At 66.9% G+C, this 57,549-nt stretch carries 48 protein-coding genes and 1 tRNA gene (2 of these 49 only partly in view); 15 read left to right on the top strand and 34 right to left on the bottom strand.

Going from position 1 to position 57,549, the window contains the following annotated elements:
• The 8 genes from HGB51_RS04870 to HGB51_RS04905 all read right to left on the bottom strand — a co-directional run.
• Positions 1-827, bottom strand: the 5' portion of a protein-coding gene (locus tag HGB51_RS04870) for an NADH-quinone oxidoreductase subunit D (protein WP_070207225.1). Its footprint begins 481 nt before the window's first position; only the first 827 of its 1,308 coding nucleotides appear in the window; its start codon is at positions 825-827; its stop codon lies beyond the left edge, outside the window.
• On the bottom strand, positions 824-1,573 hold the full coding sequence (locus tag HGB51_RS04875; protein WP_070207224.1) for an NADH-quinone oxidoreductase subunit C: 750 nt from the start codon (positions 1,571-1,573) through the stop codon (positions 824-826). Before HGB51_RS04875 ends, HGB51_RS04870 begins: the two co-directional genes overlap by 4 nt.
• Positions 1,574-1,605: 32 nt before the next feature.
• The gene (locus tag HGB51_RS04880; RefSeq protein ID WP_017354657.1) at positions 1,606-2,160 is read right to left on the bottom strand and encodes a NuoB/complex I 20 kDa subunit family protein; all 555 of its coding nucleotides are present in this window, start codon (positions 2,158-2,160) and stop codon (positions 1,606-1,608) included.
• Positions 2,151-2,507, bottom strand: coding sequence for an NADH-quinone oxidoreductase subunit A (locus HGB51_RS04885; protein ID WP_026069699.1), 357 nt, complete (start codon positions 2,505-2,507; stop codon positions 2,151-2,153). The genes HGB51_RS04880 and HGB51_RS04885 overlap by 10 nt, the downstream gene beginning before the upstream one ends.
• A 112-nt stretch (positions 2,508-2,619) precedes the next feature.
• Positions 2,620-2,704, bottom strand: a tRNA-Leu gene (locus HGB51_RS04890).
• A 71-nt stretch (positions 2,705-2,775) separates the two neighbouring features.
• Positions 2,776-3,219 (bottom strand): preprotein translocase subunit SecG, encoded by a 444-nt coding sequence (gene secG / locus HGB51_RS04895; protein ID WP_070207238.1) that lies wholly within the window; start codon positions 3,217-3,219, stop codon positions 2,776-2,778.
• 32 nt (positions 3,220-3,251) lie between these two features.
• On the bottom strand, positions 3,252-4,007 hold the full coding sequence (gene tpiA / locus HGB51_RS04900) for a triose-phosphate isomerase (RefSeq protein ID WP_070207223.1): 756 nt from the start codon (positions 4,005-4,007) through the stop codon (positions 3,252-3,254).
• Positions 4,008-4,132: 125 nt separating this feature from the next.
• Positions 4,133-5,068, bottom strand: a complete 936-nt coding sequence (locus HGB51_RS04905; protein ID WP_070207222.1) for an isopenicillin N synthase family dioxygenase — start codon at positions 5,066-5,068, stop codon at positions 4,133-4,135.
• A 203-nt stretch (positions 5,069-5,271) separates the two neighbouring features.
• Between HGB51_RS04905 and HGB51_RS04910 the strand changes: the two genes are divergently transcribed.
• From HGB51_RS04910 to HGB51_RS04920, 3 genes are read left to right on the top strand one after another with little or no spacing between them, the layout of a single operon-like run.
• Entirely contained in the window at positions 5,272-7,140 is a 1,869-nt protein-coding gene (locus HGB51_RS04910) for a DUF3413 domain-containing protein (protein WP_070207221.1), read from the top strand.
• A 33-nt stretch (positions 7,141-7,173) separates the two neighbouring features.
• Positions 7,174-8,325: a glycosyltransferase family 4 protein gene (locus HGB51_RS04915; RefSeq protein WP_070207220.1), complete on the top strand. Its 1,152-nt coding sequence runs from the start codon at positions 7,174-7,176 to the stop codon at positions 8,323-8,325.
• Positions 8,312-9,166: a polysaccharide deacetylase family protein gene (locus HGB51_RS04920; RefSeq protein ID WP_070207219.1), complete on the top strand. Its 855-nt coding sequence runs from the start codon at positions 8,312-8,314 to the stop codon at positions 9,164-9,166. Before HGB51_RS04915 ends, HGB51_RS04920 begins: the two co-directional genes overlap by 14 nt.
• Before the next feature lie 55 nt (positions 9,167-9,221).
• Here HGB51_RS04920 and glmM read toward each other — a convergent pair whose 3' ends face one another.
• From glmM to trpB, 5 genes are all read right to left on the bottom strand, one after another.
• Positions 9,222-10,589 (bottom strand): phosphoglucosamine mutase, encoded by a 1,368-nt coding sequence (glmM, locus tag HGB51_RS04925; protein WP_070207218.1) that lies wholly within the window; start codon positions 10,587-10,589, stop codon positions 9,222-9,224.
• Complete coding sequence (gene accD / locus HGB51_RS04930; protein ID WP_070207217.1) at positions 10,589-11,467, bottom strand: acetyl-CoA carboxylase, carboxyltransferase subunit beta; 879 nt, start codon at positions 11,465-11,467, stop codon at positions 10,589-10,591. Before accD ends, glmM begins: the two co-directional genes overlap by 1 nt.
• A 111-nt stretch (positions 11,468-11,578) precedes the next feature.
• Complete coding sequence (gene trpA, locus HGB51_RS04935) at positions 11,579-12,394, bottom strand: tryptophan synthase subunit alpha (protein WP_070207216.1); 816 nt, start codon at positions 12,392-12,394, stop codon at positions 11,579-11,581.
• 1 nt (position 12,395) lies between these two features.
• Positions 12,396-13,076, bottom strand: coding sequence for a hypothetical protein (locus HGB51_RS04940; RefSeq protein WP_070207215.1), 681 nt, complete (start codon positions 13,074-13,076; stop codon positions 12,396-12,398).
• Positions 13,073-14,299: a tryptophan synthase subunit beta gene (gene trpB / locus HGB51_RS04945; RefSeq protein ID WP_070207214.1), complete on the bottom strand. Its 1,227-nt coding sequence runs from the start codon at positions 14,297-14,299 to the stop codon at positions 13,073-13,075. The genes HGB51_RS04940 and trpB overlap by 4 nt, the downstream gene beginning before the upstream one ends.
• 95 nt (positions 14,300-14,394) lie before the next feature.
• Between trpB and HGB51_RS04950 the strand changes: the two genes are divergently transcribed.
• Complete coding sequence (locus tag HGB51_RS04950) at positions 14,395-15,282, top strand: LysR family transcriptional regulator (RefSeq protein ID WP_070207213.1); 888 nt, start codon at positions 14,395-14,397, stop codon at positions 15,280-15,282.
• Positions 15,283-15,301: 19 nt separating this feature from the next.
• On the opposite strand, the gene HGB51_RS04955 is transcribed toward HGB51_RS04950, so the two are convergent.
• The 12 genes from HGB51_RS04955 to prmB form a co-directional block, all read right to left on the bottom strand.
• Entirely contained in the window at positions 15,302-16,402 is a 1,101-nt protein-coding gene (locus tag HGB51_RS04955; protein WP_070207212.1) for a toxic anion resistance protein, read from the bottom strand.
• Positions 16,403-16,441: 39 nt separating this feature from the next.
• Positions 16,442-17,143 (bottom strand): hypothetical protein, encoded by a 702-nt coding sequence (locus tag HGB51_RS04960; RefSeq protein ID WP_070207211.1) that lies wholly within the window; start codon positions 17,141-17,143, stop codon positions 16,442-16,444.
• Positions 17,140-22,479 carry a DNA repair ATPase gene (locus HGB51_RS04965; RefSeq protein ID WP_070207210.1) on the bottom strand — a complete coding sequence of 1,780 codons (5,340 nt, stop codon included), beginning with the start codon at positions 22,477-22,479 and terminating at the stop codon, positions 17,140-17,142. Before HGB51_RS04965 ends, HGB51_RS04960 begins: the two co-directional genes overlap by 4 nt.
• 30 nt (positions 22,480-22,509) lie before the next feature.
• Positions 22,510-24,525: a hypothetical protein gene (locus HGB51_RS04970; RefSeq protein ID WP_070207209.1), complete on the bottom strand. Its 2,016-nt coding sequence runs from the start codon at positions 24,523-24,525 to the stop codon at positions 22,510-22,512.
• Positions 24,522-25,172, bottom strand: coding sequence for a hypothetical protein (locus tag HGB51_RS04975; protein ID WP_070207208.1), 651 nt, complete (start codon positions 25,170-25,172; stop codon positions 24,522-24,524). The genes HGB51_RS04970 and HGB51_RS04975 overlap by 4 nt, the downstream gene beginning before the upstream one ends.
• Positions 25,173-25,312: 140 nt before the next feature.
• Positions 25,313-25,969 (bottom strand): phosphoribosylanthranilate isomerase, encoded by a 657-nt coding sequence (locus HGB51_RS04980; RefSeq protein WP_070207207.1) that lies wholly within the window; start codon positions 25,967-25,969, stop codon positions 25,313-25,315.
• A complete protein-coding gene (truA, locus tag HGB51_RS04985) occupies positions 25,966-26,739 on the bottom strand; it encodes a tRNA pseudouridine(38-40) synthase TruA (protein WP_070207206.1) in 774 nt (257 codons plus the stop codon). Before truA ends, HGB51_RS04980 begins: the two co-directional genes overlap by 4 nt.
• Positions 26,740-26,741: 2 nt before the next feature.
• Positions 26,742-28,649, bottom strand: coding sequence for a type IV pilus assembly protein FimV (locus HGB51_RS04990; protein WP_070207205.1), 1,908 nt, complete (start codon positions 28,647-28,649; stop codon positions 26,742-26,744).
• Positions 28,650-28,732: 83 nt separating this feature from the next.
• The gene (locus HGB51_RS04995; protein WP_070207204.1) at positions 28,733-29,758 is read right to left on the bottom strand and encodes an aspartate-semialdehyde dehydrogenase; all 1,026 of its coding nucleotides are present in this window, start codon (positions 29,756-29,758) and stop codon (positions 28,733-28,735) included.
• 81 nt (positions 29,759-29,839) lie between these two features.
• Positions 29,840-30,892, bottom strand: a complete 1,053-nt coding sequence (locus HGB51_RS05000) for a 2-hydroxyacid dehydrogenase (protein WP_171966745.1) — start codon at positions 30,890-30,892, stop codon at positions 29,840-29,842.
• Positions 30,885-31,988 carry a chorismate synthase gene (aroC, locus tag HGB51_RS05005; RefSeq protein ID WP_070207654.1) on the bottom strand — a complete coding sequence of 368 codons (1,104 nt, stop codon included), beginning with the start codon at positions 31,986-31,988 and terminating at the stop codon, positions 30,885-30,887. Before aroC ends, HGB51_RS05000 begins: the two co-directional genes overlap by 8 nt.
• Positions 31,985-32,914, bottom strand: a complete 930-nt coding sequence (prmB, locus tag HGB51_RS05010) for a 50S ribosomal protein L3 N(5)-glutamine methyltransferase (protein ID WP_070207653.1) — start codon at positions 32,912-32,914, stop codon at positions 31,985-31,987. The genes aroC and prmB overlap by 4 nt, the downstream gene beginning before the upstream one ends.
• Before the next feature lie 129 nt (positions 32,915-33,043).
• Between prmB and HGB51_RS05015 the strand changes: the two genes are divergently transcribed.
• Positions 33,044-33,694, top strand: coding sequence for an SCO family protein (locus tag HGB51_RS05015; protein ID WP_070207652.1), 651 nt, complete (start codon positions 33,044-33,046; stop codon positions 33,692-33,694).
• A complete protein-coding gene (gene asd / locus HGB51_RS05020; protein ID WP_070207651.1) occupies positions 33,691-34,533 on the top strand; it encodes an archaetidylserine decarboxylase in 843 nt (280 codons plus the stop codon). The genes HGB51_RS05015 and asd overlap by 4 nt, the downstream gene beginning before the upstream one ends.
• 68 nt (positions 34,534-34,601) lie before the next feature.
• Here the strand turns inward: asd and HGB51_RS05025 are convergent, their stop codons facing one another.
• Positions 34,602-34,964 (bottom strand): ribonuclease E inhibitor RraB, encoded by a 363-nt coding sequence (locus HGB51_RS05025; RefSeq protein WP_070207657.1) that lies wholly within the window; start codon positions 34,962-34,964, stop codon positions 34,602-34,604.
• Positions 34,965-34,981: 17 nt separating this feature from the next.
• Positions 34,982-36,592: a transglycosylase SLT domain-containing protein gene (locus HGB51_RS05030; protein ID WP_070207650.1), complete on the bottom strand. Its 1,611-nt coding sequence runs from the start codon at positions 36,590-36,592 to the stop codon at positions 34,982-34,984.
• Positions 36,593-36,727: 135 nt separating this feature from the next.
• On the opposite strand from HGB51_RS05030, the gene HGB51_RS05035 reads away from it, so the two are divergent.
• Together HGB51_RS05035 and greB are read left to right on the top strand one after the other, a co-directional pair.
• Positions 36,728-38,233 (top strand): helicase HerA-like domain-containing protein, encoded by a 1,506-nt coding sequence (locus HGB51_RS05035; RefSeq protein WP_070207649.1) that lies wholly within the window; start codon positions 36,728-36,730, stop codon positions 38,231-38,233.
• Entirely contained in the window at positions 38,233-38,739 is a 507-nt protein-coding gene (greB, locus tag HGB51_RS05040) for a transcription elongation factor GreB (protein ID WP_070207648.1), read from the top strand. The genes HGB51_RS05035 and greB overlap by 1 nt, the downstream gene beginning before the upstream one ends.
• Here the strand turns inward: greB and HGB51_RS05045 are convergent.
• From HGB51_RS05045 to HGB51_RS05055, 3 genes are all read right to left on the bottom strand, one after another.
• Positions 38,724-39,557 carry a DUF3025 domain-containing protein gene (locus HGB51_RS05045; RefSeq protein WP_070207656.1) on the bottom strand — a complete coding sequence of 278 codons (834 nt, stop codon included), beginning with the start codon at positions 39,555-39,557 and terminating at the stop codon, positions 38,724-38,726. The two genes, greB and HGB51_RS05045, sit on opposite strands and share 16 nt — an antisense overlap.
• A 29-nt stretch (positions 39,558-39,586) precedes the next feature.
• A complete protein-coding gene (gene rimO, locus HGB51_RS05050; RefSeq protein WP_070207647.1) occupies positions 39,587-40,954 on the bottom strand; it encodes a 30S ribosomal protein S12 methylthiotransferase RimO in 1,368 nt (455 codons plus the stop codon).
• 712 nt (positions 40,955-41,666) lie between these two features.
• Positions 41,667-42,500 (bottom strand): sel1 repeat family protein, encoded by an 834-nt coding sequence (locus HGB51_RS05055; protein ID WP_171966746.1) that lies wholly within the window; start codon positions 42,498-42,500, stop codon positions 41,667-41,669.
• A gap of 242 nt (positions 42,501-42,742) precedes the next feature.
• On the opposite strand from HGB51_RS05055, the gene HGB51_RS05060 reads away from it, so the two are divergent.
• The 3 genes from HGB51_RS05060 to HGB51_RS05070 are packed head-to-tail and all read left to right on the top strand — an operon-like array spanning position 42,743 to position 44,017.
• Positions 42,743-43,414, top strand: coding sequence for a dienelactone hydrolase family protein (locus tag HGB51_RS05060; protein WP_070207645.1), 672 nt, complete (start codon positions 42,743-42,745; stop codon positions 43,412-43,414).
• On the top strand, positions 43,411-43,833 hold the full coding sequence (locus tag HGB51_RS05065) for an HIT family protein (RefSeq protein WP_070207644.1): 423 nt from the start codon (positions 43,411-43,413) through the stop codon (positions 43,831-43,833). The genes HGB51_RS05060 and HGB51_RS05065 overlap by 4 nt, the downstream gene beginning before the upstream one ends.
• A gap of 16 nt (positions 43,834-43,849) precedes the next feature.
• Positions 43,850-44,017, top strand: coding sequence for a LiaI-LiaF-like domain-containing protein (locus HGB51_RS05070; protein ID WP_093533394.1), 168 nt, complete (start codon positions 43,850-43,852; stop codon positions 44,015-44,017).
• Positions 44,018-44,090: 73 nt separating this feature from the next.
• On the opposite strand, the gene dcd is transcribed toward HGB51_RS05070, so the two are convergent.
• Both dcd and apbC read right to left on the bottom strand, forming a co-directional pair.
• Positions 44,091-44,663, bottom strand: coding sequence for a dCTP deaminase (gene dcd, locus HGB51_RS05075; protein ID WP_070207643.1), 573 nt, complete (start codon positions 44,661-44,663; stop codon positions 44,091-44,093).
• A gap of 45 nt (positions 44,664-44,708) precedes the next feature.
• Positions 44,709-45,605, bottom strand: coding sequence for an iron-sulfur cluster carrier protein ApbC (apbC, locus tag HGB51_RS05080; RefSeq protein WP_070207642.1), 897 nt, complete (start codon positions 45,603-45,605; stop codon positions 44,709-44,711).
• A gap of 433 nt (positions 45,606-46,038) precedes the next feature.
• Between apbC and HGB51_RS05085 the strand changes: the two genes are divergently transcribed.
• Entirely contained in the window at positions 46,039-49,023 is a 2,985-nt protein-coding gene (locus tag HGB51_RS05085) for a TonB-dependent receptor plug domain-containing protein (protein ID WP_070207641.1), read from the top strand.
• Positions 49,024-49,118: 95 nt separating this feature from the next.
• Complete coding sequence (locus HGB51_RS05090; RefSeq protein ID WP_070207640.1) at positions 49,119-51,149, top strand: alpha/beta hydrolase family protein; 2,031 nt, start codon at positions 49,119-49,121, stop codon at positions 51,147-51,149.
• Positions 51,150-51,230: 81 nt separating this feature from the next.
• Here HGB51_RS05090 and HGB51_RS05095 read toward each other — a convergent pair whose 3' ends face one another.
• Entirely contained in the window at positions 51,231-52,826 is a 1,596-nt protein-coding gene (locus tag HGB51_RS05095; protein WP_070207639.1) for a phytoene desaturase family protein, read from the bottom strand.
• A 212-nt stretch (positions 52,827-53,038) separates the two neighbouring features.
• Between HGB51_RS05095 and HGB51_RS05100 the strand changes: the two genes are divergently transcribed.
• Positions 53,039-55,135, top strand: coding sequence for a M13 family metallopeptidase (locus HGB51_RS05100; protein WP_216666714.1), 2,097 nt, complete (start codon positions 53,039-53,041; stop codon positions 55,133-55,135).
• 135 nt (positions 55,136-55,270) lie between these two features.
• Complete coding sequence (locus tag HGB51_RS05105) at positions 55,271-57,280, top strand: M13 family metallopeptidase (RefSeq protein WP_070207637.1); 2,010 nt, start codon at positions 55,271-55,273, stop codon at positions 57,278-57,280.
• A gap of 74 nt (positions 57,281-57,354) precedes the next feature.
• Here the strand turns inward: HGB51_RS05105 and HGB51_RS05110 are convergent, their stop codons facing one another.
• Positions 57,355-57,549, bottom strand: partial view of a DUF4166 domain-containing protein gene (locus HGB51_RS05110; RefSeq protein ID WP_070207636.1) — the 3' portion only. 372 nt of this gene lie beyond the right edge of the window; only the last 195 of its 567 coding nucleotides appear in the window; its start codon lies off the right edge, out of view — the gene reads right to left on this strand; it ends in the stop codon at positions 57,355-57,357.

Below are 57,549 nucleotides of genomic sequence, written 5' to 3' on the forward strand. Positions count from 1 at the left end.
TGCTTCTTGCGCAGGTCCCAGGCAATGCCCGAGCCGCGCAGCATCACGCCGGTCATGCCCCAGGCATGCGCCAGTTCCGGGCTGACCACGCCGATGCCGACCGTACGCTGCTTCCAGATACGGTTGTCGGTGAGCAGGGTTTCGTACTCGTCGACGCGCGACGGGAACTCCTTGGTGAAGTTCTCCAGGAAGTCCAGCAGCGAACCTTCGCGCGAGGCGTTGAGGTTCTTCAGGGCCTTGCCCTTGTGCCAGCGCGATTCCTTGTACTTCGGCATCTGGTCCGGCAGGTCGCGGTACACGCCGCCCGGACGGTAGTACGCCGCGTGCATGCGCGCGCCGCTGACCGCTTCGTAGCAGTCCATCAGCTCTTCGCGCTCGCGGAAGGCGTACAGCATCACCGCCATCGCGCCCAGGTCGAGCGCGTTGGAACCCAGCCACATCAGGTGGTTCAGGATGCGGGTGATTTCGTCGAACATGGTGCGGATGTACTGGGCACGCTCGGGCGCTTCGATCCCCATCAGGGTTTCGATGGCGCGCACGTAGGCGTGCTCGTTGCACATCATGGACACGTAATCCAGGCGGTCCATGTAACCGATGGACTGGTTGAACGGCTTGGATTCGGCCAGCTTTTCGGTGCCACGGTGCAGCAACCCGACGTGCGGGTCGGCACGCATGATGGTTTCGCCGTCCATTTCCAGGATCAGGCGCAGCACACCGTGCGCGGCCGGATGCTGGGGACCGAAGTTCATCGTGTAGTTGCGGATTTCCTGGCGCAGTTCGGCCGGGTTGCTCGCAAAGGCCTGGTGGGCTTGCTTGAACTCACTCACTTGCTTGCCTCCGACTGCGCGGTTTCGCCGGCAGCGGTCTGGAAACGGGCGTCGTCACGGTTCACGCGCGGCACGCCGACACGCGGCTCCACCGAGGTGACCGGTTCGTACACGACGCGCTTCTTTTCTTCGTCGTAGCGGACTTCGACATTGCCGATCAGCGGGAAGTCCTTGCGGAACGGATGCCCCACGAAACCGTAGTCGGTCAGGATGCGGCGCAGGTCCGGGTGGCCTTCGAAGATCACGCCGAACAGGTCGAACGCTTCACGCTCGAACCAGTTCAGGCCCGGCCACACGCTGGTCAGCGAGGCGACCACCGGCAGCTCCTCGTTCGGCGCGAAGCAGCGGATGCGCATGGTGAGGTTGTGCTGGTAGGAACGCAGCTGCGCGACCACGGCATAACGCTGCAGGGGAACCGGCTGCGGCTGGGCGCCTTCCGGGGTTTCGCGGGTGGGGAACTCGCCCCACGCGAAACGGCCGGCGCCCTTGCCTTCCACGCCACGGCTGAAACCGTGCGAAGAGACGTCGGCGGTGTCCCACTCGTCGCTGCCATAGCCGAGGTAGTCAACGCCGCACAGGTCGACGGACTGCTCGAAACCGAATTCGTCGCGCAGCGCCAGAGCAGTGGCATGCCAGTCGGCAGCGGGCACTTCCAGCGTCACTTCGCCGCGGGGTTCGACCACGAAGACCTGCGCACCTGCGAAACGTGCGGAAAGTCGGTCGATGAAGGATGCTTGCTCTGCCATGGGGGCTTGGCGCGCTCTTGTCAGGAGGAATGTCAGCGGGCGATGGTCTGCGTACGCCAGATCTTCTTCTGCAGCTGCAGGATCCCGTACACCAACGCTTCGGCGGTAGGCGGACAGCCGGGGACGTACACGTCCACCGGCACCACGCGGTCGCAACCACGCACCACTGCATAGGAGTAGTGGTAGTAGCCGCCACCGTTGGCGCAGCTGCCCATGGAGATGACCCACTTCGGGTCCGGCATCTGGTCGTAGACCTTGCGCAGCGCCGGGGCCATCTTGTTGACCAGGGTGCCGGCCACGATCATCACGTCGGACTGACGCGGCGACGGGCGGAACACCACGCCGTAGCGGTCAAGGTCCAGGCGCGCGGCGCCGGCATGCATCATTTCAACCGCGCAGCAGGCCAGACCGAAGGTCATGGGCCACATCGAGCCGGTACGTGCCCAGTTCAACAGCGCGTCGACGCTGGTGGTCACATAGCCCTTCTCGAGCAGCGGGTTGTCGCCTTCGGGGCGCAGGATGTCGTCGACCCGCCCTTCCGGGACCGGGTTGTTCATCAGGCCATCGAGAGTCTGAATTACTCCCATTCCAGCGCTCCCTTCTTCCAGACGTAAATGAAACCGAGGAAAAGCATGCCCACGAACAGGCCCATCGTGACCAGCGAACGTGCGCCCAGCTCCATGAAGACCTGGGTCCACGGCACGATGAAGATGATTTCCAAGTCAAATACGATGAACTGGATGGCGATCAGGTAGTAGCGCACATCGAACTTCATGCGCGCGTCCTCGAAAGCCTCGAAGCCGCATTCGTACGGCGAGAGCTTTTTCAGATCTGGACGCCGGGGACCGAGGAACCGACCGACCAGCATCAGCGCAACGCCGATACCGGTGGCAACAATCAGAAACAGCAGAGACGGCAAATATTCGGCCAGCACAGCGATTCTCTCTTGCCTCTGCCGCCACGCCTGCAGGCGTCTTGGCATGGGGGAGTGGACGGAAAACGTTGCTGGCGCTTTGCGCGCCAGACGAACCCGCTTACAAACAAAATGGTGCCCAAGAGGGGACTCGAACCCCTACGACCTAAGTCGCTACCACCTCAAGGTAGTGCGTCTACCAATTCCGCCACCTGGGCATTGCATTACGTATCGCGCTGGGCGTGATTCCTGGCGGACTCCCCCAACGCGCCGCATATTGTAACCGTCTTCAGGGAGTCTGGGAGCCTTCCGAAGGCTTTTCTTCACCCGATTTCGGCGTTTCCGCCTGAGCCGGCACAGTAGCCTGCGGAACCGGCTGCGGCGCAGCGGCTTCCGGGGCCTTCGGCACGGCCGGCAGCTCACCGGCAGGGACCGCCGGCGCGGCAGGCGCGACCGGGGCCGACATCACGCCGAGGTCCTGCTGGACCGCCGGGCGGGCGCCATGGCTGGCGTACCAGGCCATGAAGAGGCTGATGCCGAAGAACACCACGGCCAGCCACTTGGTCGACTTGGACAGGAAGTTGGACGCGCCGCGCGCGCCGAACACCGTGCCCGAGGCACCGGCGCCGAACCCCGACCCTGCGGCCGCACCGGAACCACGCTGCATCAGGATGAGCGCGATCATGGCCACTGCCACCAGCACGTAGACCACATTGAGGATCAACATCAGCATTTCGAATCCGTCCTCGGACAATTCTTGTCTTGTTAGTGCCCGGCCGCCGCATGGGCGATGGCCAGGAAATCCGCGGCCACCAACGAGGCGCCGCCTACCAGCCCACCATCGACATCGGGCTGTGCGAACAGCTCCCCCGCGTTGTCGGGCTTCACGCTGCCGCCGTACAGGATCGGCAACGAATCGGCGATTCTAGCATCCCGCTTGGCCACTTCGCCACGGATGAACGCATGGACCTGCTGGGCCTGCTCCTTGCTGGCGGTGCGACCGGTGCCGATCGCCCAGACCGGTTCGTAGGCGACCACGGCGTGCTGGAAGCCCTCTGGCCCGACCAGGTCGAGCACCGGGGTCAGCTGGCTGGCGATGACCTGCTCGGTCTGGCCGGCTTCACGCTGCTCCAGGGTTTCGCCCACGCACAGCACCGGGACCAGCCCGGCATGCACGGCGGCAGCGAACTTGCGCGCGACCAGCTCACTGGTCTCGTTGTGGTACTGGCGGCGCTCGGAATGGCCGACCAGGCCGTAGCGGGCGCCGACGTCGGCCAGCATGGCCGCGCACACCTCACCGGTGTAGGCGCCCTTTTCATTGGAGCTGACGTCCTGCGAGCCGAAAGCGACAGCGCGACCCTCGAAGGCCTCCACCAGCTCGCCCAGGTACGGCAGCGGCGGCAGGATCACCACGTCCACGCCCTCCTTGGGCAGGTCGGCGACGATGTCGCTGACCAGGTCGGTGGCGAATTGGCGGCTGCCGTGCAGCTTCCAGTTACCGGCGACGATCTTGCGGCGCATGGGCGGGCTCCATTTGGGTATCAGCCGGTGATGATACCGGATGTAACGAATCTGCGTTTCAGGAAAACGCTTACATTTCAAATGGATAATGAAAAAGGCCGCCCGGAGGCGGCCTTTGGAGTCGGTTATTTGAGCTTGATCTCGCGCAGGCGTTCTTCCAGGAAGCCGTGGGCGGTGATCGGCTCCGGGTAGCGGCTGGGGTTGTCCGGGGTGATGCAGGTCGGCAGCACGTCGATCAGGAAGTCCGGGTTCGGGTGCAGGAAGAACGGCACCGAGTAGCGCGGCTGGCGCGCCTGCTCGCCCGGGGGATTGACCACGCGGTGGATGGTGGACGGGTACACGTGGTTGGTCAGGCGCTGCAACATGTCGCCGATGTTCACCACGATGGTGTCCGCGTCCGAGGTGAATGGCACCCACTTGCCCTCGTGCGACTGCACTTCCAGGCCGGCGGCGCTGGCACCGACCAGCAGCGTGATGAAGTTGATGTCGCCATGCGCGCCGGCGCGGACGTTGGGAATGTCGTCGGCGGTGATCGGCGGGTAGTGGATCGGGCGCAGGATCGAGTTGCCGTTGTTGGTCTTGTCGGCGAAGAAGTCGATCGGCAGGCCGATGTGCAGCGCCAGCGCCGAGAGCACACGCGAGCCCAGCTGGTCCAGCGCCTGGAACAGACCGTAGCCCTTCTCGCGGAAGCCCGGTACTTCGGTCGGCCACAGGTTCGGCGCCATCACGTCACGGTACTTGGAGTCGTCCGGGATCTCGCGGCCAATGTGCCAGAACTCCTTCAGGTCGAAGTGCTTGGAGCCCTTCGCGGTTTCCACGCCGAACGGGGTGTAGCCGCGCGCGCCGCCGGTGCCCGGCAGGTGGTACTGCAGCTTGGTGGCTTCGGGCAGCGCGAAGAAAGCCTTGAAGACCTCGTACGCACCGTCGATGTCCGCCTGCGGGATGCCGTGGTTGCGGATGCCCGCAAAACCCCATTCACGGTAGGCCGCCCCAAGCTCGGCGACGAACGCGTCGCGGTCACTGTCGAAACGGGTGATGTCGAGGGTGGGGATCTGGCTCACTGCGGTTCCTGGCTGGTTCGGGGTGGAGGTAGGCCACGGCTGTGGCCCGGCTGAACATTGTGCCAGATCAGAGGATATGCACTGACGATACATTGATACAAACCGATACAATGCGCCGGCCCGCGGCCTCGACGCCGCAGGGAGGCCAAGGACGCCGCCGCCGCCACGTCTTCCGACCCACTCTTCTTCGTGCCTGATCCTGCATGGACGTATCGCGTTCCCCTGCCCTTCTGCCCGCACCGTCGCGCTGGACGCGCCTGGCGTGGCTGACCCTGTTCACCGCCATCAATTCCTGCGTGGCCATCGTCATCGCACTGGGCAATACCCCGCTGGACGACAACCCGGGCGGCGCACTGGGACTGGGCTACCTGGCGCTTGCCCTGCCCGGCCACTTCCTCGCCTTCGGCACGCTGGTGTCGCTGCTGCCGCTTGCGCTGGGCCTGTGGCCGCGCTCGCCGCGGCCGCTGGTGGTCAGCGCGGTGGTCCTCCAGGGCCTGTGGCTGTGCCTGCTGCTGGTGGATGCCAAGGTGTTCGCCCTGTACCGCTTCCATCTCAATGCGATGGTGATGAACATGGTGTTCGGCGGCGCGCTGCAGGACCAGGTGGCGCTGTCCTGGCAAAGCTGGCTGCAATCGCTGGGCGTACTTGCTGCGGTGGCGGCGGCCGAAGTGCTGCTGGCCTGGGCCTGCTGGAAACTGCTGCCCGGAACGGCGCGGCGCCGCCCGGTGCTGCTCGCGTGGGCGGCAGGCCTGGCACTGATGGCCACCGGCCAGGTGGCAACGGCTTATTACGACGCGCTGGGCGAACGCGCGGTCACCGGGCAATGGGCCTATCTGCCCTGGGCGCAGCCGATCACGGCCAAGCGCCAGATGCACCGGCTTGGCGTACGCAGCCTGCCCCAGGCCAACCTGCCCGACCCGCGCCACAGCCAGCTGGACTATCCGCTGGCCCCGCTGCGCTGCCAGAGCCACACCCGCCCCAATGTGCTGGTGGTGGTGCTGGAGTCGCTGCGGCATGACGCACTGGATCCGACCACCATGCCCAACGCGTCGGCGCTGGCGGCGCAGTCGGAGGTGTTCGAGCGCCATTACAGCAGTGGCAACGCCACCCGCTACGGCCTGTTCGGGTTGCTGTACGGTCTGCCCGGCGGCTACTGGGAGAGCATGCTCAGCGAGCAGCGCGGCTCGCTGCTGTTCGACGTGCTGCAGCAGCAGGGCTACGACCTGCACCTGTACGGCAGCGCGCCGCTGTACAGCCCGGAATTCGACCGCACCGTGTTCGCGCAGGTGCGCGACCAACTGCACACCGCGCCCTCGGCACTGCCGGTGGCCGAGCGCGACGCGCATGTCGTCTCTGCACTGGGCAAGGACATCCAGCAGCGTCGTGACGGGCGACCGTGGTTCGGCATGGCCTTCCTGGACAGCACGCACGCGCCGTACCACCTGCCGCAGGGCTACCCGGCGCTGGCCACGCCGATGGCCAGCACCGTGAACTTCCTTGCCTTCGACGAAGACCACGACGCCACGCCGGAGAGAAACCGCTACCGCACCGCCGTGCACTACACAGATGCGCTGCTGGGCCAGCTGCTGGCAATCCTGCGCGAGAGCGGCCAGGCCGACAACACCATCGTGCTGGTCACCGGCGACCACGCCGAAGAGTTCAACGACCTGGGCCTGAACTACTGGGGCCATAACGGCAACTTCTCCGATTATCAGATGCAGGTCCCGTTCGTGCTGCACTGGCCGGGCCGGGCGCCCGCCGCGCACCGCGCCGCCAGCAGCCACGAGGACTGGGTGCCGACGCTGATGCGCCACAGCCTGGGCTGCGAGAACCCGCTGGCCGATTTCAGTACCGGCCAGGACCTGTTCGACAGCGCGCGCAGCGAACGTCCGCTACTGGTGGAAAGCTGGTCGCAGCGCGGCATCCGCGAGGGCGGGCGCACCTACGTATTCGACAAGTTCGGCAATGCCACCACCCTGGATGCGAACTACCTGCCGATGCCGGACCAGGCACCGGATCCAGCCGCCGTGCGCAGTGCCTGGAAGGCGCTGACCCAATTCCGCAAGCAATGACGTTGACTGTCTGGAACCCATGGAACGTTCACGATGAACAAGCCACTCAAGATCCTGCACACGGAAGCCGCCAAGGGATTTGGCGGGCAGGAGATCTACATCTATCGCCACATGCTGGCCATGCGCGATCGCGGCCACGACGTGTCGCTGCTGTGCCAGCCCGGCGCGCGCCTGGGCGAAATGGCCCGCGAGGCCGGCTTCACCGTGCATGCGCTGAAAATGGGCGGCCTGCTGCGGATGCTGCGCGGCATCTGGTCGGTGTCGCGGCTGGTGCGGCGGCACACCTATGACGTGGTCAATACCACCAGCCGCCGAGATGCCCTGATCGCCGCCGCCGGCGCACGCCTGGGCGGTGCACCGCTGGTGGTCCGATCGCGCCACCTGATGAGCCCGGTCAATTCGCTGCTCACCTACACGGGGTTGCCGCACCGGGTGCTGACCGTCAGCAGCTTCGTCAAGCAGTTGCTGGTCCATCGCGGCATCGCCGACGAGCGGATCGGCATCGTGCCGCCGATCGCGGTCCCGCCACAGTGGTCGCAGGCCACCAGCCACGACGCCTGGCAGTGCCTGCAGGACACCCGCGCCGAGGTCCGCCGCGAACTGGGTTTCCGCGACGACCAGGTCGTGGTCGGCTGCGTGGCGGTGCTGGGCGAGGCCAAGGGCCATGCCGACCTGCTGCGCGCGATCGCGCCGCTGTGCCGCCAGCACCCGAACCTGCAACTGGTCATCGTGGGCGACGGCGCGCCGATGATGGAACGGCTGACCGCGCTGCGCGCCGAGCTGGGCATTGCCGAGCAGGTGCACCTGCTCGGCTACCGGCTGGGTGCCTGCCGGCTGATGACCGCCTTCGACATCTTCGCCCTGGCCAGCCACAAGGAAGCGGCTGGGACGGTGTTCCTGGAGGCCGCCTACGTGGGTGTGCCGATCGTCGCCACGCGCGTGGGCGGCGTGCCGGAAATGCTGGTGGAAGGCAGCAATGCCCTGCTCGCTCCGCTCGGCGACCAGGCCGCGTTGACTGCAGCATTGCAGACCCTGGTGGAGCAGCCCGAACGCCGCCGGCAGATGGGCCAGGCCGGCTGGGACTGGATGCGCAGCGCGCATCGCTTCACCCCCACCGGCCATACCGAGGCCACCGAGTACTATTACCACCAGTGGTTGAAGGAACTGGGCCATGGCAAACGCTAGAACCGTACCTGTGCTGATGCACCACCATGTTTCGCCCTCGCCGGGCATGATCACGGTGTCGCCGGAAAACTTCGAGAGCCAGATCGCGTGGCTGGCCGCCAACGGCTGGACCTCGCTGACGCTGGCCCAGTACGCCGACTTCCTGGCCGGCAGGCCGGTGCCGCGCAAATCCATCGTCATCACCTTCGACGACGGCTACCTGGACAACTGGGTGTATGCGCACCCGATCCTGCAGAAGTACGGCATGCATGCGGTGGTGTTCGTGGTCACCGGCTGGATGGGTGAAGGCCCGGTGCGTCCCCACGCCGGCCAGCCCGGCGCGACGCTGCCGGCGACGCCGGACCACCGCGGCTGCGAAGACGCGATCCTGCGCGAGAACCGCCATGACGACGTGATGATGCGCTGGAGCGAAGCGCGCGCGATGATCGAGGCCGGCACGTTCGAGGTGCATTGCCACACCCATACCCACACGCGCTGGATGAAGCAGGACATCAGCCGTGCGCAGAAGCGCGACGGCATCACCCGCGACCTGGAAATGGCGCGCGCGGTGCTGCAGGAACAGCTGGGCGAAGTGTCCGATACCCTGTGCTGGCCGTACGGCGATTTCGACGAGGATTACCTGCCGATCGCACGGGCGCAGGGCTTCCGTTACCTGCACACCACGCACCCGTTCGGGCGCAACGTGGTGGGTGGCGATCCGGAACACATCTATCGGTTTGCCATCCGCAACCGGCCCGCGAGCTGGCTGCGCAAGCGCATCGCGTGGAGTTACCACCCGTTGATCGCGCCGGTGTTCAACCGGTTCAAGGCCAGGCAGAAGAAGATGGCGCCGGGACCGTAACGCACACAAAAAACCCGGCCTTGGCCGGGTTTTTCATATCAGCGGCGGCTACGTATCACGCGGCAGCCGCTGCCTTCACCGCATCGGACAGACTGTCCAGCGTGCCCTGCATCAGCTCGGCGGTATCGGCCTCCACCGTGACCCGCACCACCGGCTCGGTGCCGGACGGGCGCAGGAACGCGCGGCCGCGACCCTTGACCGCCTGCTGTGCGGCCGACAGCGCCGACTGCACGCCTTCGGACTGCACGATGGCCTTGGCCGATACACCGGCCAGGCGCACGTTGACGGTCTTCTGCGGCACCTTGGTCACGTCCGACAGCGCCGCACGCAGCGAGATACCGCCACGACGCAGCACTTCCAGCACCTGCAGCGCGCTGACGATCGCATCGCCGGTGGTCGCACGGTCCAGGCACAGCAGGTGGCCCGAGGCCTCCCCACCGAGCACACCGCCGCCTTCCACCAGCGCCTGGTGAACGTAGCGGTCGCCCACATTGCTGCGCACGAACGGCAGGCCGAGGCGCTCCAGCGCCTGCTCCAGCCCGAAGTTGGTCATCAGCGTGCCCACCACCGGACCACGCAGGCGGCCCGACTTCTGCCACGCCGCCGCCAGCACGTACAGCAGATCATCGCCGTCGACCGGGTTGCCCTGGTCGTCGGCCATCAGCACGCGGTCGCCGTCGCCGTCGAAGGCGATGCCCAGGTCCGCACCGACCTCGCGCACCTTCGCGGCGAGGTTGTCGATGTGCATCGAGCCGACGCCATCATTGATGTTCACGCCATTGGGCTCGGCGCCGATGGCCACGACCTCCGCACCCAGCTCGCGGAACAGCAGCGGCGCGATGTGATACGTGGCGCCATGCGCGCAGTCCAGCACGATCTTCAGGCCACGCAGGTCGAACCCACGCGGCACGCTGGCCTTGCAGAACTCGATGTAACGGCCGACCGCGTCGCGTGCGCGCGCCGCCTTGCCCAGCCGGTCCGAATCGACCGTGGTGAACTCGGTGTCCAGCGCCGCTTCCAGCGCCAGCTCGGTATCGTCGTCGAGCTTCTCGCCGTCGGCCGAGAAGAACTTGATGCCGTTGTCGTAGTGCGGGTTATGCGAGGCGCTGATCACGATGCCGGCGTCGGCACCCAGGGTGCGGGTCAGGAACGCGACCGCCGGGGTCGGCATCGGGCCCAGCAGCTGCACGTCGGCACCCGCGGCAACCAACCCGGCTTCCAGCGCGGCTTCGAACATGTAACCCGAAATCCGGGTGTCCTTGCCGATCACCACCACCGGACGCACGCCGGGCGCATGCGTGCTGCGCTCGGTCAGCACCCGGCCCAGCGCATTGCCCAGGCGCAGCACGAAATCGGCGGAGATGACGCCCTGCCCGACCCGACCGCGGATGCCGTCGGTGCCAAAGTACTTACGCGCGGCCATCAGGCGGCGGCGTCCGGCGCGGACTGGCGGCCCAGCATGGCCAGCAGTTCGGCCAGGCGGTCGCGCATTTCACGGCGGTCGCAGATCTGGTCGATGGCGCCGTGCTCGAGCAGGAATTCGGAACGCTGGAAGCCTTCCGGCAGCTTCTCGCGCACGGTCTGTTCGATCACGCGCGGGCCGGCGAAGCCGATCAGCGCCTGCGGTTCGGCGATGTTGATGTCGCCCAGCATCGCGAACGACGCGGAAACGCCACCGGTGGTCGGGTGGGTCAGCACCGAGATGTACGGCAGGCCGGCGTCGCGCAGGCGACCCAGCGCGGCCGAGGTCTTGGCCATCTGCATCAGCGAGAACAGGCCTTCCTGCATGCGCGCGCCGCCGCTGGCGGAGAAGCACACGTAGGGGGCACCGATTTCCAGCGCCTTTTCGGCTGCCAGCGAGAAGCGCTCACCGACCACCGAGCCCATCGAACCGCCCATGAAGGCGAAATCGAAGGCCGAGGCCACCAGCGGCCGGCCCTTGAGCAGGCCCTGCATGGCGATCAGCGCGTCGTACTCGCCGGTGTTCTTCTGCGAGGCCTTGATGCGTTCGCTGTACTTCTTCTGGTCCTTGAACTTGAGCAGGTCGGTCGGTCCCAGGCGCGCAGCGATCTCGGTGGTGCTGTCGGCGTCGAACAGCGAGGCCAGGCGTGCGCGCGCGCGGATCGCCATGTGGTGGCCGCACTTCGGGCAGACTTCCAGGTTTTCTTCCAGCTCAGGACCGTAAAGCGCGCTGCCGCAGCTGCTGCACTTTTCCCACAGGCCCTCGGGGACGCTGCGCTTCTTGCTGGGGACGTTGTCGGTGCGGATGCCCGACGGCATCAACTTGCTGAGCCAACTCATGCGGGATGACACTTCCGTTCAGGGCGGCCCGAAAGCCGCAAAGGCGGACAGTCTAGCTCACCGGCTGTGGAGCCGGGATCCCTACGGGGGCGTGTGGATTGGGACATCGGATCAGCGCGGGCCATCCAGGGCGTCACGCAGCGGCTGCAGGAATACCCTGGCCGTGCGGGCCGCAGCCTCGGCGCTGTCTGCCTCCGCGAGCGCCGCCACCAGTGCGCTGCCCACCACCACGCCATCGGCCTCGGCGGCCATCGCCGCTGCGCTGGCGGCGTCCTTGATCCCGAAACCAGCCACTACCGGCACGCTGGAACGCCCGCGCAGATCGCGCAGGCGGGCGCCGGCGGCGCTGCTGTCCAGGCGCTCGGAGGCGCCGGTGACGCCGGCGAAACTCACGTAGTATAGGTAGCCGCGGGCCATGCCCGCGAGCAGGTCCAGGCGGCTGTCGGCGGTGGTCGGCGAGGCCAGCAGGATCAGCGCCAGCCCGGCCGCGTTGAAGATCGCCAGGGTCTCTTCGGCCTCTTCCGGCGGCAGGTCGACCAGCAGCACCCCGTCCACGCCTGCGGCAATGGCCGCCTCGGCGAACTTCGCGGTGCCGTGGATCTCCACCGGGTTCAGGTAGCCCATCAGCACCACCGGGGTGGTGGGGTCGTCACGACGGAACGCGGCGACTGTTTCCAGTACGTAGCGCAGGCCCGCGCCACGCGCCAGCGCGCGCTCGGAACTGCGCTGGATGGTGGGGCCGTCGGCCATCGGGTCGGAGAACGGCACGCCGAGTTCGATCACGTCGGCGCCTGCGGCGGCCAGGGCGTGCATGACCGGCACGGTGGCCTCCAGGCCCGGATCGCCGGCAGTGATGAACGGAATCAGCGCCTTGCGGTGGCTGGCACGCAGGCGGGCAAAGCAGGCATCGAGTCGGTCGACAGGCATTTCAGGCACATCCTTCAATCAGTTCAACAGCGCCACTGGCGCCCCAATACAGCGTGGAAATCATTCCGTCGAAGATCTCCAGGCGGATCGCCAGATCCGAGCCCGGGTCCTGCCAGGTGAGGTAGTGACCCGTTTCCGGGTCGTAGGCATGCGGCTTGCGGGTAGTACCCGGCGGCAGGCGCTTGAGCGCCTCTGCTTCGGTCATGCCCAGGCGCAGCCCGAACGGGCCGGGCTGGGTGATCGCCTCGTTCGACCCGTCAATGCTGGCCAGGTCGAAACGCTGCACGTGGTCGTCCTCGACCATCATCGCCACGCCTTCAGGCAGGCTGCCGCGCTCGTAGTACTCGCAGGCGCCGGCCGGCTCGCCGTCGCTCAGCCCGGCCGAGTGCCATTCGCCCTCGGCTTCGACCTCGCTGAAGCGCTGCCCGACCAGCACATCGCCGGCGTGGTCCAGTGCCACCGACACCACTGCGGGTGCGGTTGCATCGGCGTCGGCACCGATGGCGCCTTCAGGCGCGCTGTCGAGCGGACGCTTGGCCGCGTCGTCCGTAGGGGCCGATGCCGGGGGCGGGTCGACGGCCGGCTTCGCCGGCGTCGCCAGCACCGGCGGCTCCGGCGCGGTGCAGCCGGCCAGGCCGGCCACGATCAGCAGCGCACTTCCCTGGCGCAGCACCGGATTCACAGGATCAGACCCTCGCGCGCGGCGATGGTATGCACGTCCTTGTCGCCGCGCCCGGACAGGTTGCACAGCACCAGCTTGTCCTTCGGAAGTTCGCGCGCCAGCTTGATCGCCTGGGCCACCGCATGGCTGGATTCCAGCGCGGCCAGGATGCCTTCGCTGTGCGCCAGCTGGTGGAACGCGGCCAGTGCTTCGTCGTCGGTGATGCCCAGGTATTCGGCACGGCCGCTGTCGGCCAGGAACGCATGTTCCGGACCCACGCCGGGGTAGTCCAGGCCGGCCGACACCGAATGGGTTTCGATGATCTGGCCGTCGTCGTCGCAGATCACATAGGTGCGGTTGCCGTGCAGCACGCCGGGACGACCTGCCGCGATGGAGGCAGCATGGCGGCCGGTTTCAATGCCATCACCGGCCGCTTCGGCACCGACGATGCGGACCTCGCGATCGTTGAGGAAGGCATGGAACAGGCCGATGGCATTGCTGCCGCCGCCGACGCAGGCGGTGATCGCATCGGGCAGGCGGCCGTAGTCGGTGAGCATCTGCGCACGCGCTTCGCGGCCGACGATGGCATTGAAGTCGCGCACCATGCGCGGGTACGGATCAGGACCGGCCACGGTGCCGATGATGTAGAAGGTGTCGCGCACGTTGGTGACCCAGTCGCGCATCGCTTCGTTGAGCGCGTCCTTCAGGGTGGCCGAGCCGGAGGTCACCGGTACCACCGTCGCGCCCAGCAGCTTCATGCGGTAGACGTTGATTTTCTGCCGCTCGATGTCGGTGGCGCCCATGTACACCACGCACTCCAGGCCCAGCCGCGCGGCCACCGTGGCACTGGCCACGCCGTGCTGGCCGGCACCGGTCTCGGCGATGATGCGCTTCTTGCCCATCCGCGCGGCCAGCAGCGCCTGGCCGATGGTGTTGTTGATCTTGTGCGCGCCGGTGTGGTTCAGGTCTTCGCGCTTGAGCAGGATCTGCGCACCGCCGACCTGCTGGCTGAGCCGCTCGGCGTGGTAGATCGGGCTGGGCCGGCCCACGTAATGGGTGAGGTCCTTGTCGTAGGCGGCAATGAAGGCAGGATCGCGGCGCGCTTCGTCGTAGGCCGCGGCCAGTTCCTGCAGCGGCCCGATCAGGGTTTCGGCGACGAAACTGCCGCCGTAGCGGCCGAAGTGGCCCTGGGCGTCGGGATAGGCGTGGAAATCTGTGATGGGGGATGCGGGGGATGCGGACATGACGCGACAGCCGATGGAGACAGGCTGACAATCTAACGCACATGTCCTTACCGGAATATCGATATTATCTGCATCGACCCGTCAGGAAAACTCACATGAGCCAGACGCCCCTGCCCCCGCTCAATGCCCTGCGCAGCTTCGAGGCCACGGCCCGGCTGGGCGGGGTCGGTCGGGCCGCCGAAGCACTGCATGTCACCCACGGCGCGATCAGCCGCCAGTTGCGGCTGCTGGAGGAGCATCTGGGCGTGACGCTGTTCGAGCGCGAGGGGCGCGGGGTGCGGCTGACCGCCGCCGGTACCGCGCTGCAGGCCGCGTGCGACGGCGCCTTCACCCAGATCCGCGACGCGGTGGACCGCCTGCAGCGCCAGCAGCGCCCCGACGCGCTGGTACTGGGCTGCAGCGGCAGCATCCTGGCGCGCTGGATGATCCCGCGCCTGCCCGCCCTGCAGGCCGAGCTGCCGCAGCTGGCGCTGCACTGGTCGGCCCAGGACGGCAGCTTCACCGAGCAGCAGCAGGCACTGGACGCGGTGCTGCTGCTGGCGCAGCCGCCGTGGCCGCGCGGCTGGCAGGTCCGCGAACTGGCCCCGGAACGGGTGGGCGTGGTGGTCAGCCCGCAGCATCCGGCGGCCGCCCGCTTCCGCCACCAGCCACCGCACGCGCTGCTCGGCGAACCGCTGCTGCATACCACCTCGCGCCCGCAGGCCTGGCCGGAGTGGGCGCTGTCGCATGGCCTGGACCCGGCGCAGCTGCAGCTGGGCACCGGGTTCGAGCATCTGTATTTCCTGCTGGAAGCTGCCGTGGCCGGGCTGGGCGTGGCAATCGCACCGGAACCGCTGGTGGCCGATGAGCTGGCGGCGGGCCGGCTGCTGGCGCCGTGGGGGTTCGGCGCGACCGGCGGTTTCTGGGTGTTGGCGACGCCGGAGGGTCGGCAGGATGCGCGGGTAGACGCATTGAGCGACTGGCTGGCGAGTACGTTGGCGTAGTGCCGGCCGCTGGCCGGCATTACGCAGCGGTTGGCTGCGCCAGGCGCTGCTGCACTTCATCGCGCAGCCGGGCCAGCTCCACCTCGGCCTGCTGGCGCTGCTGCATGCCGTCGCGGTGGATGCTGCGGACTTCTTCCACGGTGGCAATCAGCTGGTCGTGCGCGTGGCGCAGGGTGGCCACGTCGATGACGGCGCGCTGGTTGGCCTTGGCGGTTTCCACCGAGGTCTGGCGCATCAGGTCCGCATTGCGGCGCATCAGGTCATTGGTCGCGTCGTCGATCGCGTTGGACAGCTCCACCGCATTCTTCTGCTCGCTCAGCGACAGCTGGATGGCGAACTGGCGCTTCCACGACGGAATGGTGATGTCGCGAACCGTGTTGAACTTCTCGATCAGCTGGATCGCATTGGCCTGGATCAGACGGATCATGGGCAGCGACTGGTCGGCCGCGTGCTGCATCACCCGCAGGTCGCCCACGCGCTTGTCCAGCAGCCGGATCGCATTGTCCAGTTCGTTCTGTCGGATGCGCAGCTGGGGATCGTCGGTACCCACGTTGGCCTGCTGTTCCAGATGCAACTCCGCAAGCCGCTGCTTGCCCGCCGCGATGTGCAGCCCCAGCGCATGGCGCTCCTCCCGCACGATCTCGTGCATGCGGTCGAACTCACCCACGCGCTGGCCCATCAGTGCCTGTTGGCCGCCCACATCGCCCAGCAGCTGTTCGATCTGGCGGTTGGTGTCGCTGAATTTCTGTACCAGTTCGCCCTTGGACGCGCGCAGCTTGTCGATCAAACCGCCAATCACCGGCAGCTTGGAGCGCTGGGTCAATGCATCCAGGTTGAGCGTGCGCGCAATGCGCACCACTTCGCCCAGCTTGTCGCCACTGGCGTCCAGGTCGCGGTTGCGCACCTGGTCGAGCAGCTGGCTGGAAAACGCAGCAGTCTTGGCGGCTGCGTCACGCCCGAACACCTGCAGGTTGCCCGGACGGATGTCCTCCAGGCTGCGGCCGATTTCGGCGATGCGCGGCAGATCCTCGCGCACCAGGCCCAAGGCCTGCAGGCTGGCGTCGTCCACGGCGGTGGGTGCCACGGCAAGCACCGGATTGGCCTGGGTGTCCTGGGTCATGGTGCGATCTCCTTGAAGAGGGTCATTGGGGTGCACGGGTCAGTCCAGTCTAGCCTGCACCGAGGCCAGCTCGGCGCTGACCTGTGCGTGCAGCTGCGCGGCCTGCTGGTCGCGCTGCTGCTGGTCGCCGGCGTGCCTGGCCAGTACGGCCTGGCGCCAGGCGGGCAGCAAGGTTTCGAGGATGCGTTGGCTGCGCGCCAGCAGTGCGCCATCCTGCTCGGCCAGCAACCGCCACTGGCCCGCTTCCACCTGCTGCAGGGCACCCAGGCGACGAAGGTGGTCCAGTCGCTGGACCAGCACCTCCTGCAGTGCTGCAGGCAGGCTCGACAGCTGTTCCTCCCCGCTTTCGATCCACGCCTGTACTGCCTGCACGGCAGTGGTGGCGCGCGCCTGCGCGAGGTCACGGTCCGCGCGTTGATCGCGTAACGCCTGCAGCGCGGCTTCCGCCTGGGCACGCAGTACCCCCAGGCGCGGCTGCCAGGCCTGGGCGTCCAGTTCGCGCGCCACGTCACGACCCCACAGCCGATCCCACCAGCCCGCCTTGCGGCGCACGCCGCCCGGGGTCGCCGACTGCATCACCTGCGCAAGCTGGTCGAGCACCTGGAGCAGCGGCTGCCCTGCCTGGTCTGCGGCAGCAGGTGCACCGGCCTGCTCCAGCGCTGCAAGCAGCGCTTCGCCATAGCGCGCCAGACTGGACGCGTCCCGGGCGGGTGGCTCCGGCACGGGCCAGGGTGAACTCATACGCGCGCGTCGTCGGGGGCCGGAGTGTCGCGCGGCGGCACCGACGCGGCGCCGTAGAAGTGACGCATCAGCGCCTCGTCCAGTGCGCGCTCCTCAGGCGTGCTGGCGCGCCGCACGCGCGCACGCGGTGCCGCTGCCGGTTCACGCTCCATCTGCTGGCGCACCCAGCCGGCCAGCAGCGCCAGGATTTCGCCGGTGCGTGCCTGCTCGGCGTTGGACTGGCCGATCAGCTGCAACAACGGCGCAAGCCCATCCTGCAAGCCTTGCGAAAGGGGTACCGGGTCGGCAGGCACGACGGCTGCTTCCACCTGTGCCTGCGCCAGCCGCTCAAGCGCGGCCAGCAGCGCCGGCCACGGTGCCGGGTCGGCCACCGCCACGGGCGCGGGCTCGGCAGTGCGCTGCAGGGCGCCGGCAATATCGGCCAGCTGCGCCACCACGCGCCCGCCGACATCCGCGTCGCCGGCACCCATCGCCTTGTTGCGCAGGAAGTCGCGCTTGATCTGCGCCCAGCGCTGCTGCTGTTCTTCGGTGAGCACGCCACGCAGCTCGGCCAGCTTGAGCAGGTTCTCTTCGGCACCGGTAGTGAGCAGCTGTGCCTCGCCCAGGTAGTGATCGGAGATCAACTGCTGCAGCTCGGCCGGGTTCATGACCGGGGAAAGCTTCTCGGCCAGCTTGTTCATGTTGCGGTAGCTGCCCTGCAGGCGGAACGGCGGTTCGGTCCGGTAGCGGTCGTCCTGTGCAGCGCTGGCGATGTACTGCTGGTTGACCCGGTAGACCACGTCGCGCATGGCGAGCATGCGCTGCAGGGTGCCGACGATCTCGTTGATCTCGGCACCACTGTAGGCATGGCTGAGCGCATTGGTGGACACCTCCCTGCCCATCGCGCGGTCGACCAGCAGGTACAGGTCGGCCATCTCGCGCGTGGCCAGCGGTGCCAGCACCGGGTTGGAGGTCAGGCTGTTTTCGACATAGCTGAGGGTGAAGGCATCCTCCATGCCACCCAGCACGTCGCCCAGGTTGTAGATGTCGGCGCGGTTGGCAAGCATGTCCGGAATCTTGAACACCTCGCCGGATTCGGTGTACGGGTTGCCAGCCATCACCACGCAGAACTTCTTGCCGCGCATGTCGTAGGTCCGGGTGCGGCCGCGCCACACGCCTTCGATGCGGCGGGTGCCGTCGCACAGCGAGATGAACTTCTGCAGGAACTCCGGATGGGTGTGCTGGATGTCGTCGACATACAGCATGGTGTTGTTGCCCATCTCCAGCGCCAGGTTGAGCTTCTCCAGCTCCTGCCGCGAGGTGGCGTCCGGAGCCTGGGCCGGGTCCAGCGAACGCACCTCGTGACCCAGCGCAGGACCGTTGATCTTCATGAAGACCAGCCCCAGCCGGTGCGCCACGTACTCCATCAACGTGGTTTTGCCGTAGCCCGGAGGGGAGATCATCATCAGCAGGCCCATCAGGTCGCTGCGCTTGTTCTCGCCCGCCGTGCCCATCTGCTTGGCCAGGTTGTCGCCGATCACGCCCAGGTAGACGTCGTTGATGAGCTTGTTGCGCACGAACGAGGACAACGGCCTGGCCTTGAACTCGGCAAGGCGCAGCGCATCGCGCTCGCGCGCGATGATGCGCTGGCGCACACCCTGGTAGGCGTGGAAGGCAGGCACGAACGTATGCAGGTGCGTACGCAGTCGGGCCAGGAAGTCGTCCAGCGACAACAACAGTCGCCCCTGCTGGATGCGTGCGTGTTCACCGAGCAGGCCCTCGACCTGCACCAGCAGTGCAACATCGCTGGGCCGGGTGCGAACCGCGCGCGCAACCAGCAGCAGCGCGGCGGCTTCATCGGCATAGGCGGCGTGGTCGGTGAACGCGGGTAGCTGGCACAGCGCACGCAGCCACTGCCCGGCGAGCGCCCAGCGCGCGGCCAGGCCGTCCTGCTCGCGATGCAATGCCCGGTCGAAGGCCTCGCGTTGACCGGCCGCCTGCAGGTGCTGGCCCAGTGCGTCCAGCAGGGCCTGCGCGTACCGGCTGGTGCTGAACACCAGGTCGCCGGCGCTGAGCTCGTCCGCCAGGCAGGCCGCCGCAGCCTGTGCATCGGCAGCACTGAACGGCAGCGCACGCTCGGCGACAAAACCAGCCACCGCACGGTCCATCTCGGCCAGCAGGGCCTGCTGCCCTTCGGGCGACCGGAACAGGCGGGCAATGGCATCGGCGCCGGCCTGGCGACTGGCCCACTGGGCCACGTCGTCGCGGCGCTGATGCGTGGCCCAGAACAACAGCGCCACGGCACGCGCGCGCGGCGCATGCTGCAGCGTTCCGGCGGCCTGCTGCAGGGGCAGCAGGGCGTGCAGCACGCGGCTGGCATCGTGATCGTGGATGCCGCGTTCGTAGCCTTCGCGGTACCGCGGCGCGGCGAAGTCGCGCACGATCCGCTCCAGCGCGTCCGGCTCGGCGGCCGCGTGCTGCAGGGTGGGCAGGTCCAGGCCCTCGCGACCTTCCATCGCCGCCAGCAGCAGGCTGCCGGCCAGGTACTCGCCCCGGTACAGCTGCGCCGATTCGGAATCCAGTCCCAGCTGCCAGTATTCCTTCAGCCCGGCCAGCTCCGGGTCATCCAGGGTTTCGAGGAAGTCGGTGCCGGTCAGGTGGATGGCAAGTTCATCGCCGCGCGGCAACAGGGTCAGGTCCAGTGCCTGGGTGTTGACGTTGAAACGATGGCGCGGACCCAGCCGGACCACGTTGCCGCCAGCCTCGAACAATTCGCTGCGATCGCGCAGCGCGCGTACGGCCTGGTCACGCACGCCCTTGAGCCGCGCTTCAACGTCGTCGGCCTTGACGCTGTCGCGCAGCTCGCGCAGGCGTCCAGCCAGTTCCCGCAGTTTGAGCACCAGCGGGTCGCCGGCGAAGAACGCATTGAGTTCGTCGGTACCGGCAAAACGCTCGGTGCGTTTGGCCAGGCCGTCAAGGATGCGCGTGGCCGCGTCCAGCACCGAACGCGCCTTGCGCTGGCGCTCGTCCAGCAGCGCCTGCTTGTGCGTTTCGAAGGCTTCGATCAGCTCTTCGCGTTTGGCCAGGATGTCGCCGAGGAACTGCTCATGCTCGCCAAACTGGCTTTCCAGTTCTTCCAGCTGGACCAGCAGGCGGGACATCTGTTCGTCGGCCCGCTCGGGGTCGGTGGCCATCGCCAGCGCACTGGTGATCGCCTGCGAGAACAGCGCGAACTGCGCGGCGAACTGGGCCACGGCCTCGGCCGAGCCGAGCGAGCGGCGGCGCTGCTCGGCGCGCACACGGATCTGGTTGAGCCGCGCATAGACCGCTGAAATGGATTCGACCACGCGGGTGCGTGCGGTGGCATCGTCGACCTTGAGCCCGGCCATCAGCGCCGACAGCATGTCCAGGTCGGAGGCCATGTCCCGCATGCCAGCCAACTGCTCGTCCAGGATCCGTGCGCTTTCGGCCTGCTGGGCAGCCGCATCCAGGACCTGCAGGCGCTCGCCCAGCGGTGCCAATGCACTGTCGCCCCCCAGGAACTGGCCCGTGGCCGCGCCGATGCGGTCGTGGGCTTCCTGCAGGGCAGTGGTCATCGCATCGATCACGTCGGTGTCGATGTAGCGGTAGTCGCGAATGGTGAGAAGGTGGCCGCGCTGGGTGGAAATCGCGTTGAGCGCCTCCACGAACGACTGCACCTCACGCCAGTTTTCCGGCTGCAATCCCGCCAGCAACGCCTTCTGCGCTGCCTGCGCTTTGGCCATCGCCTGCGCGGACTGCTGCCGGATCGACTGCACCTTCTCGTACTCGTCCAGCACCGACTCGCCGGTGCCGCTGATCTCGCGCAACAGCGCGGCCGCGCCATCGCAGTGCGCGTCGTCCAGCCAATGGTGCGCGTCGAACAGTCGCCGGGTGTCCTGCACCAGGCGCTGGTAGCGTTGCACCGAGACGTCCTGGCCTTCGATGCCGCGGGCCAGGTCGAACAGGTTGGAGATCCCGCGCACCAGTTCGGCATTGCCGATCCTGCCCATGAACGTATTGCCCGGCGGGCGGCTGGCGGCGAACTCGTCGCTGCTGAACGGGGTCTGCCAGACCTGCATGGGGTGGATGCGGGTGGGTTCGGTGCCTTCGGCATGGAACAGCACCATGCGCCCGTCGTGCAGGAACGCGTAACCATGGCCGAACACCGGGTTCTGCAGCACGCGCTGGATGGTGTTGTAGACGAACAGTGCCGAACGCCCACCTTCGCGTTCGTAGAAGATGTACAGCACGTCCTCGCCGTTCGGCGAGCGGATCGCACGCTTGAACTGCATGCCCTGCATGGACGCGTCGAACGCCTTGTGCTCGCCGCTCTGCAGGTAGTACCCGCCCGGGAAGATGATGCCGTGGTCTTCGGGCAGCTGCACGCAGGCTTGCACGATGGCGTCGTTGCGCACGATGGTGCCGGTGAGTGTGTTGTAGATCAGACCGCGCCACACGGTTTCGCGGTACGGCAGCACCTTGAGCAGTACCAGCGAGCCGACCCGGGCGTAGTCGAACTGGGCGTCGTCCAGCGACTGGGTGCTGTCGTCCACCGGCTCGCTGTAGAGCCCCTGCCCGCTTTCGGTATTGTTCTCGACCTTGACGGTGAGGTCGCCGCCGGTGGTTTCCACGAACAGGGTGTCGAGGATGTTCAGGTGCGAATGGCGGCCGCTGACCGCCATGTCGCGGGTAGCGCGGACCCATTCGAAATCGAACGGCGGAGGCAGCGCGATGTCGCGTTCGCCGCGTGCGTCCAGGTAGGTCAGCGCGCCATCGCGCGCCACCGCCCAGCGGAACACGCGTACGTCGGTGCTGCGCTCGCCGATCTGGAACGACGCCAGCAGCTTGTCGCCCACCTTGATCAGCTGCAGCAGGCGAGCGTGCTTGTAGTACGCGTAGAGCTCGCTGAAATCGTGCACGAAGCCCGGCTCGGCCAGGAAACTTCCCTTGGCATCCACCGGCGTTACGTCGTAGCCATCGCCGGCCTGGACCAGACGGTACAGGCCGAACACGTCCTCGACCCGGGTCTGGGTCTTGAGGCCAAGGAACACGTTGTAGCCGAACAGCAGCAGGTCCGGACCGACCTGGACGATGTCGCGCCCCACGCAGTTGTTTTCACTGCGGATGCGGAAGCGGCCGGCCACCTCCAGGCGGCTGTCGCCGAACTCGACCAGCCGCTGCCCGTTCAGGGCCTCTGCCAGGCCGCGCAGGCGGCCTCCCTGCTCCAGCAGGCGGCGGCGCAGCACCTCGTAGGCGCCCCCCTGGGCCACCGCCTGGTCGACGGTGGCGGTGGCGTCCGGCGAGGACGGGGCGGGACGATTGGCGGGTTCAGACATCGGCTTCCTTCCGGGTCACGTGCAGGCGCTTCAGCGCGCGTCGACCACGGCGGCCGTGGCGTGCTCGTCGGTGATCTGGCGCGGGGCCTCCTGGCGCGGCGCATCTTCGCGCTGGGTCACGCCCAGGTAGCGCTGCATCAGGTCCTGCACGATCGGGCTCTTGCCAGCCAGGCCTTCAATCGACTTGCCCAGCGAGACCGCCTTGATCAGGTTCTCGAACATGCCGCCGTCGCCACCGACCAGGTCGATGTCGGCGTTGCGCAGCGCGCTGGCAATGACGCCGGCATTCTCGCGCGAGACTTCCTTGCCGGCCTCGATGGAGGCAAGGGCCTGCTTGAGGCTGTTGTCGAGCATCATGCGGAACTCTTCATGGCCGCGCGCGGTGTCGCTGAGCGAGGCCAGCGCCTCGAACTTGCGGACCAGGCCTTCGGCTTCGGCCAGCAGCTTCTTCTGCACCACGCCGGCTTCGGCACCGCCCACCGACTCGGTGGCCGTGGCACGGGCCAGGCCCATCTGCTCCTCGCCCTGGGCCTGCGCCTGCAGGGTCTCGGCCAGCACGCGGGCTTCGTTGGTGCCCTGCTTGAGGGTCGCGTCGGCCTTGGCTTCGATCACGCGGGCTTCGGCGATACCGACCTTTTCGATGGCGAGCGCGGACGCTTCGCGCACCTGGGCATCGGCGAGCCCCGGCGCCGCGCGTTCGGCACGGGTACCGTCGGCAAGCAGGCGCTTTGCTTCGGCCTGCTTGCCTGCGGCTTCGTGTTCAGCCTGGGCCAGGGTAGTGATTTCCACCGCGCGGTGCCTGGCCGAGGCTTCAGCGGCCTGCGCTTCCTTCACCTGGCGCACCATCAGTTCCTGTGCCTTGGCTTCGGCCTCGAGGATCAGCACCTGCTTCTGGCGATCGGCCTCGGAGACTTCGCGTACTTCCTTGATGCGCTCCTCTTCCTGGGCCACGGTCTTGTCGATGGCGATGCGCTCGCGGGTGATGTTGGCCACGTCCATCTTGCCGGACTCGACCACCTTGTCGCGCTCCACGCCCTGCAACTGGACTTCACGCTGGGTGGTGACCTGCTCCAGCTGGCGCGCACGCTCGACCCGCTCGGCTTCGATGGCGACCGCCCGCTGGCGATTCTGTTCGGCCACTTCCACCTCGCGCAGACGGTTCTGCTCGCGGATGTCGATGACTTCCTGCGCTTCGATGCGGGCCTGCTCGGACAGCTGCCGCTGTTCTTCCTGCACCTTCGCGGTTTCAGCCTCTTCGCGGGCGCGGATGGTTTCGATCTCGCGCTTCTGGCGGGCTTCGGCCTCCGCCTGCTGGCGTTCCAGCGCCAGCAGTGCTTCACGCGCTTCCACGTTCTTCTTGGTAATGGCCAGCTTTTCGTTCTGCTCCAGCTCGTTGGTCACCACGTTCTGCGTGGCGGTGAGCTCGGTGATCTTGCGGATGCCCTGGGCGTCGAGGATGTTGTTCTGGTCCAGCAGCAGCTTCGGCGTCTGCTCCAGGTAGTCGATGGCCACGTCTTCAAGGGCGTAGCCATTGAGGTCGTTGCCGATCACCGCGATGATCTCGTCGCGGAATTCCTGGCGCTTCTCGAACAGCTCGGTGAACTCGAACTTCTTGCCCACCGTCTTCAGCGCTTCGGAGAACTTGGCGTTGAACAGTTCGTCCACGGCGTGCTTGTCGGAGGCGCGGTCGGCGCCAATGGCCTTGGCAACGCGCAGTACATCGGCCTGGGTTTCATTCACGCGCAGGTAGAAGGCCACGGCGATGTCGGCGCGCATGTTGTCGCGGCAGATCAGGCCCTCCTTGCCGCGGCGGTCGATCTGCAGGGTGATCAGGCTGATCCGCATGAGCTCGGCGCGGTACAGCACCGGGATGATCAGTGCGCCGGTGAAGTGCACCTTGGGCTGGGAGCTCATGTCGTTGACGATCAACGCAACGCCCTGGTCCACCTTGCGGTAGAAGGCCTTGAACAGGCCGGCCAGGCCAAGCAGCAGGACCAGCAGGACGCCGACCCCGATCAGGAAGGGGGCCAAGGCTGCAATGCTCATCGGTGGATCTCCTTATCTAACAATGCGGGATGGTCGCCTTCGGCGGCCACCAGGTAATGGTTGTGCTCGGGGAGGTAGTCCAGCAGCACCACGCGGCGGCCGCGCGGCAGGGTGTGGCCTTCAGGCAGGCGTACCTGCAGGATCAGGCCGGCGCCACCGTCGTCGACCGTGGCGAACCCGGTACTTGCAGTGACCTGGGGCGAGGCGATCACGCCAACACGCCCCAGCAGCGAGGCCTGGGCGACCGGACGCAGGCGCAGCAGCAGGCGCCTCACCGGGCGCAGGACCGCCGCGGTCAGCGGTACGGCCGGCACCAGCGCCAGGACCACGGTCAGGCCGCCCGCCGCCCATCGCATCGGCGCGGGCAGCGGTTGCAGCAGGAACAGGTGCACGAAGTAGGTGGCCGTCCAGCCGAAGAAGGTCAGCAGCGCAATCACCAGCATGAACGGGGCACCGCCCAGGCCGAGCCGTGAAAACATCCCGGAAATGCCCTGCAGGCCGTCGTCGCCGATCTCGATGCCGTCGGTGGCAAAGCCGTCGTCAATGACTCCGCAGGCGGCCAGCATCCAGTACACCACGGCAAAGGCCAGCACGATGCTGTACGGCAGCGTGGGAAAGCTGAGTGCGACGTTGAGAAATTCGGCCATTCACGTCTTCCTTGCATCGGTGCAGCGGTCCCCACCGCTGCGGATCCGGACAGGCGCTCCGGCCTGTCCTTGTCCTGTCGATGCTACGTGAAATATGGGGGGTGCGCACAGGGGGGAAAGCGACGTTCCGCCCGCTGGGCTCAATCGGCCTCGTGGCAATCCGCGCGGCGGACTTCCTCGACGAACTTGCGCATCTTGTAGCCGTCCTTGATCCCCGGCTCGGATTCAATGCCGCTGGAGACGTCCACGCCCCACGGCAGGGTCGCGACGATCGCGTCGAACACGTTGTCCGGGGTGATCCCGCCGGCCAGCAGGAACGGACGGTGCAGGCCGGTCGGCAGGCGGGTCCAGTCGAAGGCCACGCCGGTCCCACCGCCGCCGCCCGGGGCGTGGCTGTCAAACAGGAAACCGGCCGCGCTGGGATAGCGCAGCTGCAGCTGCCGCGCGTTGACCTCTTCACGGCCGCCCATGGCCACCGCCTTCAGGTACGGCATGTTGAAGCTGCGGCAGAACGATTCGTCTTCCTCGCCATGGAACTGCAGCAGGGTCGGGCGCACCGTGCGCAGCACCTCGCGCACCTCTTCCTTGCTGTTGTCGCGGAACAGCGCGACCACGTCGACCATCGGCGCGATCGCCTGGCGCATCGCGCGGGCCTCGGCCGGGGCGACCCGGCGCCGGCTTTCGCGGGCGAAGATGAAGCCCACCGCGTCCACGCCCAGTTCGCCGGCCAGGCGCACGTCGCCGGCGCGGGTCATGCCGCAGAACTTGATGCGGGTGCGGTAGAAGGAGCGGCTCATAGGGTGACCTCGGCAGGTAGGTGCCAGTTGTCGGGATACAACGGGCCAACAAATACCAATCCCTGCGGCGGTGCGGTGGGCCCGGCCACGGTGCGGTCCTGGCCAGCCAGCAGTTCGGCCATCCACGACACCGGCTTTTCCCCACTGCCGATCAGGATCAATGAGCCGACGATATTGCGCACCATGTGATGAAGGAATGCATTGGCCTGAACGCAGACCTCGATGATCTCGCCCTGGCGGGTCACGCTGATCGCCTGCAGCTCGCGGCGGGCATGCAGGGCCTCGCACTGGACGCTGCGGAATGCGCTGAAGTCGTTTTCGCCCAGCAGGGCCTGCCCGGCCGCGTGCATCAACGCCGCATCCAGCGGGCGGCGCTCCCAGCTCAGGCTCTGCCGGTACAGCGCCGGGCGGATCGCCCGGTTGAGCAGGCGATAGCGGTAACGCCGTGCACGCGCGGAAAACCGCGCGTGGAAGTCGTCGGCCACCGGCACGCACCAGCGTACTGCGATCGAGCGCGGCGCCCGGGTGGTGGTACCCAACGTCCAGCTGCGCGGGTCGCGGACCACGTCGGTGTCGAAGTGGACCACCTGGCATTCGCCGTGCACGCCGGCGTCGGTACGCCCGGCGCAGACCACCTGGATCGGCGCATTGGCAATCGACGACAGTGCGTCCTGCAGGCTCGCCTGCACGCTGGGACAGCCGCTTTCACCGAGCTGCTGCCAGCCCTTGTACTCGCTGCCGTCGTATTCAACCCCTAGTGCGTAGCGCATGCTCAGCCGAGCCGGGCCAGCAGTTCACGGGCCTGCAGCTGGCTGTGCGCGTCACCGGCCTGGGCCACTTCCAGCAGCAGGGTGCGGGCGGTGTCGGCATCGCCCAGATCGAGGTAGGCGATCGCCAGTTCGAGGCGGTCGCGGCCCGGCGCGCCCAGCGGCGCGACGGTCGCTTCCGCAGCGGGCGGCGGCGTTTCGACGTCGGCGACGGTCTGCGGCGGGTTCCATTCCGGAATCTCGAACACGCCGCGGAAGGACGGCTGGGCGGCAGCCTCCAGCGCATAGGCCGGCACCACATCGTGGTCCGGCGCGGTCGCCGGCTCGGCTATGGGAGCTTCGGCCACGTCCTCGGCCACAGGGTCCAGCTCCGGCTCGAGCGTGAACACCGGTTCGCGACGTCCGTACTCGTCGCCCTCGCCTGCCAGCACGTAGTCGGGCGCATCGCGCAGATCCTGCGCGTCGGCCTCGACCTCGCGCTGCGCAGCCAGTTCGTCCACGTAGTCGGCTGCCGGCACCGCAGCCGCCAGGCTGGCGGCATCCAGGCCGTCGCGGCGCAGCGGCGGCAGCGGCGAGGGCTTGCGGCGGCGCGAGATCGCCCAGCCGGCGACCGCCAGCAGCAGCACCGGCAGGCCGAGCCAGGCCCAGCCGCCACTGCCGCCTTCGCGCGCGGCCGGCGTTTCGGCCAGGCGCTGCTGCGCGGCGGCCAGGTCGGTGTCCTTCATCGCGATCAGCGAGGCCTGCTGCTGCTTGAGCTTTTCCAGGTCCGCCACGCGGTTGCGCAGCTCCTGGATCTCGGCATCGCGGGTGGCCACGTCTTCCTTGGCCTGGCGCAGTTGTTCGTTGCCCAGCATGTCACCCTCACTGCCGGCGGCGGTGCCGGTGGTTGTACCTGCGTTGTTGTCGGTGGCGGCGACCGCCGGGGCGATCTCCAGGCGTCCGCCTGCGGCCGGAGCGCCGGTACCCGAGGCCGGGGCGGCCGGGGCCGGCGGCGCAGCGGCCACACCGCTGCTGGCCGGTTGCGGAATGGACGAGCGCGCCTGGCGCCACTGCGCGGCGTGTTCGCGGACCATCGCCGCGGCCTGGGCGGCATCGATCTGGGCGTCGGCGCCCGGGTTGCGCAACACCGCACCCTGCTTGAGCAGGTTGAGGTTGCCGCGAATGAAGGCTTCGGGATTGGCGCGCAGCAGCGCGATCATCGCCTGGTCGCGGCTGATGCCCTGCTCGCGGGCCACGCTGCCGGCGATCTGCGACAGGGTCTGGCCGCGCTGCACGGTAATGCTGCCGTCGGCGGACACGGTGGCGGCCGCCGGTGCGGCGGCCTGGCGCGGCGTAGCCGGGCGTGCGGGTGCGGCGGGCGCAGCGCGCGGCGGCGCCGGGACTTCGGCGGCGGCCGCCGGGACCGGCGCCTGCATGGCTTCGGCTTCACGGGCGATGGCATTGGACATGGCACCGGCCGGCGCCACGATCTCCGGTTCGGCCACGGCCAGGGCGCTGTCGGGTGCATCGACCAGCGCCGAATATTCGCGGACCAGGCGGCCCTGCCCCCAGTCGGCTTCAATCAGGAAATTCAGCGACGGCGTGGTTACCGGCGCCTGCGAGCTGACCCGCACCACGGCCCGGCCGTTGGCATCGCGGGAGAGCTCGAACTGCAGTTCGCTGACCAGTCCGGTCGGACGGTCCAGCCCGACCCGGGCGAAGGTCACCGGCGAGGCCAGCGCCACGCGCAGGTTTTCCAGTTCGGAGGGGTCGGCGGAAATGACCGGGATTTCAGCCAGCAGCGGCTGGCCAGGCTTGGACAGGACCCGGATGTCGCCCAGCCCGAGGGCCATGGCCGAGCTGCTGGCCAGGGCCAGCAGCAGGGTCGATACCACCTTGAGCGGGCGCGTTGCGCCCGGAGCTCGTTTCTTCATGGCGGCAATATAGCGATTCCCGGCGATTCCAGCCATGCGGGAATCGCCGGTAGTGCCACGCCCTGCGTGGCAAAAACCATCCGTCAGCCTTCAGCCGCAACCAGCTCCGCCAGCTGCACCGCGTTCAACGCAGCGCCCTTGCGGATGTTGTCCGACACGATCCACAGGTTCAGGCCACGCGGGTGCGACAGATCCTCACGGATGCGGCCGACATACACCGCGTCGGTGCCCGAGGCATGCGTCACCGGGGTCGGATAACCGCCGGCTTCGTGCTTGTCCACCACTTCCACGCCGGGCGAACGCGACAGCAGTTCACGCGCCGCGTCCGGCGTGACCTTGTCGCGGGTTTCGATGCTGACCGCTTCGGAGTGGCCATAGAACACCGGCACGCGCACGGCAGTGGGGTTCACCAGGATGCTGTCGTCGCCGAGGATCTTGCGGGTCTCCCAGACCAGCTTCATTTCTTCCTTGGTGAAGCCGTTGTCCTGGAAGTCGTCGATGTGCGGGATCAGGTTGAAGGCGATCTGCACCGGGAAGCGCTGCGGGTCGATGTCCTGGAAGCTGAGCAGCTGGCCGGTCTGCTTGCCCAGTTCCTCCAGCGCCGAACGACCGCCGCCGGAGACCGACTGGTAGGTGGCCACGTTGATGCGCTGGATGCCGTACTGGCGGTGCAGCGGCGCCAGCGCGACCAGCATCTGCATGGTCGAGCAGTTCGGGTTGGCGACGATCCCGCGCGGGCGGTTCTTCAGCGCCTCGGGATTCACTTCGGACACCACCAGCGGCACGTCGTCGTCGTAGCGGAAGGCCGAGGAGTTGTCGATCACCACCGCACCGGCAGCGGCGAACTTCGGGCCGAATTCCTTGGACACACTGCCGCCAGCGGAGAACAGCGCGATGTCCACGCCGCTCGGATCGAACGTGGCCAGGTCCTGGACCTTGATCTTCTGGCCTTCGAATTCGATTTCGCCACCGGCCGAACGCGAGGAAGCGAGCAGGCTCAGGGTGGCAATCGGGAAGTTGCGCTCGGCCAGGATGGACAGCATGGTTTCGCCAACGGCGCCGGTGGCACCGACGACAGCGACATGGAAGCGACGATCAGGGTTGTTCATGGGGTTTCTCGGTAAGAGCTAAAATGGGGTGCGCACAACGGGCTGGGTTCGGGGAACCTCACGTGATGGCCGCGCGGTTCCCTATCGTTTTGCGTCGATTTTTTTGCCGCCCACGGTGGCGCCGCCGGCTTTCACGGCAGCGACGGCGTCGGCGTTCAGCGCGCTCGGCGGGCGGCCGGCATGCGGCCCCTGGCCCAGCGCGGCGGTCAGGTTGTCCACTGCCAGCTGCACCATCGCCCGGCGCGTGGCCTGGCTGGCACTGCCGATGTGCGGGGTCAGCACGATGTTGCGCAGCGCCAGCAGTTCGGGCCGCACGGTGGGCTCGCCTTCGAACACGTCCAGCCCGGCGGCGGCAAGCCGCCCGTGCGCCAGCGCGTCGGCCAGGGCCAGCTCGTCGACGATGCCGCCGCGCGCGATGTTCACCAGCGTGGCGGTGGGCTTCATTTTCGCCAGCGCGGCGGCATCGATGATGTGGTGCGACGACGCGCTGTACGGCAGCACGAGCACGAGGTGGTCGGCCTGCGCCAGCAGCGTGTCCAGGTCCACGTACTGCGCGCCCACTTCCGCTTCGGTGGCGTCGGGCAGGCGCGAACGGTTGTGGTACAGCACGCGCATGCCGAACCCCAGCGCGCCGCGGCGGGCGATGCCCTGCCCGATCCGGCCCATGCCGAGGATGCCCAGCGTGCTGCCGTGGATGTCCGCGCCGAGCATGGTCTGGAACGACCATTGCCCCCACTGGCCCTCGCGCAGCCAGCGCTCGGACTCGGTGATGCGGCGCGCGGTCGCCATCAGCAGCGCGAAGCCAAGGTCGGCGGTGGTTTCGGTGAGCACGTCGGGCGTGTTGCTGGCCAGGATGCCGGCCGCGCTGAGCGCGTCCAGGTCCAGGTTGTTGTAGCCCACACCCACATTCGCGATGGCGCGCAGCTGCGGCGCCTGCGCCACTTCAGCCGCACCCACGCGTTCGTTGAGGGTGATCAGTGCGCCGTCGACCCCGGCCAGCTGCGCAGCAAGGGACTCGGGCGTGTGGCGGGTCACGGCGTCGGTCGTGGTGAGATCGAAATGCTGCCCGAGCTGCTCGATGACGTCATCGAACAGCGGCTGGCTCACCCAGACCTTCGGCCGCGCCTCAGCCATCGATGGATCCCGGGATGCGCGGGGCGATCTCGCCCACGTCGCCGCACTGGGCCCGGTGGCGCAGCGCCTGGTCCATCAGTACCAGCGCCATCATCGCCTCGGCGATGGGCGTGGCACGAATGCCCACGCAGGGATCGTGGCGACCGGTGGTGATCACCTCCACGGCCGCGCCGCTGGCGTCCACCGTTGCGCCGGGCAGGCGCAGGCTCGAGGTCGGCTTGAGCACGATAGAGGCGGTGACCTGCTGGCCGGTGGAAATGCCACCGAGGATGCCGCCGGCATGGTTGCTGGCGAAGCCTTCCGGGGTGATCAGGTCACGATGTTCGGTGCCCTTCTGCGCGGCGCTGGCGAAGCCGTCGCCGATCTCCACGCCCTTGACCGCATTGATGCTCATCAACGCCGCGGCCAGTTCGCCATCAAGCTTGCCGTAGATCGGCTCGCCCCACCCCGGCGGCACGCCGTCGGCCACCACGTTCACCCGCGCGCCGACCGAGTCGCCGGACTTGCGCAGGGCGTCCATGTAGCTTTCCAGCGCAGGCACCTGACCGGCCACCGGCCAGAAGAACGGGTTGTCTTCCACCGCCGACCAGTCGTGCCCGGTCGGGGTGATCTCGCCCAGCTGCGAGAGGTAACCGCGCACGGTCACCCCGTAACGCTGCAACAGCCACTTCTTGGCGACCACGCCGGCCGCCACGCGCATGGTGGTTTCGCGCGCGGACGAACGGCCGCCACCGCGCGGGTCGCGGATGCCGTACTTCTGCCAGTAGCTGTAGTCGGCATGACCCGGGCGGAACTGCTGGGCGATGTTGCTGTAGTCCTTGCTGCGCTGGTCGGTGTTGCGGATCAGCAGCGCGATGGGGGTACCGGTGGTGCGGCCTTCGTACACGCCCGAGAGGATCTCGACCTCGTCGGCCTCGCGGCGCGCCGAGGTATGCCGGCTCTTGCCGGTGGCGCGGCGCTGCAGGTCGTGGGCGAATTCGTCGGCACTGATCTCCAGCCCCGGCGGGCAGCCGTCGATCACGCAGCCGATCGCCGGACCGTGCGATTCGCCGAAGGTGGTGACCGAAAGCAGCTTGCCGAAGGTGTTGGAACTCACGGCCGCTGTGCCGCCAGTTCGGTGATGCGGGCGCTGTGGGCGATCAGCTCGCGGCATTCGACCGCGAAGATGCCCATCTGGCCGACCTTGAATTCGACCCAGGCGAAATCGACTTCCGGCAGCAGCTTGATCAGGTGCTGTTCGGACTCGCCCACTTCGCAGATCAGCAGGCCGTCTTCGCTCAGGTGCAGCGGGGCGTCGCGCAGGATCTTCAGGACCAGGTCCAGGCCGTCGTCGCCGGCGCGCAGGCCCATTTCGGGCTCATACGAGTATTCCTGCGGCAGCGCGTCGGTTTCGTCGTTGGTGACGTACGGCGGGTTGGTCACGATCAGGTCGTAGTGACGGCCGGTCAGGCCGTTGAACAGATCGGACTTGAGCAGGGTCACGTTGTGCGCCTGCAGGCGTTCCTTGTTCTCTTCGGCCAGGCTCAGCGCGTCGTCGCTCAGGTCCACGCCGTCCACTTCCCAGTTCGGGTAGTAGTGGCCCATGGCGATGGCGATGCAGCCCGAACCGGTGCACAGGTCCAGCGCGCGGGTGACGTCACGGCCGGCCAGCCACGGCTCGAAGCCGGACTCGATCAGCTCGGCAATCGGCGAGCGCGGCACCAGCGCACGGCTGTCGCTCTTGAAGCTCAGGCCGGCGAACCACGCCTCACCGGTGAGGTACGCGGCCGGGATGCGCTCGTCGATGCGGCGCTGGAACAGGTCCAGCACCTGCAGCTTCTCTTCCTGGAGCACTCGGGCTGCGCCATAGGCCGGGCCCAGGTCGTGCGGCAGGTGCAGGGCGTGCAGGACCAGCTGGGTGGCTTCGTCCAGGGCGTTGTCGTAGCTGTGCCCGAAGGTCAGCCCGGCGGCGTTGAAACGGCTGGTGCCGTAGCGGATCAGGTCGATGATCGTATGGAGTTCGGCGGCCGTTTCGGCGGTCATGGCAGGGCAACAGACAAAGTGGCCCCAGATTATAGGCGCTGCGGCGCAGCACGGCATCCGTTGCAGTCGAAACGGTGCGGCCGCCGCCCCATCCCCTATCATGGTGGCCCCCTTCGGGAACGGGCTTACATGTTCAATCGCAATGTCGGCATCATCCTGCTCATCGCGCTGGCCGCCGGTCTCGGCCTGGTCGTGGCCCAGAAAGTGTTCGGGCCCGCGCCGGTCGGCAACCGCCCGGCCACCGAATCGATCACCTTCTACCCGCAGCCGCGCCCGCTGCCGGACTTCAACCTGGGCCAGTCCGACGGCACCCGGCTGATCCCCGGCGAGCTCAAGGGCCACTGGACCCTGGTGTTCCTGGGCTTCCTGGCCTGCCCCGACATCTGCCCGACCACCCTGGCCGACCTGGCCCAGGCCCAGAAGCAGTGGGAAGCCCTGCCGGACACCCTGCGCCCGCGGCTGGTGTTCGTCTCGGTCGACCCCGAGCGCGACACCCCGGCCCGACTGGGCGAGTACGTGCACGCCTTCCACAAGGACACCCTGGCCGCCACCGCCGACGTGCCCTCGCTGGAGCGCTTCGCCACCTCGCTGGGTTTCGTGTTCCAGAAGGTGCCGGGCAAGGAATTCGAGACCAATCCCCAGGACTACACCCTGGAACATTCGGCCAGCCTGGCCGTGCTGGACCCGGACGGCAACCTGGCCGGCCTGATCCGTCCCCCCTTCAATCCGCAGGCGATTGCCCGCGACCTGAACCTGTTGACCGAGAAATCCGCCCCATGAGCCTGACCACCACGCTGAGCTACGTCCTGCCCCACCGCCTGCTGTCGTCGATGGCGCGGCGCCTGGCGTATTCCAGCAACCCGCGGATCTCGCGCTGGCTGATCGACACGGTGACCGAAAAGTTCGGGGTGAACCTGGCCGAGGCGGCCAATCCGGACCCGCGCAGCTACCCGACCTTCAACCAGTTCTTCACCCGCGCCCTGAAGCCCGGCGCGCGCGTGCCCGACGCCGATGCCCGTACGCTGGTGATGCCGGCGGACGGCCGTATCAGCCAGCTGGGCGCGATCGAAGACGGCAACATCTTCCAGGCCAAGGGCCAGTCGTTCACCGCCGCCGAGCTGCTGGGCGATGCGGGCGACGCCGAGGTGTTCCGGCACGGGCTGTTCGCCACGGTGTACCTGTCGCCGAAGGACTACCACCGCGTGCACATGCCGTGGACCGGCACCCTGCGCGAAACCGTGCATGTGCCGGGCCGGTTGTTCAGCGTGGGCCCCGCGGCGGTGAACAACGTGCCGGGCCTGTTCGCCCGCAACGAGCGGCTGGTCTGCCATTTCGACACCGACTTCGGCCCGATGGTGCAGGTGATGGTGGGCGCACTGCTGGTGTCGGGCGTGGAGACGGTGTGGGGCGGAGAAGAGATTCCGGCCTACGGCGACCGGATTACCCGCAAGGATTACCGTGGGAAGGGAATTACGCTGGAGCGGTTCGCCGAGATGGCGCGGTTCAATTACGGGTCCACGGTGATCGTGCTGCTGCCGCCGGGCGTGGCCGATTTCGCGCCGCACCTGGATGCGGAGCATGCGGTGCAGTTGGGGCAAGCGTTGGCTACGTTGCGGTGAAAGCCTGACACGCGTGGCGTGTCACTACGCACCATGAAAAACGCCCCGCTTTCGCGGGGCGTCTGGTTTCAGGGGTTGTCCGGGTCGTGCGCGAACTCGACGGGCCCTACGTCCATGCCGTCGTAATCCTCTACGCCGTTCGCTTCGGCCAATGCCTGCAGCTCGTGGTTGCGCGTGTCCAGCGAGGCTTCGCTGTGAACTTCAATGCGCTCCACGTGCAGCACGTGGTACGGCGCTTCGTCGGCTTCCAGCTCCGGCTCGAACACTTCCACCACGGTATAGCCCTGCCCTTCCAGCACCTTGGCCAGGCCGTGCAGCGGCTCGGGCGTGGTGTTGACGAAGAAGTAGCCCCACACCAGATCACCGTTGAGATCCCAGTCGGTGTTCTCGCGGATGTTGGCGAACATGTCGTTGATTGCGGTGATATCCATCATTCGTTCCTCGGAAATTATTTACCGCAGCCCTGCAGCTTGATCGATTGGCCTTGGCGCAGCGCGTACGCCGGCGCCTTCAGCCCGTTGGCCTTGGCGAGCTCACGCACGTCGCAGTCGAACTTCTCGGCAATCCGGCCCAGCGTCTCGCCCTTGCCGACCTTGTGGCTCTTCACCGCCTTGGGCTTGGGCTTGGCGGCCGGCACGGCCACCGGCGCGGCCGGGGCGGTCGGCACCGGGGTGCTGGACTGCACGCCGGCCATCGGCACCACGCTGCCCACCGCGACGTTGCCGGTGTAGCTGGCGGCGGTCGGGCGGACGATGGCGGCGTTGAGGTCGGCGGTGATCAGGGTGCGTGCCAGGTCGGCGCGCGGGCCGCTCACGCAGTAGCGGTTGTACAGGCCGGCAATGCGGGTGGTGGCGTTGATGATCGTGCCGGCCGGAATCCAGCCGTCGGCCTCGTAGCGCGGGTTGAGGTTGCGCAGCGCGCGCATGTAGCCGTCGCGGGTGCCGGTGCTGCCCAGGCAGATGGTCAGCTCATAGATGGTGGTGGACTTGGCCAGGCGGATCGTGGCCGGCTGCGCGCTGACCTTGGGGAAGTCCACGCCGTACTGCTGCGGGTGCAGGTAGATCCAGGCCGCGGCGATCACCATCGGCACGTAGTCCTTGGTTTCGGCCGGGAACTGGTTGTACACGTTGTCCACCCAGAAGCTCTGGCCGACATTCTGCCGGTACACGCGCCCCGCACGGCCTTCGCCGCCGTTATAGCCGGCCAGCGACAGTTCCACGTTGTTGTTGAGCTCGCGCATGCGCTCGTTGAGATAACTGGCGCTGGCTTCGGCGGCGCTGCGCGCGTCGAAGCGGGTGTCGAAGCCGGTGCCGTCCGGGCCCAGCCCGAAGCGGCGGCCGGTGGCCGGCATGAACTGCATCAGCCCGGCGGCGCCGGCGCGCGAGGACGCGTGCACGCGCCCGTTCGATTCCTTGGCCATGATCCCGAACAGCAGCGCCTCGGGCAGGCCGCGCTTCTCCCACTCCGGCCACATCACCGCGCGCAGGGTCTGGTAGTTCTCGTAGGTGTTCATCAACGCCGGGCGCATGTCGGTCAGCCAGCGGCGGATGCCAGCCTGCACCGCCGGGTTGTACTCGACCATGTTGTCGAAGGCGTGGCGCTTGTCGTTGAGCAGTGCGGCCGCGCGCGCCGCTTCGGGCACGTCTGCAGCCAGCGGACCGACGTGGTCCGGGTCGGCTTCGAGCAGGCCGCCGTCGTTGGCGATCACGTCGCTGTCGTCGCTGTCGCGGGCGTCGGCGTTGTTCTTCAGCAGCCGCTTGTAGGTCACCAGCAGGTTGCTGACCTGGCAGCCCTTCTGGGCCACGCAGTCGCTGATCACATCTTCCATGTCTTCCAGCGCGGCGTCGCCTTCGTTCTTGCCCTTGGGGTCGGCATTGGTGACCAGCACCAGTGCGTCGGCATACCGCTTCTCGGCGGCGGTCATGCGCTGCTGCAGCACCTCGATCTTCGCCTTGTCGCGGGCCGAGACCCGTTGGGCGTGGGCCTCGGGCACGAAGGACAACAGGGACGCGAGCGCCAACAACGGCCAACCACGGGCAAGCAGGACAGGAACGGGCATTTTTGGCACTGTGGGCGAAAGACAGGGCAGAGTAGCCGCGCCGCTTGTATCGGGGCAACCCGGTCAGCCCGCCTGCACCCGCTCGGGTTTAGAATCCTGCCCATTCACATAGGCCGTCCACTCAGGGAGTTGACCATGGATCCGATCCTGCTCGGCAAAGGCATTACCGACGACATCCCCGTGACCCTGCTGCCGAAGCTGGGTAACCGTCACGGCCTGGTGGCCGGCGCCACCGGTACCGGCAAGACCGTCACCCTGATGACCCTGGCCGAAGGCTTCTCGCGGATCGGCGTGCCGGTGTTCCTGGCCGATGTGAAGGGCGACGTCTCCGGCCTGGCCGTGCCCGGCGCGGGGACCGAGGCGCTGCTGCAGCGTGCGCAGGAGATCGGCGTGGCCGACTACGCGCCGACCGGCAGCCCGACCATCTTCTGGGACCTGTACGGCAAGCTCGGCCACCCGGTACGCACCACCGTCAGCGAAATGGGCCCGACCCTGCTGGCGCGCATCCTGGAACTCAACGACACCCAGGCCGGGGTGCTGGACATCGTGTTCAAGCTGGCCGACGACCGTGGCCTGCTGCTGCTCGACCTCGACGACCTGCGCGCCCTGCTCGGCCTGGTCGCCGACGAACGCAAGGACATCTCCACCGAGTACGGGCTGGTCAGCGCGCAGACCGTGGCGGCCATCCAGCGTGCGCTGCTGCGGCTGGCGCAGGACGGCGGCGAGTCGTTCTTCGGCGAGCCGGCGCTGGAACTGGCCGACCTGATGCGGGTCAACCACGACGGTCGCGGCGTGATCGGGATCCTGGCCGCCGACCAGCTGGTGCTGAAGCCGCGCCTGTATTCGACCTTCCTGCTGTGGCTGCTTTCGGAGCTGTTCGAGACGCTGCCGGAAGTGGGCGACCTGGAGAAGCCCAAGCTGGTCTTCATCTTCGATGAGGCGCACCTGCTGTTCGACGATGCCCCGGCCGCGCTGGTGCAGCGCATCGAGCAGGTGGTGCGACTGATCCGTTCCAAGGGCGTGGGCGTGTACTTCTGCTCGCAGTTCCCCGACGACGTGCCGGCCAACATCCTGGGCCAGCTGGGCAACCGCGTGCAGCATGCGCTGCGTGCGTTCACCCCGCGCGACCAGAAGGCGGTGAAGATCGCTGCGGAAACCTTCGTGCCCAATCCGAAGCTGGACGTGGTGGCGGCGCTGTCGCAGCTGGGTACCGGCGAAGCACTGGTGTCCACCCTGCAGGACAAGGGCATTCCCTCGCCGGTGCAGCAGACCCGGATCGCGCCGCCGCGCTGCCGCATGGGCGCCATTACCGAAGCCGAACGTACGCAGGTGCGTGCCGGCAGCCCGGTCGGCACCCGTTACGACACCGCGGTGAACCGCGAATCGGCCGCCGAGTTGCTGGCCCAGCGCGCGGCCAAGGCGGTGGAACAGGCCGATGCACCGAAGGCGCGCACGCGCCAGCAGGACGAGGAACAGGAAGGCGGCTTCGGCCAGTCGATCAAGGACGCGATCTTCGGCACCAAGCGGCGCCAGGGCATGATCGAGACCATGGCCAAGCAGACCACCCGCACGGTAGGTACCAAGCTGGGCAACCAGATCGTGCGCGGGATTTTGGGCGGCATCTTCGGCGGCAAGCGCTGATGTCGCGTTGGCGTCCGCCGGCGGAGAAAAGTACGCCGCTGATCACCGCGCAGGGGCACCAGCGGCTGAAGGCCGAACTGGACGACCTATGGCGGGTGAGGCGGCCGGAAGTAGTGAAGGCGCTGGCCGCTGCGGCGGCCGAGGGTGACCGTTCGGAGAATGCCGAGTACACCTACCGCAAAAAGCAGCTGGGCGAGATCGACCGCCGCGTGCGTTACCTGACCAAGCGGCTGGAATCGCTGCGGGTGGTCGACACCGTGCCGACCGATCCGCAGGCGGTGTTCTTCGGTGCGTGGGTGGAGCTGGAGAACGTGGACAGCGGCGACGTGAGCCGTTACAGGATCGTCGGCCCGGATGAAACCGATGCCGGCGCCGGCTGGATCAGCATCGATTCGCCGCTGGCGCGCGCGTTGTTGAAGAAGCGCGTGGATGATGAGTTCGAGGTGGAGCTGCCGAGCGGGCGGACCGGGTTTGCGGTGGTGGCGGTGGACTACCGCGCGGATTGAATCGACGGGTACTTCCTGCCGTCCCGCAATGGCCGGAAATAGTCGGTCTGCGCGAAGAACGCCGCATCCTGCCCAGCATGCCAGCCCGGTATGCCCATCAAGGGCAACGGCCGCAGCTCCAGAGGATCGTTGAGCAGATCGCCCCGCGCGATGGCCTCGGCCACCTGCCGCACCGCATGCGCGTCGTCACACCCCTGCACCACCACGCACTTGCCTACCAGCAACCGCCCGCGCAGCAAGGCCTGCTCCATCAGTGCGTGGCCGATGACAGCAGCTACAGCAACGCGTCCGTCCTGCCATGCAACCCCTGCATCCACAAACAGCGCCTGCCAGTCATGCCAGTCCCAGGCGCGCATCAACCCCTCGTCCTGCACCCGCACGATCACACCCGTCTCGTCGAACTGGGTCAGCGCTGCCTGCGCGCGGTCGCGTTGGCCGGGTCCATTTGCTTCGATGGACGCGCATTGCCGCGTGTTGAGCGCGCGCTTGATCGCCGGATATCGCGCCCACATCAACGCGTTGAACAGGTCATGCCAGTTTTCGGCGCGCGTGGGGATACGCCCCTGTGCAATGCGCTGTTCGTAGTGCTGGCCGTCGGCCAGCAGCGTTTCGTCCTGTACCACGAGCTGCTTTCCCGGAAGCGCCAAGCGCTGATCCAGTTCGCCAACGGTCGGCCACGCATCGGCAGCCAACAGGTCGTGGAACGCCGCAACGCCGGTGAACAGCGGATGCGTGAAGCACTCGCGGTCCACCGCATCGCGCGCAGGCGCGACGAAGCGTCGCCGCACCGCAGCCCTGTTGTCGGGCTCGGCGCCGATCTCGGCCGCCGCAGCGGCGGCCGTGTCGATCACAGCACCTTGAGGTCGAGCTGCCGGCCCACGGCGTTCGCCTCGATCAGCGCATCGCCGTACAGGTCGTGGTCGTCGCTCTCGGTGATCTCCACGTTGACGAACTGGCCCACGCGCAGCTTCGCCTCGTCGGCGTTCTGGATATGCACCAGGCCGTCGATCTCCGGCGCATCGGCCTTGGAGCGGGCCACGGCGATACCGTCTTCAATCGCATCGACCAGGCACTGCTGCACCGTGCCGATCTTCGCTTCCAGGCGGGCGGCGGAAATCTCCGCCTGGCGGGCCATGAAGCGCGCCAGGCGCTCCTGCTTCACTTCTTCCGGCACCGCACCAGGCAGGTCGTTGGCGGTGGCACCGGTCACCGGCGAGTAGGCGAACGCGCCCACGCGGTCCAGCTGCGCCTCGTCCAGGAACGACAGCAGCTCTTCGAACTCCGCCTCGGTCTCGCCGGGGAAGCCGACGATGAAGGTCGAGCGCACGGTGATGTCCGGGCACAGCTGGCGCCAGCGCTGCACGCGCTCCAGGGTCTTGTCGACGGCGCCCGGGCGCTTCATCAGCTTCAGGATGCGCGGGCTGGCGTGCTGGAACGGAATGTCCAGGTACGGCAGGATCCGGTTCTCGGCCATCAGCGGCACCACGTCGTCCACGTGCGGATACGGGTACACATAGTGCATGCGGGTCCAGGCATCCAGTTCGGACAGCCCTTCGCACAGCGACTTCATGCGGGTCTGGTAGGCCTTGTCGCGCCACATGCGCTCGGCGTACTTCACGTCCACGCCATAGGCCGAGGTGTCCTGCGAGACCACCAGCAGTTCCTTGACTCCACCGCGCACCAGCCGCTCGGCTTCGCGCAGCACCTCGTCCACCGGGCGCGAGACCAGCTTGCCGCGCATCGAGGGAATGATGCAGAAGCTGCAATGGTGGTTGCAGCCTTCGGAAATTTTCAGATAGGCATAGTGACGCGGGGTCAGCTTGATGCCGTAGTCCGGGACCAGGTCCACGAACGGGTCGTGCTTGGGCGGCAGCGCGGCGTGCACCGCTTCCATCACGCTGGTGTAGTCCTGCGGGCCGGACACCGCCAGCACGTCCGGATAGGCCTTGCGGATCTCTTCCGGGCGCTTGCCCAGGCAGCCGGTGACGATCACCTTGCCGTTGGCGTTCATCGCCTCGCCGATGGCGTCCAGCGACTCGGTCACCGCCGAATCGATGAAGCCGCAGGTGTTGACCACCACCACGTCGGCCGAATCGTAGGAGGGAACGATGTCGTAGCCCTCGGCCCGCAGCTGGGTGAGGATGCGCTCGGAATCGACGAGGGCCTTCGGGCAGCCAAGGCTGACGAAGCCGACTTTGGGGTTCAGCTGGGACATGGATCGCGGGACTCTGGGGGCCTGGGCCCACGCCGGAATGACGCGGGGACCTGGGGCCGGAAACGGCGGCAAGTATACCGGCGTTGAGGCCGAGGCCTGAATCCAGCTGAATGGCTGCGATAACCTGAACAGACCTGCCAACCAACGTCTGACGTACAGCGGCGCTTCGGTCGCCATACGCACCTGCAGCAAGGATCATGGTGAATCCGCGCCACTGCAAGCTCAATTCTCGTGATTTGGAGGCCTGACCTGGTCCGGCTTCCCGACGGTCACGCTACCAGTTCCCCCACCGCCACCCCCGCCCCCAGCGCCACTTCCACCATTACCACCACCGACGCCACCGTTCCCGGGGTTGCCGTTACCGCTGCCAATACCGCCGGCCCCGCCGGTGGGAACCCGCTCGATCCGCTCGTCGGTGATGAACCGCCCGTCGAAGGTCTGCCGATACGTCGCACAATGAGTCTGACTGCAGACCATGTAAGTTGTATTGGTGGCATACATCCAGAATGGCACGTTATCGACGGGAACCAGCTGAGACTGAATGAACTCGCTGGTTCTTGAATCACTTACTGGAGCACCAACCAGACAACCGTTGTTGCAGAAGATGGGCCCTCTTTCGAATGCATAAAGTGATGCACCCACGATGCCTATGGAAAGTGCCACGCATCCGAACACGATTATTCTGGATCGCGTGGTCTTTCTGCACGCCTGCCTACTTGCAGCATTCATCGTAAATCTCCTTGGACATGAGTTGCGAACGTTCGAGCTCCCGAGGCGTCAGATCTTTTCCAATCGTCTGCAGGAGTCGCTGGGAAACAAGGTCAGGTGCGGCACGGTTGATCGCCAGGTAGTACGCATGACTCCTGGCAGGGTCCTGCTCTGCAATGACGCCATACCGATACGTGTCGCCCAGCCACATCAGTGCATCCACGCTGCCGCGCTTGGCCGCAGCACCCATGAAACCGACAGCGGCCTGCTTGAATTCGTCGATGGAATCGGGGTTTCTGAACACGCCCTGCATTCCACCCACCACTGCGTCAGCATCTGAAGAAAACTGGATCTGGGCGCCGAGGTGTCCCTGACGCGAAGCCAGGCGTAGCCAGTCGATGGATTCCTCCAATCGCCCAGGCGTAAGGTCCTTGCATTCCTTCCACCGCTGCGCGTCCACAGACGCTCTCTCCCGTCCGGGTTTGAGCACGTTGGCGCACTGCCAGAGCTTCAGGTGGATCGCGTAGGAGGCGGCTCCACTGCCGCCGCGTGCCTCCTCCTCCAAGCCGCGGATGACGTCCTCAGCGTTACCATCGGGGGGCGAGCCGAAGTCCCTTACCGTGAATGCACGGCCGCTCAGGACCTCCTTGACCAACCCGTTCTTCATTTCTGGATCGAACGTCGGACCGGTCTGCGGCTCCTCGCGCCTGGCACCTCCTTCGCCGCCGTCCACCTGCCCAACAGGTCCATCCCTGACATGAGGCGACTTCGCTGCCGTGTCTTTTTCGCAACCAATCAGCAGCAGTAACACCACTGCCGGCATCCACAATCGAACCATTGACGTGTCTCCCTGCGCATCCGCACCGCGATGGAGCAAGGATGGGAGGGTGGACGCGCAGATCCCATCGGTGAAGTCAGAGAGCTTCTGTGAGCGGAGGTTGCAGCCGCTCGTGCGGAAACTCCGATGCGGTTGTGCGGCCGCACATTTCGGCGTCGACAGACAGACAAGGCAAAGGCTCTGACACCCTGCTAACCCTGCCGGGCCCGATAATGAACGCCTGAACCAATCGGAGTCCGGCAATGGGTGAGTGGGTTACGTTCGATACGCATCATGGTCCGGTCCGGGCCTGGCAGGCCCTGCCGGAAGGCAAGCCGCGTGGGGGCCTGGTGGTCATCCAGGAGATCTTCGGCGCCAACGCGCACATCCGCGAGGTGGCAGAGGGCTTTGCCGCAGAAGGCTATGCGGTGCTGGCGCCCTCGTTCTTCGACCTGCTGGACGGCACCGGGGCCGATCCCGACGCCCTGCCCTACGACCCGGACGGGGTGAAGCAGGGCCTCGCGCATGTCACCGCGCTGGGCATGGAAAAGGCGCTGGAGGTGGTCCGCGCGGCCGCTTCGCGGCTGGCCCCGTCCGGCAAGGTCGGCACCGTGGGCTACTGCTGGGGCGGCAGCGTCGCCCTGCTCGCGGCGCTGCGCCTGGGCCTGCCCTCGGTCAGCTACTACGGCGCGCGCAACACCCAGTTCCTGGATGAACCGGCCAAGGCCCCGGTCATGTTCCACTTCGGCGCCCAGGACAAGAGCATTCCGCCCGAAGCCGTCCAGGCCCACCGCGAAAAGCTGCCGCAGATGGCCACCTTCGTCTACCCGGCCGACCACGCCTTCAACCGCAGCGTCGGACACGCGTATGATCCAGACAGCGCCGCCCTGGCGCTGCAACGCACCCTGGACTTCTTTTCGGAGCATCTTGGATGAGCGATTTTGAACTGGATTCACGCCTGGCCAGCAACAGCGTGCTGGTGGACGAAGGCCCGCTGTCGCAAGTGCGGTTGATGAACGACGAACGTTTCCCCTGGCTTTTGCTGGTGCCGCGCGTGACCGGCATCACCGAATGGATGGAGCTGAGCGGCGACCAGCAGGACAAGCTGCGCATTGAACTGTCCCGCGCCAGCCGGGCCCTGATGGGCACCGACGGGGTCGAGAAGATCAATATCGCCACGCTCGGCAACATCGTGCCGCAGCTGCATTTCCACGTGGTCGGCCGGCACAACGGCGATCCGCTGTGGCCGGGCCCGGTGTGGGGCAACGGCCAGCCGCGCAAGTTCGACGACGCGGTGCTCAAAGAGCATGTCGCGATGTGGAAGGAACGGCTAGGATATTCGCCCCAGCCCTAAGCGGACCCTGCCCCTGATGCGCTCCAACCTCGTCGCTGCCATCGTCCTGATCCTCGTCGGCCTGTTCCTGCTGGCCAGCAACCTGGGCTGGACCAACATGAACCTCGGTCGCCTGATCCTTACCTGGTGGCCGGTGATCCTGGTGGCGGTGGGGATCGGACTGCTGTTCGGTCGCGGAAAGTAGCGCCGGGCCCTGCCCGGCAGACAAAAAAAAAGCGCGGAGCGATCCGCGCTTTTTTTGTGCCCCCTTGCGGCGATCAGGTCCGCGGCAGGGTCACGCCGGTCTGGCCCTGGTACTTGCCACCGCGGTCCTTGTACGAGGTCTCGCAGACGTCGTCGCTGTCGGCCTGGAAGAACAGCATCTGCGCCACGCCTTCGTTGGCGTAGATGCGCGCAGGCAGCGGCGTGGTGTTGCTGAATTCCAGGGTGACGTGGCCTTCCCACTCCGGTTCCAGCGGGGTCACGTTGACGATGATGCCGCAGCGCGCGTAGGTGCTCTTGCCCAGGCACACCACCAGGGTGTCGCGCGGAATGCGGAAGTACTCCACGGTGCGCGCCAGCGCGAAGCTGTTCGGCGGAATGATGCATTCGTCGCCGACGATGTCCACGAAGCTGCCCGGGTCGAAGTGCTTGGGGTCGACGATGGTGGAGTTGATGTTGGTGAACACCTTGAACTCGCGCGAGCAGCGCACGTCGTAGCCGTAGCTGGAGGTGCCGTAGCTGACGATGCGCTGGCCGTTGGCCTGCTTGACCTGGCCCGCTTCGAACGGCTCGATCATGCCGTGCTGTTCGGACATGCGGCGGATCCAGCGGTCACTCTTGATGCTCATGGGGGTCCTGGGTGTGGGGCGCGGTGGGGACTGATTCTAAACAGCTCAGAGCAGCGAGGACAGGATCGGGATGCTGGCGCGCGGGCGCTTGGCCACCTCCTCCACCAGCCGCTGCGCGGCACGCAGGTAGGCCTGCGCGGCCGGGGAGTCCGGCGCGGCGGCGGTGATCGGGGTGCCGACATCGCCCTGTTCGCGGATGCCGATGTCCAGCGGCAGCGAGCCCAGCAGCGGCACGCCGTACTGCGCGGCCATGCGCTCGCCGCCGCCGTCGCCGAACAGGTGCTCGACCTGGCCGCAGTTGCTGCAGGTGTGCACCGCCATGTTCTCGACGATGCCCAGCACCGGCACTTCGACCTTCTCGAACATCTTCAGCGCCTTCTTCGCATCCAGCGTGGCGATGTCCTGCGGGGTGGTGACGATCACCGCCCCGGCCAGCGGAATCTTCTGGGTCAGGGTCAGCTGGATGTCACCGGTGCCCGGCGGCAGGTCGATCAGCAGGTAGTCCAGGTCGTCCCACAGGGTGTCGTTGAAGAACTGGGTCATGGCCGAGGTGGCCATCGGACCGCGCCAGATCATCGGGGTCTCGTCCTCGATCAGGTAGCCGATCGACATGGTCTCCACCCCGAACGCGCGCAGCGGCTCGATCGACTTGTTGTCCGGGCTTTCCGGGCGACCGCTCAGGCCCAGCATCATCGGCACGCTGGGGCCGTAGATGTCCGCGTCCAGCAGGCCGACCCGGGCCCCGAGCTTGGCCAGCGCCACCGCCAGGTTCACCGCCGTGGTGGACTTGCCCACCCCGCCCTTGCCCGACCCGACCGCGATCACGTTACGGACGCGCGGATGAAGGGACAGCCCCTTCTGCACCTGGCTGGCATGGGGACGTCGAGACGGGCTGGCACTCACTGCGGGCACTCCGGAAAAGCATTGCGGGAAGCCGCCCATGATAGAGCAGCCGGTCGGGCGGCGCGGCGGGTTGTCCTGCGCTGTCTTGAGGCTGTCCTGGACGCTCCCGACAGGCCATCAAGCGGACATCGACGGATTCCAATGACGTATCCGGCCAGAAAACGAGTGGTGCATACGTCACAGTATTGCAAAAATTGTTTCATTCAAAACCAAATAAACGATCTTTCTACTCAATGACTTACAGAACAAATGAGAACGAAAGCCAGGCTTTGCCTAACTTGTCTTTATGACCTCTTGATGAACAGTTGACAGGTTGCGTTAAGGCCGTGTTAACCTCGAATCATCAGCTCGTGAAGGCTGGTTAGACAGGGGGCAGTCAGCTGCCCAGACCTGATCCGAGGGCACACGGAGACGCCTGCTGGTCCATGTCACCGGTGTTTGACGCAATCGATCGTTCCAAGGGGATCCACACATGATGAATCGCAAGTCGCTCAGCCGGAATCCGCTGAGCTTCGCCCTGGCCACCGCCATGGTGTTCGCGGCGGCACCGGCGTTCGCGCAGGACACCACCGAGACCCGGGCCAAGACGCAGGAAGAACTGGCCGCAGAGAAGGCCAAGGCCACCACCAACTTCGACACCGTCACCGTGACCGGTTCGCGCATTGGCCGCGACACCTTCAACTCGGTTTCGCCGGTGCAGGTCGTGACCCGCCAGGAGTCGGTGCTTGCCGGCTTCAACTCCACCACCGACGTGCTGCAGAGCACCGCGGTCACCACCGGTTCCTCGCAGATCAACAACGCGTACGGCGGCTACGTCACCGACGGCGGCCCGGGCGCCAACACCCTGGGCCTGCGCGGCCTGGGCCCGACCCGTACCCTGATCCTGCTCAACGGCCGCCGCGTGGCGCCGGCAGGTTCGCGTGGTGCGGTCGGTTCGGCCGACCTGAACGTGCTGCCGAATGCGATCGTGGACCGCATTGAAATCCTGAAGGACGGCGCTTCGTCGATTTACGGCTCCGACGCCGTGGCCGGCGTCATCAACATCGTCACCAAGACCAAGGTCGACGGCGTTTCCTTCGAAGGCCAGCACAACGCCACCGACGGTGGCGGCGGTGACCAGCGCCGTTACTCGATCATGTTCGGCACCACCGGCGAGCGTTCGCACTTCTCCGGTTCGTACGAGTACTACACCCGTAACGACCTGAGCCTGCGCGACCGTGACTGGACCCGTTGCGCCACCGACAAGTACCGCGACATCGACGTGGGCGACTACTGGGGCAGCGGCGACTTCATCGACCCGCTGACCGGCAAGTCGAAGTGCTACACCCTGGATGCGGGCGGCGTGACCATCAACACGATCGGCACCAACACCCGTACCGGCGTCGCCGCACCGGGCACCGCCGGCACCCGCTTCAACCGTTGGCGACCGAATGCGGCCGTCACCACCGGCCTGGTCGGCTACGAAGGCGTGAGCACGCTCAGCCGTGACACCTTCGAAGACGCCATGCTGAACCAGTCGCTGATCTCGCCGGCCAAGACCCACACCCTGTTCCTGCAGGGTGGCTTCGACCTCGGCGCGATGGGCGATGCCGAGCTGTACTACGAGTTCCTGGGCAACAAGCGCAAGTCGACCCAGACCGGCTACCGCCAGCTGTCGCTCGACTACGCCGTGGGCAGCCCGCTGATCCCGGCCAACCTGCGGGACAGCGTGGCGGGTCCGGCGACCAACCTGACCAACGGCGCGCCGATGGGCGTGCGTGCCTTCATCGGCTTCGGCAACGACCAGAACAAGCAGAACGTCGACTACTACCGCTTCAACGCCGGCCTGCGTGGCAACCTGACTGCTGACTGGAAGTACGACTTCAACGTCATGCATTCGGACAACAACGCCGACTACACCTTCCAGAGCTTCCTGACCAGCCGCCTGGCGCAGAGCCTGAACGTTGTGTCCAACGGTGCCGGCGGCTTCTCCTGCGTCGACCCGTCCAACGGCTGCATCGCGGCCCCTGGGCTGAACACCAACACCATCGGCGGCAACCTGCCGGCGGACTGGAAGAACTGGGTGTTCGTGCCGGTCACCGGCAACACCAAGTACAAGGAAGACACGGTCAACTTCAACGTCAACGGCCCGCTGTTCGACATGCCGCATGGCACGGTCCGCGGCGCGTTCGGTGCGGAATACCGCAAGGCGAAGATCGACGACAGCCCGTCGCAGTACTCCATCGACGGCGACCTGTTCAACCTGACCTCCGCTGCGCCCACCCGCGGCAGCGACTCGGTCACCGAAGTCTACGGCGAGTTGGAATTCCCGCTGCTGTCCGGCGTGACCGCTGCCGAAGAACTGACCGTTAACCTGTCCGGCCGTTACACCGACTATGAGTCCTACGGTTCGGATGAGACCTACAAGATCGGTGGCCTGTGGACCCCGGTGAAGTGGCTGTCGTTCCGTGCGTCCTACGGCACCTCCTACCGCGCCCCGGCGCTGTACGAACAGTTCCTGGGTGGCACCACCGGCTTCCTGGGCAGCACCTCCGACCCCTGCAACGAGTACGGCGACCGTGACCCGTCGTCCATTCGCTACCAGAACTGCGCCGCAGAAGGCCTGCCGAACGACTACATCGCAACCCAGGGCGTGACCGTGATCACCCAGGGTGGCGCGGAAACCGGCCTGAAGGCGGAAACCTCCACCGCCAAGACCCTAGGCGTGGTGATCCAGCCGGAGTTCGGCAGCGGTTTCGGTGACCTGTCCTTCGCCGCCGACTACTTCGACATCAAGGTCGAGAACGGCGTGCAGGCTGCTGGCGGCGCCGGCATCCTGAATGCCTGCTACGGCAGCGCGACCGCCGACTTCCTCGCTGGCAACGGCCTGTGCCGCCTGGTCGACCGCAACCCGGTCAACAACGCACTGACCGTCACCAACGGCTTCATCAACGTCTCCACCGACAAGGTGCGCGGCGTGGACCTGACCCTGCGTTATGTCCGTGACATCGGCCCGGGTGAGTTCCGCACCACCACCCAGTACACCCACTACATCGAGCAGTCCAGCAAGATCTTCCAGGACGACCCGCTGATCAACTACGCCGGCATGCTGGGAACCCCGGCCAACACGGCCACGTTCGACATGGCCTACAAGTGGAAGGAGTGGCAGGTCCGTTACGGCCTGGACTGGATCGACCAGATGGACAGCTACGCGTACTACGAGGAGCGCAACCCGGGCCTGTTCGACCCGGCAACCTCGCCGTACAAGATCTACACCCCGAACTACTTCCTGCAGTCGTTCTCGGTGCAGTACGAAGCGGACAAGTGGTCGGCCACCGTTGGCGTTCGCAACCTGGCGGACAAGGAACCGCCGACCATTTCCCAGGGTGTGTACAGCACCGTCGGCAATGCGTTGCTGTACAGCGGCTTCGACTACTGGGGCCGCCAGTACTTCGCGAACGTGACCTACTCGTTCTGATTTTCGCTTGACGATCCGCCGCCCTTCGGGGCGGCGGTTTCGTTTCCGGCCCTGGTAAACCGGTGGTCGGCCCGCTCCACGAACTGAGGCTTTCAATGAAACGGATTCTTCTGCTGGCCGCCCTGGCCAGCGCTTCATCGCTGCTGCACGCCAAGCCGGTGGCACCGACCATCGAACAGATGGCCGCGTTCCCCGCCATCTCCAGCCTGTCCCTGTCCCCCGATGGGAAGCACATCGCCGGCCTGCGCGCCAATGGCGAGGAGCGCGTGATCGTGGTCTGGGAAACCAATGCCCTGGACAAGCCGCCGACCGTGATCGGTGCCGGACGCATGAAATTCCAGAGCGTGAGTTTCATCAAGAACGGCCTGCTCGCGGTCAGCCTGTGGCAGCCCTACGACCTGCGCACCGACCGGGTCAACAAGACCTTCATCAGCAAGTTCTTCATCACCGACACCGAAGGCAAGCAGTGGAAGGAGCCGATCACCCCGGCCCGCACCACCAGCCGCAATGAAGAGCTGGAACAGGCGCTGTCCAACTCCACCGTGCTCGACATCCTGCCCAACGATCCGGACCACGTCCTGGTGGTCAATGGCTCAGGCAGCAATTCCGGTGACGTGTACAAGGTCAACCTGCGCACCTTCACCTCCCAGCGCATCCAGAAGACTGAAGAGCGCGTGGCCGGTTACGTCACCGACCTCAACAGCGAGCTGCGCGCGCGCCTGCGCCAGGACGTGGACGGTACCGGCGCCTATGTGGCAACCGAGTTCCGCAATCCGGCCACCAACGCGTGGGAAGAGCACTTCCGTTCGCACGTGAAGGACCGCGACATCACCCAGGTGGTGGGGTTTGCCGATGACCCGAACATTGCCTTCATCCAGAGCAACGTTGGGCGCGACAAGACCGTCATCTACGAATACGACATCGCCGCACGCAAGCAGAAGGAAGTGCTGTTCGAGCACAAGTTCTTCAATGCCGGCAACGTGGTGATGAACCGCTACAGGAACGTGGAGGGCGTGCCGTTCGGCGCGCTGCTCGGCGTGGGATACCTGGGGCCACGTGAGAACGAGATCCAGTGGACCGACCCGACGTTCAAGTCGCTGGAGCAGGGCCTGCGCCAGGCACTGGGGATCACCGCCAGCGAGGTGACGCTGGTTGATCCAGCCACCGGCCAGCGCGCAACGACCCAGCTCGATGCTGGCAAGTCGATCCGCCTGCTGGACTACAGCGCCAACCTCAAGACCTTCCTGGTCTCGGTCTCCGGTCCGTCCGACCCGCCGGTCTACTACCTGTTCAACAACGGGCAGCTGACCGAGCTGGCCAAGACCTACCCGCAGATCGACCCTGCCTCCCTGGGCACCACCAGGCTGGTGTACTACAAGGCCCGCGACGGCCTGGACATCCCGGCGTTCCTGACCACCCCGAACACCGAGCTGTGCGGTGCCGGTCCGTGGAAGGCGGTGGTGCATCCGCACGGTGGCCCGTGGGCCCGCGACGGCATGGACTTCGACGGCTCGATGTGGGTGCCGCTGATGGCCTCGCGCTGCATGGCCGTGCTGCGCCCGCAGTTCCGCGGCTCGGCCGACTGGAGCCGCAAGCTGTGGATGGCCGGCGACGCCGAGTGGGGACAGAAGATGCAGGACGACAAGGACGACGGCGCCAAGTGGATGATCGAGCAGAAGATCGCCCAGCCCGGCCACATCGCCATGTTCGGCTTCTCCTATGGCGGCTACTCGGCCTTTGCCGCATCCGTGCGTCCCAATGGCCTGTACAAGTGCGCCATTGCCGGTGCCGGCGTGTCCGACATCAAGAAGATCTGGTCGCGGTTCTACACCAACCCGTTCTTCCGCCAGGCCCAGGCCAAGACGGTGGACGGCCTGAACCCACTGGACAAGGCCGGCGAGATCAAGATCCCGCTGATGGTCTACCACGGCGACCGCGACCGCACCGTGCCGATCGAGCAGTCCGAATGGTTCGTGGCCAAGGCCAAGAGCTCCGGCCAGCCGGTGGAGTACCACGCCATCGCCGACTACGCGCACGGTCCGGCCTGGACCCGCGAGATCATGGGCGACCAGCTGAAGCTGATCGACGATTACCTCGGCAAGGGTTGCGGCGGCGGCGGGCTTTAAGGCGCCGGTGGTACCCGTGGAGACACGCATGGCGTGTCCTCGCAGACCAACATCGGCCACCCTCGGGTGGCCGATGTCATTTCAGCCCGAAAGAATCACCTTCGCCGCATTGTGCCCGGGCGCACCGGTCACCCCACCACCGGGATGCGTGCCCGCCCCGCACAGATACAGCCCCGGCAGCGCCCCGCGATAATCCGCCTGCCCCAGCATCGGCCGAGCACTGAACAGTTGGTTGAGGCTCAGCGCGCCATGGAAGATGTCGCCGCCGATCAAACCGAACGTGCGCTCGAGATCCAGTGGGCTCAACACCTGCCGCCCCAGCACGAGATCCGCAAACCCCGGCGCGTGCCGGTCCACGGTGGCGATCATCAGATCCGCCACTTCTTCGCGATGGTCATCCCAACTGCGTCCACCGGGCGGCACCGGCGCCACGTGCTGGCAGAACAGGCTGGCCACATGCTGCCCGGGCGGTGCCAACGAGTCGTCCAGTGTGCTGGGAATCAGCAGCTCCACGATCGGTTCGCGCGACCAGCCGAACTGTCGCGCGTCGGTATAGGCGCGCTCCATGTACGCCAGGCTCGGCGCGATGATGATGCCGGCGGTGAGGTGGTCCCCTGCCCCCGGCAGTACGCTGAATGACGGCAGCGCCGACAACGCCACGTTCATCCGGAACGTGCCCGAGGCACACCGCCAGTTGGCCATGCGTTCGCGCGTGGCGATCGGTACCTGCTCCGGCGCAAGCAGCTGCTCGTAGAGCAGCTTCGGATTGACGTTGGCCACCACCGCACGCGCGTGGATGTGTTCGCCGTGCAGCGTTTCCACCCCGATCGCGCGACCGTGTTCGACCAGCACCCGCGCCACCCCGCAGTCGGTACGTATCTCCGCACCGGCGGCAATGGCAGAACGCGCCATCGCCTGGGTGATCGCACCCATGCCGCCGATGGCATGGCCCCAGGCCCCCTTGACCCCGTTGCTCTCGCCGAAGGCGTGGTGCAGCAATACATAGGCCGACCCCGGCGCCTCCGGGCTTGCGTAGTTGCCGACAATGCCGTCGAAGCCGAACAGTGCCTTGACCGGCTCGCTGTCGAACCAGCGGTCGAGGTACTCGGCTGCGGAAATGGTGAACAGGTCCAGCAGCTCCTGGCGCAGCGCGGGCGGCAGCCCATGCAGTCGCCGTCCGAGCTGCCCGGCCTGCCACAACGCCGGCAGCTGGGTCAGCCAATGGCCGTCACCCACGTTCGGCGGCGCCTGCAGGGCCAGCTCGCGCAGCACGTCGGCAAAGGCTTCCAGGCGTCGCTCGAACGCCGGCAGGCGCTCGGCGTCGCGCGCGGAGAAGCGCGCTACCTCGGACGGGGTCAGCCCGGCACCGGCCAGCAGGTAGTCGCCCTGCAGCGGCAGGAAGTTGTTGATCCGGCGGGGCACCACGCGCAGGCCATGCTCGGCCAGCGCCAGCTCCTGGATGATGCGCGGCTGCAGCAGCGACACCGTATAGGACGCGACCGAATTGCGGAAACCGGGATGGAATTCCTCGGTGACCGCCGCGCCCCCGACCAAGCCGCGCCGCTCCAGCACCAGCACGCGGCGCCCGGCCCGGGCCAGGTAGGCCGCGCAGACCAGGCCGTTGTGCCCGCCGCCAATGATGACCGCATCCCACCCACGCGCGTTGGAAGTGCCCATGGACGGTTGTATACACCGGCGCGCGGCCGCTTGTCCTGCGGTGGCAGTCGTGTGAAGACCTGTCACGCAGTGGCGGCTTGTGTTCGGCCATGACCTTCGACACCCTTGCAGGCCGGTCCAGCGGCGTATCGTCTGGCCCACGGCCCCGGGTGGGGCCACCCTGAAAGATTCTTCGGCCCGGAGGCCAACACGTGATCTCTCGCACTCCCAAAATGATTCTGCTGACCCTGGCCGTTTCGGCCGCGCTGGTCGGCTGCGGCAAGAACGAAGCACCGGCTACGGACAGCGCGGCCTCCACCGCCACCCCGACCGCCGCTGCCCCGGCCGCCACCGAGTTCAAGCTCGACGAAAGCAAGCTGCCGGCCTACAACGCCTTCCACCCGTCCGACCTGGACAAGAGCCTGGACGCCTGCACCGCGTTCGGCGACTACGTGAACAGCAAGTGGCTGGCCGCCAATGAAATCCCGGGCGACCGCACCAGCTGGGGCGCCTTCACCATCCTGGACGAGCGCTCGGTCGCCGTGCAGCACCAGCTGGCCGAACAGGTCGCGGCGGTGAAGAACCCGACCGGTATCGAAAAGATCGTCGGCGACTTCTGGGCCACCGGCATGGACGAAGCCAAGATCAACGCGCAGGGCATCGAGCCGATCAAGGCCGACCTGGCCGCCATCGACGCCCTGCAGGACAAGGACGCCATCGCCAACTACCTGCGCACCAGCGCGGCCAAGGGCGAGAACGTGCTGTTCGGCTTCGGTCCGGAAGCGGACTTCAAGAACTCCTCGCAGAACATCGCCTACGCCAGCCAGGGCGGCCTGGGCCTGCCGGACACCACCTACTACACCGATGCCAAGAACGCCGACAAGCTGAAGGCCTACCAGGCGCACGTGGCCAAGGTGCTGGAACTTTCCGGCGCGACCGCTGAAGACGCCGCCAAGCAGGCTGCGGACGTGGTCAAGTTCGAAACCCGCCTGGCCAAGGCGTCCAAGTCCAGCGAGCAGCTCTCGCGCGATGTGTCGCTGTACTACAACCCGGTCAGCGTCGCCGACGCCGACAAGCTCACCCCGAACTTCAGCTGGACCGAGTTCTTCAAGGCGCAGGGCATTGCCGCGCCGGAGAAGTTCTCGCTGGCCATTCCGGGCTTCCACCAGGAAGTGAGCAAGGCGCTGGGCGACACCGACCCGTCGGTGTGGCGTTCCTACCTGCGCTTCCGCACCATCGACGGCGCCTCGCCGTACCTGTCCGACGCCTTCGCCGACCAGAACTTCCAGTTCTACGGCAAGACCCTCAACGGCCAGAAGGAAATGAAGCCGCGTTGGAAGCGCGTGCTGGGCACCATCGAAAACGATGCCGGCGAAGCGTTCGGCCAGCTGTACGTCAAGGTCGCCTTCTCGCCCGAATCCAAGGCCAAGATGGAAGAGCTCGTCAAGAACCTGGCCGCCTCCCTCAAGGAGCGCATCCAGGGCCTGACCTGGATGAGCGACGAAACCAAGGCCAAGGCCATCGCCAAGTGGGAAACCTTCACCCCGAAGATCGGCTACCCGGACAAGTGGCGCGACTGGAGCGGGCTGACCACCGGCCGTGACAGCTACTTCGGCAACGTGCGCGCGGCCAACGAGTTCAACTACAAGTTCGCCCTATCCAAGATCGGCAAGCCGGTCGACAAGACCGAGTGGGGCATGACCCCGCAGACGGTCAACGCGTACTACAACCCGCTGCAGAACGAGATCGTGTTCCCGGCCGCCATCCTGCAGCCGCCGTTCTTCGACCCGAAGGCCGACGACGCGCTGAACTACGGCGGCATCGGTGCGGTGATCGGCCACGAAATGACCCACGGTTACGACGACCAGGGCAGCCGCTTCGGGCCGACCGGCAACTTCGAGAACTGGTGGAGCGAGGCTGACACCAAGAACTTCAGCGGCCTGACCGGCAAGCTGGTCAACCAGTTCGACGGCTACAAGGTGGGCGACACGGCGGTGAACGGCAAGCTGACCCTGGGCGAGAACATCGCCGACCTGGGTGGCCTGGCGACCGCGTACGACGCCCTGCAGAAGGCCAGCGCCGGCAAGGAAGACCCGATGGTGGACGGCCTCAGCCGCGACCAGCGCTTCTTCTTCAACTGGGCCACCGTGTGGCGCACCAAGTACACCCCGGAAAACGCGGCGGTCCGCCTGAAGACCGATCCGCACGCCCCGGCCGCGTTCCGTGCCATGGGCGCGCCGTCGAACCTGCCGACCTTCGCGAAGGCGTTCGAGTGCAAGCCGGGTTCGCCGATGGTCCGCGCCGGCGACAAGCAGGTCGTGATCTGGTAATCCATCACGTTCCTGCGTGATGCGTGAATGCGCACGAAGGCCCGGGCACTGCCCGGGCCTTCGTGTTTGCATGCGGCGTTTTCATTGGGTCTTGCTATAGTGCGCCGGTCTTCAATCCTTCCGGATTTGCTTCGCATGCCCAACCTTCGTCCGCTTGCCATCGCCCTGGGTCTGGGCCTGGCCACCCTGGTCGTCACCGACGCCTCCGCCGCCCCGAAAAAGAAGGCTGCCAGCCGCGCACCTGCGGTCGCCGCGCAGTGCAGCGACTTCTACGACGCCACCAACACCGGCTGGTTGAAGGCCAATCCGGTGCCGCAGACCGGTGCCACCACCGCGCTGGGCCAGCTGGCCGAACGTACCCGCGTGCAGCAGCGCGAACTGCTCGATGGCGCGATGAACGCGCCGCAGGGGAACGTGCAGAAACTGCTGGGCGACTTCTGGGCCAGTGGCCTGGACGAAGCCGCGGTGGAGGCCGATGGCTCGCAGCCGATCGCCCCGCTGCTGACCCGCATCAACGCGATCAAGAAGGCCAAGGACGTACCGGCCTCGATCGCCGCGCTGCACCAGGTCGGCATCCCGGTGGCGTTCAACTTCGCCCCGGACATCGACCTGAAGGCGCTGGACCGCCACATCGGCTACTTCATGCAGGGTGGCATGGGCCTGCCCGACCCGGCCTTCTACACCCGTACCGACGCCGACACCGTGGCCCTGATGGCCCGCTACCGCGCCTACGTCAAGCAGATCCTGGCGCTGACCGGCACCAAGGCCGCCGACCTCGACGCCGAGTCGCAGGCGGTGATCGCGCTGGAAACCGAGCTGGCACGCAATGCGCAGTCGCTGGCCGGCATCAACAACCCGTTCAACAACTACGCGCCGATCTCCACCAAGGAGCTCAACAGCCGTTACCGCAACCTGCAGCTGGACGCCTTCCTGAAGGCGCAGGGCGTCAACGACGACCTGGTCTCGCTGTCCGACCCGGCGCTGTTCAAGGCGCTCGACGGCATGGTCACCCGGATCAAGCCGGAGCAGTGGAAGGCCTACCTGCGCTGGCGCGTGGGCGATGCGATGGCGCCGTACCTGTCCAAGGCCTACCGCGATGCCGAGTTCGAATTCCGCGGCCGCGTGATCCGTGGCGAAACCATCGCCCCGGCGCGCTGGGAGCAGGTGCTGGACGCGATCAACGTGGCCGCCGGCCCGATGGTCGGCCGCGAATACGCCGCGCGCCATCTGTCGGCTGAAGACCGCCGCCAGGCTGCGGTGATCGCCGACAAGATCCGCGAAACCCAGATCGAAGCGGTCAAGGCCAGCAGCTGGCTGAGCCCGGAAGCCAAGACCGAAGCGCAGGCCAAGCTGGCCGCGATGAAGATCGAGATCGGCACCCCGCTGCGCGACCTGGACTACACCGTGCAGCCGATGGGCCGTGGCAGCTTCGGCAGCAACATGCTGATCGCTTCGACCTGGCGCCACCGCGAAGAAATGAAGCGGATCGGCAAGGGCAACGCCGACCGTCGCTGGGACGTGCTCCCGCAGCAGCCAGCGCTGGCCTATGACATCGCGCAGAACCGCCTGATCGTCACCGCCGCCGCGCTGCAGGGCCCGATCTTCAACGCAAAGTCCGACACCGCCGACAAGTACGGCAGCTACGGCGCGCTGGTGGCGCATGAGCTGACCCGTGCGATCGACGCCAAGGGCTCGCTGGTGGATGCCAAGGGCGAGCTGCGCAGCTGGTGGACCCCGGCCGACAAGACCGCCTGGAACCTGCTGGGCAACCGCGTGGCCGCGCAGTTCAGCGGCTACGAGTTCCCCGGCGTGAAGGGTGCCAAGGTCAACGGCGAACTGACCCGCGAAGAAAACCTCGCCGACCTGGCCGGGCTGGAGCTGGCATGGGCGGCGTACAACGCCGTGGAGCCGGGCGCCAAGCCGGCTACCCAGCAGGGCTTCTTCCGCGCCTGGGCCAGCCTGTGGCCGCAGCAGCTGTCGCCGAACGAAGCCGCGCAGCGGCTGACCTCGGACACCATGGCCCCGGGCAAGTGGCGCACCAATGGTCCGCTGTCGAACCTGCCGTCGTTCGGTGCCACCTACAGCTGCAAGCCGGGCCAGCCGATGCAGCGTGTGGATGGCGACCAGATCAAGGTCTGGCGCTGATGTAGCGCCGGGCTCTGCCCGGCCGTACCCAGAAGAATGCCGCGATCCTGATCGCGGCATTTTTCGTTATGCGTTCAATCCGGCAACAACGAACCGCGATACGCCACGATCAATCCGACGATCGGCGCGGCAATCTCCACGTCGAACACGAAGCGCCCGTCCACTTCGGTTTCGAACGTCTTGCCCTTCGGCAGCAGCGCTTTCGGAAGCGGAATGCCCAGGCACGACCAGCGACGCGGTACCAGCGTGAGCCGCTCGCCCTCCACCAC

The sequence above is a fragment of the Stenotrophomonas bentonitica genome, assembly GCF_013185915.1.
In the GTDB taxonomy this organism is placed as follows: Bacteria; Pseudomonadota; Gammaproteobacteria; order Xanthomonadales; family Xanthomonadaceae; genus Stenotrophomonas; species Stenotrophomonas bentonitica.

Excerpts from the sequence above, each read along its gene's own strand:
- HGB51_RS04970 (WP_070207209.1), bottom strand. The coding sequence starts at position 24,525 with ATGAGCATTGCAGCCTTGGCCCCCTTCCTGATCGGGGTCGGCGTCCTG.
- HGB51_RS05100 (WP_216666714.1), top strand. The coding sequence starts at position 53,039 with ATGATTCTGCTGACCCTGGCCGTTTCGGCCGCGCTGGTCGGCTGCGGC.
- HGB51_RS04880 (WP_017354657.1), bottom strand. The coding sequence starts at position 2,160 with ATGGGAGTAATTCAGACTCTCGATGGCCTGATGAACAACCCGGTCCCG.
- asd (WP_070207651.1), top strand. The coding sequence starts at position 33,691 with ATGAGCCTGACCACCACGCTGAGCTACGTCCTGCCCCACCGCCTGCTG.
- prmB (WP_070207653.1), bottom strand. The coding sequence starts at position 32,914 with ATGACCGCCGAAACGGCCGCCGAACTCCATACGATCATCGACCTGATC.
- secG (WP_070207238.1), bottom strand. The coding sequence starts at position 3,219 with ATGCTGATGTTGATCCTCAATGTGGTCTACGTGCTGGTGGCAGTGGCC.
- HGB51_RS05030 (WP_070207650.1), bottom strand. The coding sequence starts at position 36,592 with ATGCCCGTTCCTGTCCTGCTTGCCCGTGGTTGGCCGTTGTTGGCGCTC.
- dcd (WP_070207643.1), bottom strand. The coding sequence starts at position 44,663 with ATGAGCATCAAGAGTGACCGCTGGATCCGCCGCATGTCCGAACAGCAC.
- HGB51_RS04960 (WP_070207211.1), bottom strand. The coding sequence starts at position 17,143 with ATGAGTTCACCCTGGCCCGTGCCGGAGCCACCCGCCCGGGACGCGTCC.
- truA (WP_070207206.1), bottom strand. The coding sequence starts at position 26,739 with ATGCGCTACGCACTAGGGGTTGAATACGACGGCAGCGAGTACAAGGGC.
- HGB51_RS04955 (WP_070207212.1), bottom strand. The coding sequence starts at position 16,402 with ATGACCCAGGACACCCAGGCCAATCCGGTGCTTGCCGTGGCACCCACC.
- HGB51_RS04980 (WP_070207207.1), bottom strand. The coding sequence starts at position 25,969 with ATGAGCCGCTCCTTCTACCGCACCCGCATCAAGTTCTGCGGCATGACC.
- HGB51_RS05015 (WP_070207652.1), top strand. The coding sequence starts at position 33,044 with ATGTTCAATCGCAATGTCGGCATCATCCTGCTCATCGCGCTGGCCGCC.
- HGB51_RS05105 (WP_070207637.1), top strand. The coding sequence starts at position 55,271 with ATGCCCAACCTTCGTCCGCTTGCCATCGCCCTGGGTCTGGGCCTGGCC.
- HGB51_RS05025 (WP_070207657.1), bottom strand. The coding sequence starts at position 34,964 with ATGGATATCACCGCAATCAACGACATGTTCGCCAACATCCGCGAGAAC.
- trpA (WP_070207216.1), bottom strand. The coding sequence starts at position 12,394 with ATGCCTGTCGACCGACTCGATGCCTGCTTTGCCCGCCTGCGTGCCAGC.
- HGB51_RS05085 (WP_070207641.1), top strand. The coding sequence starts at position 46,039 with ATGATGAATCGCAAGTCGCTCAGCCGGAATCCGCTGAGCTTCGCCCTG.
- HGB51_RS05060 (WP_070207645.1), top strand. The coding sequence starts at position 42,743 with ATGGGTGAGTGGGTTACGTTCGATACGCATCATGGTCCGGTCCGGGCC.
- accD (WP_070207217.1), bottom strand. The coding sequence starts at position 11,467 with ATGAGTTGGCTCAGCAAGTTGATGCCGTCGGGCATCCGCACCGACAAC.
- tpiA (WP_070207223.1), bottom strand. The coding sequence starts at position 4,007 with ATGCGCCGCAAGATCGTCGCCGGTAACTGGAAGCTGCACGGCAGCCGC.
- trpB (WP_070207214.1), bottom strand. The coding sequence starts at position 14,299 with ATGTCCGCATCCCCCGCATCCCCCATCACAGATTTCCACGCCTATCCC.
- HGB51_RS05090 (WP_070207640.1), top strand. The coding sequence starts at position 49,119 with ATGAAACGGATTCTTCTGCTGGCCGCCCTGGCCAGCGCTTCATCGCTG.
- HGB51_RS04950 (WP_070207213.1), top strand. The coding sequence starts at position 14,395 with ATGAGCCAGACGCCCCTGCCCCCGCTCAATGCCCTGCGCAGCTTCGAG.
- HGB51_RS04910 (WP_070207221.1), top strand. The coding sequence starts at position 5,272 with ATGGACGTATCGCGTTCCCCTGCCCTTCTGCCCGCACCGTCGCGCTGG.
- HGB51_RS04975 (WP_070207208.1), bottom strand. The coding sequence starts at position 25,172 with ATGGCCGAATTTCTCAACGTCGCACTCAGCTTTCCCACGCTGCCGTAC.
- HGB51_RS05035 (WP_070207649.1), top strand. The coding sequence starts at position 36,728 with ATGGATCCGATCCTGCTCGGCAAAGGCATTACCGACGACATCCCCGTG.
- HGB51_RS04990 (WP_070207205.1), bottom strand. The coding sequence starts at position 28,649 with ATGAAGAAACGAGCTCCGGGCGCAACGCGCCCGCTCAAGGTGGTATCG.
- rimO (WP_070207647.1), bottom strand. The coding sequence starts at position 40,954 with ATGTCCCAGCTGAACCCCAAAGTCGGCTTCGTCAGCCTTGGCTGCCCG.
- HGB51_RS04875 (WP_070207224.1), bottom strand. The coding sequence starts at position 1,573 with ATGGCAGAGCAAGCATCCTTCATCGACCGACTTTCCGCACGTTTCGCA.
- HGB51_RS05095 (WP_070207639.1), bottom strand. The coding sequence starts at position 52,826 with ATGGGCACTTCCAACGCGCGTGGGTGGGATGCGGTCATCATTGGCGGC.
- apbC (WP_070207642.1), bottom strand. The coding sequence starts at position 45,605 with ATGGGCGGCTTCCCGCAATGCTTTTCCGGAGTGCCCGCAGTGAGTGCC.
- HGB51_RS05055 (WP_171966746.1), bottom strand. The coding sequence starts at position 42,500 with ATGGTTCGATTGTGGATGCCGGCAGTGGTGTTACTGCTGCTGATTGGT.
- HGB51_RS05000 (WP_171966745.1), bottom strand. The coding sequence starts at position 30,892 with ATGGCTGAGGCGCGGCCGAAGGTCTGGGTGAGCCAGCCGCTGTTCGAT.
- HGB51_RS04915 (WP_070207220.1), top strand. The coding sequence starts at position 7,174 with ATGAACAAGCCACTCAAGATCCTGCACACGGAAGCCGCCAAGGGATTT.
- HGB51_RS05070 (WP_093533394.1), top strand. The coding sequence starts at position 43,850 with ATGCGCTCCAACCTCGTCGCTGCCATCGTCCTGATCCTCGTCGGCCTG.
- glmM (WP_070207218.1), bottom strand. The coding sequence starts at position 10,589 with ATGGCCGCGCGTAAGTACTTTGGCACCGACGGCATCCGCGGTCGGGTC.
- greB (WP_070207648.1), top strand. The coding sequence starts at position 38,233 with ATGTCGCGTTGGCGTCCGCCGGCGGAGAAAAGTACGCCGCTGATCACC.
- HGB51_RS05065 (WP_070207644.1), top strand. The coding sequence starts at position 43,411 with ATGAGCGATTTTGAACTGGATTCACGCCTGGCCAGCAACAGCGTGCTG.
- HGB51_RS04920 (WP_070207219.1), top strand. The coding sequence starts at position 8,312 with ATGGCAAACGCTAGAACCGTACCTGTGCTGATGCACCACCATGTTTCG.
- HGB51_RS04995 (WP_070207204.1), bottom strand. The coding sequence starts at position 29,758 with ATGAACAACCCTGATCGTCGCTTCCATGTCGCTGTCGTCGGTGCCACC.
- HGB51_RS04965 (WP_070207210.1), bottom strand. The coding sequence starts at position 22,479 with ATGTCTGAACCCGCCAATCGTCCCGCCCCGTCCTCGCCGGACGCCACC.